The following is a 57,671-nucleotide window of genomic DNA, read 5'->3' as shown; positions in this document are numbered from 1 at the left end:
AAGAACAGCAAGAAGGAACCTGTTGAGAACCAAGAGCTCTGGAAAGCGCTTTGGGAGCTTATGCAGCGTCATAAAGTAGAATACGTAAAGGTAAAAGGCCATAGCGATAATGAATGGAATAATCGTTGTGACGAGCTGGCTCGTGAAGCAATTAAAAGGTTATAGATGATGACAGATAGATGGGCAAAGCTGAAGGAAGAGATGATTGCGGCGGCACCAAGCCTCGGCATCGACAAGATAGGGATCGCTTCTGCGGATCCATTCACATCATTAAAGCAAATTTTGCTAAGGCACCGCGAGCTCGGAAGAGAGTCTGGCTTCGAGGAGCCTGACATTGAGAAAAGAACGAATCCAGCGCTGTTGTTTGAAAATCCGCAGTCGATTATTGCAATAGCCATTGCCTATCCATCCAAGCTGAAGGACCCTCCTAAATCAGAGCCGGGTGCAAGGCGAGGCATTATGTCACGATCGGCTTGGGGAGAAGATTACCATAAAGTGTTGCGCGATCGGCTTGCTAAGCTGGAAGCATGGCTAAGGGAGCGGATGCCGGATTTGCGCGTGGAAAGCATGGTCGATACCGGCGCATTGTCGGATCGCGCCGTTGCTGAGCGAGCAGGCATTGGATGGAGCGCAAAAAACTGCGCGATCATATCGCCGGAGCTAGGCTCGTGGATTTACCTCGGTGAAATGATTACCAATGTTCCATTTGAACCGGATGAACCGATAACGGAAAGCTGCGGCAGCTGCACCAAATGTATTGACGCTTGCCCGACGGATGCACTAGTTGGACCGGGTCAATTGAATTCAAGCCGCTGCATCTCCTTTGTCACACAAACGAAGGGAATGATATCGGACGAGTTCATGCGAAAAATCGGCAATCGGCTTTATGGCTGCGATACTTGCCAGACGGTCTGCCCGATAAACCGCGGCAAAAACTGGACGCATCAACCAGAGCTGCAGCCGGATATGGAATTAGTAAAGCCGCTGCTCGTACCGCTTCTAACGATAGGCAACAAGGAGTTTCAAGCCAGATATGGCCGAACATCCTCCGCTTGGCGGGGCAAGAAGCCGATTCAGCGCAATGCAGTAATCGCGCTCGGCAACTTTAAAGAGGCTAGCGCAGTGCCGGATTTGATCAAGGTGCTAGAGCAGGATCCTCGCCCGGTGCTCCGCGGAACAGCTGCATGGTCGCTTGCGCGAATTGGCGGCGAGCAGGCAAAGTCTGCTTTGCTTGGAGCATCAGTGAAGGAAACGGATGAGGAAGCACTGCAGGCGATAGCGAATGCCATTGCTCAATTAAGCACGATTCCAGAAGACAACTTGGAAGCAGGTGGCGCAAATGAGTGAACGACTTTATACGGCTGAGATCGATTCGCCTATCGGGCCGATGACGTTAACGGCAACGGACAAAGGGATTTGCCACTTGGACTTCGCTCCTTACGATTCGGCTTTAGAGAAACTAGAGCAGTGGACGAAGCGTGTATTTGGGCACGTTGGCGCGGATATTACGCGGGTCGAGGCAGACTCTCATGAACAGCTGAATGAAGCAGCAAGGCAGTTGGCGCTTTATTTTGCCGGAGAGCATCAGCAATTCGATCTGCCTCTTCAAATGTATGGCACACCGTTTCAGCAGAAGGTGTGGGCAGCTTTGCAGCAAATCCCTTATGGGGAAACGCGTACTTATAAGGATATCGCTGTGATGCTGGATCAGCCTGGAGCTATGCGTGCCGTAGGTGGAGCGAACAATCGCAACCCTGTCTCGATCATCGTGCCTTGTCATCGCGTGATTGGGGCAAGCGGCCAAATGATTGGTTATGGCGGAGGTCTTCCTATTAAAATCGCGCTGCTTGATCTGGAAAAGAGTGCGAAATAAGAGCATCAAAAATTGTCACAAAAAGGTTAAGCGGAGCATCAGCATGTTCATTGCGAACAAGAGGTGAACATGCTATCATGGGAACATTATACACAGCAGGAGATTTGGAAAGGGTCAGGTGAAAGGTATGTCGTGGGTGAACATTGTTGTACCAATTGTAACTTTAATTGCTGGAGCTGTTGGGGGCTTTTTTGTAGGCGTATTCTATCTGCGGAAGCAGCTTGAGAAAATGCAAAATGATCCAGAAATGATTCAGAAAATGGCGAAGCAAATGGGCTACAATCTGAATAAGCAGCAAATGCAAAAAGCGCAGCACATGATGAAAAACCAAAAGATGCCTCGCAGATAAAGAAAGACGCGGGGGGACCGGAAGGAGAGTTCAGAAATGGCGGGAAAGAAAGATTACGTCAATTCGAGTGTTTCGAGCAACCGGGAGCAAATTGAACATCACATAAGAGAAATATTGAAACTTGTCGGTGAAGATGTAGAGCGTGAAGGCTTGCTGGAAACACCCGCTCGTGTGACTCGAATGTATGAGGAGATTTTTGCCGGATATGAGGTTGATCCTCGTGAGGTGCTGGGCGTTACGTTCGATGAGCAGCATGAAGAGCTTGTTATTGTAAAAGATATCGTTTATTACAGTCAGTGCGAGCATCACATGGCGCCGTTTTTCGGAAAAGCGCATATTGGCTACATTCCTAGCGGCAAAATCGCTGGTCTTAGCAAGCTTGCTAGACTCGTAGAGGCGATTACTCGTCGCCTGCAGGTGCAAGAGCGGATTACATCACAAATTGCGGATATCCTTACTGAGGAGCTGCAGCCGCATGGCGTCATGGTCGTCGTGGAAGGCGAGCATTTGTGCATGTGCTCACGCGGGGTGAAGAAGCCAGGCAGCATGACCGTAACGTCGGCGGTAAGAGGCGACTTCCGCAGCAATCCTGCGCTTCGCTCCGAGTTTTTGACATTATTAAAGCAATAGACGATATAAACAAGCAAAAACGCCTTCGGCGTCCTCTGGATGCTGAAGGAGCTTTGACGGAGAAATATAAGAAAAGTAGGAGACAATTAATATACTTTCTTATATTTCAAGCAAAAACGCCTTCGGCGTCCTTAGACGCTGAAGGAGCTTTGACGGTGAAATATAAGATAAGTATGAGAAAATGATATACTTTCTTATATTTTGAAAAAGTCCGACAGTGAACCGGGGGTCAGTTTAGTCCCCAGCTCCCGTGTCGGGCTTTTTTTTTCTGAATAGATTAGAATGGCACCCATACGAGCTTTCGAGCTTCTTCAAATCGATCACTAACGAAGGTCCAATTCACGACATTCCACCAATCCTGAATATACTCAGGCCGTTTGTTCTGATGTTTTAAATAATAGGCGTGTTCCCACACATCCAAGGCCAACAATGGCACAACATCCCATTGTGATAAATTCTGATGTTTCTCTGCGGTTAATATTTCAAGCCGGCTGCTGCGTGGACTCCAAACTAGAATCGCCCAGCCGCTGCCCTCCACCTTCGCCGCTGCCTTGCTGAATTGATTCTTAAAGGCGGAGAAGCTGCCAAAATCATTTCGGATTTGCTGGCTCAGAGCTCCTATCGGTTCACCACCACCATATGGCGTCATGATGCTCCAGAACAGAGTATGTAAGTAGTGGCCGGCACCGTTAAAAGCAAGCTCTCGCTCCCAATGCTTAACCAGCTCAAATTGATTCGTCTCGCGAGCGATTTTGAGCTGCAATTCCGCTTCATTTAGACCATCGACATAGGACTGATGGTGTATATCATGATGGATTCGCATCGTATGCTCATCGATATAAGGCTCGAGGGCACTGTAAGCATAGGGCAGAGGAGGCAATGTGTGTCCCCCGATGGGGACTTGCTGGACAATTGCACGGTGCTGATTATTGCCTGAGCTGGTTACCTTTTGTCGATAGGAGCTCATTAAGCCGATATAATAGTTGGATTCACGAATGGCGTGTGAGATGACTGATTTGGTGACATCAGAAGAAGCCGACGCGGTGCGCTCAGTTAGCTGCCTGAGTTGATCGACATACGTTCTTGATTGTTCAAGAGATGTCTCTACAACCGCTTCAATCGTTTGTTCCATATAGGATGGCAAGCGTGACGGAATGGGAAGCCATTCATCCAGCCATTGATTAGTATATTGAGCGGTATTGGAGAAAACAGGCTCCCATGCTTGGAGAAGCTGAACATACTGACGCTCCATCTCAGGAGCTGCCTGCAAAATAACGGCGATATGCTCTTTCTCTTGCAGCTTCCAATGTCTAACTAATTCCATTACGCGAACGGGCATGAGCGTTCCATAAACAAAAAGCACGACCATCGCCTCCCTTTTTCGCAACAAATGCATCTATGTTAGATGTATTCATATGCGAAGGTGTACATTCCGATTTAGTAGTACAGGGGGCTAAATTATCAATATCTATAAGAATTTGTGGCTTGTACTACAGAAAACTGAAATTGGGTAATACAGTCGCGGAAATAGGCGATTGATGTAAATCTTATGTAAAAACACAGGTGAAAGCAGAGCGATATATTAAGCACTTTGGGATTCTATTCACTGAGTGCTTTTTTTGGCGTCAAAGTAAACAGCGATTCGAATTTATCTCCAGCTGCCTGATCTGCGGAGCGTATTGCATGACCATAGGTATTCATCGTTTTGTGCAACGGCTTTATTTCGTCTACTTTAAGGTGTCCGAGAGCTGGGAGGATTCATAGATCGAGATAAGAGACATAGTTTTTAAGCGTCTTGCTGTCCAAGTGTTCAGTTGCGAAATTATCCTTCCAAACTTTTGAGAATGCGGCCAATGATTGACGGTGTGTTTGAGAATCTATCTGGAGATAGAGTTGGAGGATTGCTGACGACAGCTGTCCTTAACAAGAACGGTATTAAATTTTTCCCCGATATATGAAGGAGTATTGCATAGTAGATTAGATGAGGTAACGAAGCAGGCTGCACAAATACCACCGGATCAAATAGAACAGTATCTCCCGCCGCCGCTTACTGGTGTGCCACATCTATGGGATAGCGACGATGACGAGATACATATTCTCGTGCACAACACGTTCCGCAAGTCTATCAGATACCGTGAGATGCCGCCTGAGATGCGCATGTTAGTCGATCGACACTACCAGGAACAAGTTGACCGGATGAATGCCTCGGCACTCGCCCAGCAGCAAGCATAAGCCGCAGCACAGGCTGAGCAGGGCCAGGAGCAGATTAAGATGAAAGAGATAGACCAGCAAGCTGCGCTCCAACGTGACGCGCTGATAGCAGAGACGCAGATTGCTACAGCAGCGATTAAAGTTGGGAATGAAGTAAATATAAGTATCCTACCTTATGAAATTCGAACTATAATTTACAATATCTGTTTTATAAGGAGGACATTTTTTTGGACTTTAACTTTCCTGGTTTTAAATCTACTCTTCGTGATGACGGAATTTATGAAATTTTATTTACTCCTGAAGAACTTCCATTTGAATACGGAGTTGGAGTTTACGAAATTGCTAGCGAATTCAAATTTGAAAGTCTCATACCCGCAGGGGAGAAGAGCCCATGTTTTTGCATAGTTCAATTGGAGAACATGGGTTGCTTAAGGCCATCTAAGGAGCCGTTACGTTCTGGAGATACCTTAGTAGAATTGCCTAGTGATGAAGTGTATAATATCGTTTTTGAGAATCTTGACCTTAATCTATTCTTATTAGGGAATGAACATAGAAGACTAGGAACTTTAAGGATTGAAACCCAAGGAATGTTTAGCGATTTTAAAAATGCACAAGAAATAATGTTTAGAGCTTTTAACCATGTGATAAACATGTTGTCTTATACTTATGGAACGCCGATTCGAGCGTCTTCTTTTTTTATCAATTACAAGGTTTTAAATGTTTTCTCTCTTGTAGAAGCTGTTCCTAAAGTGAAAGAAAGCATCGGTAAATTAGTAGATCCGATTGGTGTTAATTTTGATAAATGGAACGTAGCAGTTAACCATTTCAGAAAAGCACTTTTAGCTAGTGATCCACAATCAAAGTTTATGGGGCTATATCTGGCATGTGAGATGACAAGAACCCTAATTAAAGAAAAACTTAATTTAGAAGAGGATGTCAAAAATATTACAGGTAAAGGTTACTCTGAACCGAAAATTAACGATAATCATAAAATAAATGAATACACAACATTTGGAAATCTAATAGGAAAGAAATATAGTTTTGTACTCTATAGTATTTTTAGAGAGTTGAGAAATGCTTCTTCACATCATATTCTTTATGATGGAAGCTATAAAAACATATCAAGTCTTAAGGATTATCTCGAGTTTTATGGCGCCGTGCCTTATTTAATAGAGATTTTTGAGGGGTATCAGAATGAATTAAATAAACTAGCTAACTCTTAAAAAAATACTTGTTTTATTTTTTAGGCCCATGGTGAGAATCCATAGGGCCTATTTATCTTATATTCGCTGGCGTTGACTCGTTATGGTCGCCGCATAACAGGAGGTTTTTGTTGTGAAGAAGCCGTACCGTATTGTATTGAATTTGCAGATGTTCGCCGAGGGTGAAGCTGCATCGGGCGTTGAAGGGACTTCCGCCGCCGGGGAGCAATGAAGACTTATCAACCCAAGCGGGAGATCAAGGAGCTGCAGTCGAGCAGGGGAAAGGCGATGTCGCATTCGCTAAACGTCTATCAGCAGCGCAGATAATGTATTCGTAGTCTAATAGGACTATTTGCGCAACATAGCCAAGGAAACAAAATTATAAAAATTATCGTCAATAGACAACTTTTAATCTATTGTATAATTTTAGGTGACTAATATTGAAAGGCGGTATTTTTTTGAAAGATATTATACAAGGGCATAGATATATTTTTTAAGACTGATTAGGAGGCGGCTTTTTATTTTGCAATACAAACATAACGCCGGGGGAATTTTTATAGATAGAAGGAAAATGATTCCTCTTGTCGAAATTTGACATTAGAGGGAGGGGTTTTATTGTTGGTAAGTGCTTGGGACGCAACAGGTCCTATTTTAATAGGGATAATCACCATGCTCGTAGTTGCGCTATTATGTTGGGTTATAGTCGGTGCGGTGCCTAATGGTTTGAAGGAACTCATGAAAAAATTAAGTCCATATTTGATAATGGCTGCTGCAGGGTATTCTATCTATGTTGCGGCTGGATTATGGGCTTGGCGCTAAGCACCCTAATCGGTGCTTTTTTTCTTTTTCTAAAAAACCAACATAACGCCGGGATGGTGATAATGTAGCATGTATAAAAAAGCATAAGCCGACTTTCAGCGGGGCATGAAGTACAAGGAGATTGCTGACAAGTACAACATCTCGATTAATACAGTGGAATCGTGGAAACAGCGTCATGGCTGGGAGCGTAAAAAGGGTGCACCCTCTCAAAAAGGTGTGCATACAAAAAAGCCAGGTGCACCGCCAGGAAACAAAAACGCTGTAGGCAACAATGGAGGCGCGCTTCTTCGAAATAATACCGTAACACAAGGCTTTCTCAGTAGGAACCAAGAAACGCCTGGGCTACTAATAAATGCGATATACAACACTTATGACTACCATGTACTTGATTATGATGTTCTTCCAAACGATATGTAAAGAGGGCTGGTATTTTGATATTTTTAATATAATAGAGTGAGTTTATAGTAAAACCTGTGTGTCTATAATCTCCCTGAGCGCATTCTCGTAAGAATTATTTACTTTTATTGATTTACGACAGATACTGTAATAACAAATAATGGGGGAAGAGTTTTGAAAAGATTCATTGAAAAAGTAGAAAAGTCATCATTGATGAGTATTGTATCACTTTTGTTAATAGTGTCTTGGTTTTTTGGAGTGACAATTATATGCTTAATACTTAAAACGTTCCCAGGAGATAAGACTGTTGTTGCTGGAATTATAGGAGCTACAGGAAGTATAATAGGTGGGTTATTTACGCTAGTTGGGGTAAATTGGACTATTAAGAAGCAAGAAGCGAATAAATTTTGGGATAATTACCCTAGTAGACTCTCTAATTTGTTCATTATTAATAAGTTAATTTGGGATATTCACCGAGAGTTCAACGATCTGGTAGGGCTGAAAAATGATGATTATGAAGGTCGTAGACTCCATGAGAATGCTTTAATAGAACAATTGGAGAATATTTATATTCGTGCTTCTAAAGTAGATGCTGAAACTTTTGAGAAAATAAACTTATTGGAAAAAGAAGTGAGAGAAACATTATTTAAACTGTCTGATGCTAAACGAAATGAAAGGGAATATGAAGCCTTTGAGGTTGTATTTTCTATAAAGGAGAAACTGCAGGAGTGCTCTATGTTCATTTATAACCATAAAAATACTTTAAGCCAATTATTCACCTCAAAATTTAAAAATACTGATAGCAAAGCACCCTAAGCGGTGCTTTTTTTATTGCAACACAAACAGAACACCGGGGGCGGTGATATGTAGTGCTAAGAGCTCGTGACCTGAACGCTGATCGAGCCGAGAGCTTGTATGCCGCCAGTAACGGGGGGAATGAGTCTAAAGGAGATAGCCGAGCAGTCGGGCATCTCAGATGGAACTGCTCGAGGGTGGAAGAGTCGTTACAAATGGGACAGAAGGTTAAATGCAACGTTACAAACGATATGAAACGCCCAATGGAGCAAAATGCCCCAATTGAGGAAGTGGTCGCTGATGAGGAACTGACCTCGATGCAACGGATATTTGTCGTTGAGTATCTGGTTGACATTAATGCTACTCAGACAGCTAGGGCGGGGTACAGCGCGAAGACAGCGGAACAGATAGGTCATCAACTGCTTAAGAAAACTTCAGTTCAGGCTGCAGCACAAAGCGCATTGAGTAAGCATAAGGACAGTGGTTTCAATTGGACAGGAGAACCTGAGAAAACCTGAAATACAAAAAGTAAATCAGAGCATAAGGAGCCAGTCTAAACAACATATAGAGATAACAGCGAATACGCTGTTTCATCGATGGTGGGTAGTATGTCTAGAAGAGATCGTATATGCGCCTTAACTTGTGGATTTGCTTTTAATAGATTGGCTTGATAGAGATAGGGAGGGAAATGATTGACTGAACAAGGAAAGATGGCAAATCTAATAATAAATCAAATTATACAGATGCAGACGCCTGAGGATCAAAGCAATTTACTTCGTTACTTGTTTAAGCGCCTGACCACGAAGAATATATATGACTGATCACGTTGTCACGGAGCTATACGGTGTCACTGTCCGCACTGTGCAAGAGTGGTTAGGCTCTGGTCAGTTGAGAGGATTTTAAAGAGGCTCGTAAGTGGTATACGAGGTCAGAGTGGCTGCGCGCTTTTGATGATATGAAGGCGGACTCCAGAAAAGTTAAGTGGAAGTTGGCCGGAGAAATAGCTAGCAAATTTTAGTTTTTTAACATATGCGAGGTCATGACCACCAATTAAATGATTCCACAGTTATGCCAGTAGAGGTCTTGTACGTGTAAATCCGGTAAGAACGCGGCTACAGAAAATAACAGTTGGGGATAGGAAATGATAAGAGTCAGGCTTACGGCTGTCTGGAGCGCCTGTGAGCATCGATAGGGGGGAGTTTTATGTTACAATCCAGCCAGATGATTAGGGTAATACGGCTTATGCTGGACATGCTCGACGCACCTGATCAACAATTCCTCCTGCAGCAGCTCAACCAGGAACACGGTCTGCAATTCGACGTTGCGTCTCTATATTCAGACCGTGACGTAGCCGAGAGATACGATGTGCATGTTCGCACAGCTCGGGAATGGATCACAAGTGGCAGGATAAATGGCTTCCAAATGGACCGACGATGGTATTCACGAGAGGACTTGGCTGGATGAGAATGAGAATTCGCCAACTGAAAGGGCACATGGAAAAGGGTCTGTACCATAAGTAGTTTACTCTACTTGATGGCGCAGACCCTTTGATGTAATAACGATGTAAAACTGATGTGAAAATCGAAGTGAAACTGTGTCGAATCAACATAGCATAACTTATACTGCACCATAAAAACCGCTATACTATAAGGTTTTATTGCAGTATGACAGTAACCGTAATATCGACGAATAAACCTATGTTAGATGTATTCGTTGGTAAGCGGGCTTATGTCGTGCTTCATTATTATGTTCGTTCTGCTTGGAGCTGTTGATCGACTTGGCTTAGAAATAGGGCTGCTCTTTGGATATATTCGCTCGGATGAACTTGGAACAGCAATTCGTGTTTGCCTTCAGGAACAATCCAAGAGCGAGATAGGACGTTGCCTTGCCCTTCAGCAATAGCCTCTGCGGTTTGGTAAGGCGCCTTTGAATCTTCTGTGCCGTGGATGATAAATAACGGGATATCATAAACGTTAGATAAAACCTCGCTTGCCGGAATAGATCCAAAGCTTGTACCCGTCCAAAGGGGGATCATCGATTCAATAAGCGGCAAAGAGAACTGCGGCAATGAAACAAATTGATTCAAGTTATCAAATAATGCCTCGGGGCTCGGGATGAAAAGGCTGTCGAGTATCATGGCATCAATTTCATCGGTCTGCAGCCCTGCTTGCAGTGCCGTTCCTGCACCCATTGAGAAGCCCCAGACGACGATGTCCTCCGCTCCGCGTGATTTTGCATAATCTACTGCAGCAAGCAGCTGTTGTGACTCCTCAAGGCCGCCAGTGGCCGGAGCTTTGTACTCCTTAGATGCATAGCCGTAGTCAAACAACAATATATTATAGTTTAAACCGTGCAGCAGCTTCGAGAGCTCATACATCGGTACCCATGATTCTTCGCGATTAGCGCCATAACCGTGGCTGAATACAACAGTTCGTGCTGAAGGAGCCGCTTCGCTTGCATCACTCTCTGCAGGAATGAACCAGCCGCTGACCGTCGTATTTCCGCTTTTGCTAGGGAAAATGACATCCTCGTAATCTAGGCCGATAGCCGCTTGCGGATTAGAGGAGAGTGGGGCTACATAAGGGTATGCAAGCATCCATGCGACATAGCCATGAAAAATAATGACAGCAATCAAACACATTGCCGTAAGGGAAGCAATGGAAGCAACCAGCAAATGCTTGCTGCGGCTTTTGGTTTTGCGCAATTGGGACAGGTTATCCGAATCGCCAAGCGGGAAGGGATGAAGGTTTTTTGGAAATCCGCCTTCAAGTGGCAATGGTGTCATTATAGTCGTGCTCATGTCGTTGTCCTCCCTCTGTAAGTAACCGTCCATTAGACTCATCTATTCGGAACGTTGTAAGCGCTTTTCTTATCTAGTACTTTTATCGTAGTCCGGTCCTATAAGCCTGTCAATTGTTGTCGAGGTAATGTTAATCATTTGTAATATTACTGTAATGTAAACAACTGTTCTTTACGATAATGGAAGCGATGAGTTATACTGAATGAGAATCGGTTTCATTGGATGAAACTTTTGGAGAGGGAGCTGTGGCTGCATGGAAGATGGAAAATCGACGGTTCGAGCAGTGGATCGGGCGCTTGATATATTGCTGTGTTTTATTTCAAAAACAGACTGGGCAATGACTGAGATTGCCGAACAGGTTGGCCTGCACAAAAGCACGGTGCACCGGATGCTCGCCACGCTCGAAGAGAAAGGCTTCATCGAGCGCGATCGCTCGACAGACCGATATCATTTGGGTTTAAAAATGTGGGAGCTGTCGGCCCATTTATCACGTTCAGATGACCAAGCAACAATATGGCTGCCTGAGATGGAGCGTTTACGCGACCAGCTGGGCGAGACCGTTAGCATATACGTAAGAGACGGTTCTGAGCGGATTCGTATGCAAGCCGTGCAAAGCAATCAACCCGTTAGGCGGGTAGCGCCTGTAGGCGTGAGACTGCCGCTTTATGCAGGTGCATCGAGCAAGGTGCTAATCGCTTATTCAGATCCGATTGTACAGGAAAGCATTTTTGGAGATCCAGCGTGGCTGTACTCGCTGGATTTGGATCAATACAAGCAGCAGCTCGAAGAGATTTGTATGCAGGGATATGCCACAAGCTTCGAGGAACGCGAACCGGGAGCAGCGGCGCTTTCTGCGCCTATCTTTAACCGTACCGGCAAGCTCGCTGCTGCATTATCCGTGTCGGGCCCTGCCAGCAGGATGACGATGGACACGATGAGGGAATACGCCCCGGTCATGATGGAGTCTGCTAAACGGATGGGTACGATGATTCTATAGTCATAAAAGAAACAGCAGGCATGAGGTGACCCTCGAGCCTGCTGTTTTTGTTTAAACACATTAGGGTTGTTGGGTAGTGTAGCCCGTTTAAGCTACGCCTTTGCTGGGATGTTGCTTAGCGAGCGGTTGCTGTATCTAGGATGTAAACAAGCAGCTATTCTCCACGAATGATTGGAGCATATGTATTACAGGATTAAGTCATCTAATCGGAGGAAGTGGAAGCTCCGGGTTTTTGCTTTTTAGAGAGGGTAACGGACATCAGATACGCTATTTGCTCCTTTTCATTACTTTTAGGGTAGCTAATGGACATAGGGTACGCTATTGGGCTTAAAAAGGTAGGATTATGCTCGAAATAGGACAAATAGCGGATCGTATGTCCGTTAAATCTGTTGTGGACGTTAATTGTTATAAATAACGGATCCTATGTCCGTTAGATGTAGCTTTATACGATAGCGAAGCTATGACACTTCAAGTGCAGTAGAGGACTAATTTGATTGTGATAGTTACGTGCCTGCTCTGGGTGGGGGATCGTGGCAGGGTGTTGGCTTTAATTTGGTTCAAACTCAAACTACAGGACTAACGTGATAGCTGCGCGCCTGCTTTGGGAGGGGAACGTGGCTAGATTGCTGGCTGTAATTTATTCAAACTCATAATGAGCATTTGAAGTAAAAGAAGGTTGGAATTATGAGCTTGAGTAACCAAACTTGCTGTAACGGACATCAGATACGTTATTTGCTTCAAATCCTAACTTTTGGGGCGGATAACGGACATAGGGTACGCTATTGGGCTTAAAAAGGTAGGATTAAGCTCGAAATGGGACAAATAGCGGATCGTATGTCCGTTAAATTTGTTGTGGACGTTATTTGTAGTAAATAACGGATCCTATGTCCGTTAGGTGAGGTTTTGTGCGAAAAAGTGAGGCTATGACACTACAAGCGTGACTAAGACTGAATGATTTAGCGGCGCCTCTATTATCGGAGGGGAGCAAGGTTAAAGTTTTGGCTGTAATCTAGCTTAAACTCAAATGATTGATTGAGCATGTTTAGAGGTACTGGAGCTACGAGCAAGCATAGGTCGCGGAAATTGTTCTGCATACATTGACAAGTAACACTTAGCAAATAACAAGAAGCAAGTAACAACGCCATTGCTTAATAACAAACGAAAAAAGAGCTTTGCCAAATAGTCGGCAAAGCTCTTTTTTTGATACTGTGCAGGATATGCGCAGATTATTACATGTTAGCGATCATTTGACGAAGTACAGTTTGCAGGATACCGCCGTTGCGATAGTAATCAACGTCAACTACCGAGTCAAGACGTACAATTGCTGGGAAGTCGAATGTCGTGCCGTCTTCGCGAGTAGCCGTAACGGTAACTTGCGAACCTGGAGTAACGTCATTTGACAAGCCAACGATGTCGAATGTTTCGCGGCCAGTGATGTTAAGCGTCTTCCAGCCTTGACCTTCTGGGAATTGGAGTGGCAATACGCCCATACCAACCAGATTGGAGCGGTGAATACGCTCGAAGCTTTCAGCGATAACAGCTTTGACGCCTAGTAGGAATGTACCTTTTGCAGCCCAGTCACGCGAGCTACCAGTACCGTATTCTTTACCAGCAAGAACGACAAGGTTTTTGCCTTCGTTTTGATATTTCATCGATGCATCGTAGATCGACATGACTTCATCCGTTGGAAGGTAAGTCGTTACGCCGCCCTCTGTACCTGGAGCCACTTGGTTACGAATACGAATGTTCGCAAACGTACCGCGCATCATAACTTCATGGTTACCACGACGTGAGCCGTAAGAGTTGAAGTCTTCGCGTTTAACGCCGTTTTCGATCAAGTATTGACCGCCTGGGCTGTTAACTGTGATGTTACCAGCAGGTGAGATATGATCCGTTGTTACGGAATCGCCCATAAGAGCAAGTACGTTAGCTGTATGGATATCTTTGATATCAGAAAGCTCGGAGCTTAGGTTTTCGAAGAACGGCGGGTTTTGGATGTAAGTTGATTTTGCATCCCACTCGTAGCTTTCGCCTTTAGGTACCGAAATAGCGTTCCAACGCTCATTTTGTGTAAATACGTTTTCGTATTTGTCACGGAACATTTGCGGGTTAAGCGCAGCTGTCATTGCGTCATTGATTTCTTGCGACGTTGGCCAAATATCTTTTAGGAATACAGGCTTGTTGTCTTCAGTGAAACCAATTGGATCAGTTGTCAAATCGATGTTAGTCGTTCCAGCAAGCGCATAAGCGATAACTAGTGGCGGAGAAGCCAGATAGTTTGCTTTTACTTGTGCATGGACACGGCCTTCAAAGTTACGGTTACCGGAAAGTACAGCAGATACAGTCATGTCATTGTCGATGATCGCTTTGCTTACTTCGTCTGGAAGTGGACCGGAGTTACCGATACAAGTCGCACAGCCGTATCCAGCAACGTGGAAGCCAAGTGCTTCAAGCGGCTCGATTAGGTTTGCTTTTGTCAAATATTCCGTAACAACGAGCGAGCCCGGTGTTAGGGAGCTTTTTACATAAGCAGGTTTCTTAAGTCCAAGTGCTACTGCTTTCTTAGCAACTAGACCAGCGCCAACCATTACGCTTGGGTTCGAAGTGTTTGTACAGCTTGTAATAGCTGCGATAACGACTGCGCCTGTACCCATTTGGCTAACTTGGCCGTCATTATGGTTAACAGTAACGAACTGCTCGATTTTCTCATCGGACAAACCGTAGCCGCCTTTGTCAATCGGTGTGCGGATGATGCTATTGAAGGATTCCTTCATTGCAGTAAGCTCTACGCGGTCTTGAGGACGTTTCGGGCCTGCAAGGGAAGGAACGATTGTCGAAAGATCAAGCTCAACCACATCCGTGAATACTGGATCTGGAGTCTCGTCAGTACGGAACATGTCTTGTGCTTTGTAGTAAGAGCCAACAAGCTCAATAAGATCCTCATTGCGGCCAGTTTGGCGCAAGTAGCTAAGAGTCTCGTTATCAACAGGGAAGAAGCCGATTGTAGCGCCATATTCTGGTGCCATGTTGGCAACTGTTGCACGGTCAGCAAGGCTGATGTTCGATAGACCAGGGCCGAAGAACTCAACAAATTTACCAACAACGCCTTTTTTACGCAAAATTTGAGTAACCGTAAGCGCAAGGTCAGTTGCTGTTGAACCTTCTGCAAGTTTGCCTGTCAATTTGAAGCCGATAACTTCTGGCATTACAAAGTAAAGCGGTTGACCAAGCATACCAGCCTCAGCCTCGATACCGCCAACGCCCCAGCCTACTACGCCAAGACCGTTGATCATCGTAGTGTGGGAATCCGTACCTACGAGGGAATCAGGGAATACGACTGTTTCGCCGTCAATTGTTTTTGTAGCTGCAACAGATGCAAGGTACTCCAAGTTAACTTGGTGAACGATACCTGTACCTGGTGGAACCGCGCGGAAGTTATCAAATGCTGTTTGTGCCCAGCGAAGGAAACGGTAACGCTCTTCGTTGCGCTCAAATTCAACTTTAGTATTGTACTCAAGTGCTTCAGGTGAACCAAATGCATCAACCATGATCGAGTGGTCAATTACAAGGTCAACCGGTACGAGTGGATTGATTTTTTTCGGATCTCCGCCTGCTTTTTTCACAGTGTCGCGCATTGCAGCAAGGTCAACGACAACTGGAACGCCTGTGAAATCCTGCAAAACGATACGAGCAGGGATGAAAGGAATTTCTTTATCTTCGCGTCCATCAGCCCATGTAGCAAGCTGCTTTACATGTTCAGGGGTAATTGCGCGTCCGTCAAATTGACGAACAGCAGCCTCAAGCAATACTTTAATTGAAAAAGGAAGCTTGGAAATATCGCCTAGTCCTTGCTCTTCAAGTCCGCCTAGACGGTAGTAAGCATAAGACTTGCCGCCAGCGTCGAGCGTTGTGCGAACTGAATAATGATTTTGTGTAGACATCGTCATTCTCCTTTTAACTGTAGTCTGAGTTTCATTCTGTGAAACACTATTTCATAATTTCTATATCTATAGTATATCGTTAAAATAGTCCTTCCGTAAAGTCCAATTATGTCTTTATGCGCTTGGAAATGGCATTGAAAATGATCCTCAATGAATGTTACATGAAATGGCAGAGTGCCTCATATAATGAAGCAGTTAATCAGCGACAAGTTTAGCCCCGAAATACTTGATGACGTTCTCATGCCATAAAGGCAAGCTGTAGCAGCATAGGCTTGAAATATAAGATTGCTAAGGAGAAGGTCAATCCAAAAACTTATATTCCATCGTTAAACGGCTGCCATGAAGCATTAAGGGAGAAGCGGCAGCCTTTTACAATTGAAATGAAAGTTCGGTTAAGTTGGATTCCTATCCCAAAAGTTTATATTTCAACGCCAATCGAGTTTACCTCATCAAAAGGGATGCTGCAGCCGTTTACGCTTGCACTCACGATAAGGTCAAGGAGGGATTGCTATGCCGCGAACAGGCAACCGGGGGCCAGGAACTCAGGGCCAAAAGCATAACCAAACATCATCCAAACCATCTGCTTCTCAGCGCAAGTCGCAGCAGAAAGTTGTAACGCATGTCATCCAGAAGCAGCCATCGCCTTCAGGGTTGCAAGCGGAGCGAAATGCTGAAATCGGCGATCAAGCACTGCAAAATCAAAAAAGAGCAAATCAGGAAGAAAAGCCAGTAAAACAACAAACGTCAAAGTTAAACTCGCTGCTTCGTTCCTCTGATTACGATCCGCACGTTCAGCAAGGAAAGCTGCAGGGTTGGAAAGCTGCTGTTCATCGCTATATTAGCTTGTACAATCAAGCCGAAGCGAATCAGCATGCGGCTGTGCTGACCGATTACGTTACGGACCGCGATCATTGTGATCGCCTAAGATTCAGGCTTGAGCGTCTTCGTGAACGCGATTTGCTTAGAGGCGCGCTTCCAGCAGGAAGCGAAACAAAAGCAGAACTCATACGCGTCAACGAATCATCAAGCGAGGTTTCTGTGTTGATTCGTCTCCACATCAAAAGAAGAATGGAGCAGTCTGGGCGATTTTACATGGAAGAAAGATCTGAATTTGAGCGTCTTTGGTTAGGGCTCGCTGGTCACTCATGGAATGTTCTTCGTGTTGAGCCAATTATATCGGAACGAAGACCGCGTTATGGCACAGCAGTAGACAATTGGATGACCGTCGATGATTACTCGGAGCTATTTGGCGAACAATCTTCACCATCAACACCATACTTAAATTATGACCTATTACAGCAATTCAAACACAGACCATCTGGTATTCGTTACAGGAGAGATTTGGTTGCTGCGTATGCGGATCGTTGGTGGAACGAGGGGAACCCAGCGTATGAGCTTTTTGAGGTGAATTGTACCAATTACGTGTCGCAGTGCATCTTTGCAGGCAATGCTCCGATGAACTATACTGGTAAGAGAGAAACGGGCTGGTGGTATAAGGGCCGAAATAAGGGCAGTGAATGGTGGAGCTACAGCTGGGCGGTATCGAACGCGATAACCAACTATTTAACTGGTTCAAAGACCTCAGGCTTGCGTGCAGAGGTCGTGCAATCTGCGGATGAGCTGCAGCTTGGGGATGTCATCACGTATGACTGGAATGGTGATCATCGCTTTCAGCACAGCACAATCGTAACTGCTTTTGACTCGTTCGGTATGCCGCTAGTGAATGCGAATACCGTTTCCAGCAGGCATCGTTATTGGGATTATCGTGATTCCTATGCATGGACGGAACAAACGAAATATCGTTTTTTTCATATTGCAGATCTATTATAAATTATCGTACCGGAGGATATGCCATGGGGAGCAAGGTTAGAGTAGGTTTAGTTTACGGGGGGAAATCGGGAGAGCATGAGGTCTCTTTGCAAACGGCTTACGCAGTAATGGGTGAATTTGACTACAGCAAATATGAAATCAAGCCTTTTTATATTACGAAGCAAGGGGAATGGAAAACGGGAGCCGTTTTGCATAACCGTCCAAGCAGTGTAGAAGATCTACGCAACACAACAGACGAAGCTGAGGAAAATGGCTTTGCTCTTGCTCCATTATTTCAACGCTTAAATAGAAGTTCAAAAACGGCTGGCGATGAGCCGCGCATTGATGTGATTTTTCCTTTGCTGCACGGAACATTTGGTGAAGATGGTACCATTCAAGGGCTGTTCGAAATGGCGAACATTCCTTACGTCGGAGCGGGTGTTCTCGCTTCTGCCGTTGGGATGGACAAGATTCTAATGAAAAAAGTATTTGCGCAAGAAGGCTTGCCGCAATGCGTTTTCCGGTACTTCAACCGTACACAGTGGGAGAGAGACGCATCTTTCTTTATCATGGAATGCGAGGTTTCACTCGGCTATCCATGCTTTATTAAGCCAGCCAACCTAGGTTCTAGTGTAGGCGTATCCAAAGCGAAAAACCGTGAAGAGCTTATTAATGCCATCAACTATGCGTTCCGTTTTGACCGCAAGGTTATTGTTGAAGAGTTCGTAGATGCCCGCGAGATCGAAGTAAGCGTACTTGGCAATGATGATGCCAAAGCATCCTTACCTGGTGAAATTGCGCCTTCTAACGAATTTTACGATTACAAAGCCAAATACATCGATGGAAAATCGACTATGCAAATTCCGGCTCATTTGTCGCCTGAGCTTACAGAATCCGTTCGCGAAATGGCCGTTCGTGCATTTCAATCCATTGATGGCTCGGGATTATCACGCGTAGATTTTTTCCTTCGCAAAAGCGACAATCAGCTATTTATCAACGAAGTCAACACATTGCCTGGTTTCACGCCTATCAGTATGTATCCACTTATGTGGAAAGAAACCGGCATTCCATATAAAGAATTGTTAGACACATTAATTTCCTTAGCTCTTTCCCGCCACGCGGAGAAGCAACGGATAGATTTTACAGGAGAAGCATCACAATCGTAAGATACATTTCTAAGGATCTCTAACTTGTTATTTTTTCTATAACTTTCTTAACTTTCTATAACTGTTTGTACACATATGAGAAAAAGATATAGGGAAAAATTTCTTTTATTATTTACTTTGGGGCTTCAATCCTTATCTTTGTATCCAAGGTAAACAGGTAAAAGATCTTTTTTCCTTCTTAAAATGGACAAGTTGTTCATTAATTCATTAACACACCAAAAGTAAAGCGTGTCCCGCAGGGACGAAAGCGATCCCCCGCAAAAGTAGAAAGCTCGTGCAGTGTAACTCTTAGGTTAGTTCAGTTGCGGGTGTCCAGAGGGTGCAACCCTTGGGGCCCTCCCTTGGAAGGGAGGGTTTGGGTGGGTTCGAAAAGCTTGAAAAGGGTTTAAAGTTTTAATATGTTTGATATTAAAGGTTTAAAGGTTTGATATTAATGTTTTAAAGGTTTGATTTGTTGATATTAAAAGTTATAAAGATTTGAAATAAGCCTTTAAAGGTTTGGTAGTAAAGCCCTTTGAAGGCACGGTAGAAATTTCACTGAAAGGAGGGAAATAATATGGGTTTTGCAACTGAGTTTAATTCTGTGTGCAAATTTAAGTCCGAACAAGAGCTCTATGAATTGTTGGAGTATGGTCGGGGCAAAATGGTCAAGAGCGGCTTTCGCGTATTTCCAACTGGCCAAAAGGTGATTGCTTATACACCAGCCAATGAAGCGATTGCGATTGTCCGCATTTTAGCTTCTATCGCAGAAATTAATTTTCAAGGCGAAGAAGTGACACAAGTGGAGATGGAGCTCGTGAGAAAATTGACTGAAGAAGAATCAAAAGTTCAAACGGCGCTTGCTTTTGAAATGTTTTTTGGAGAGAGGGCCTAATCGATGATTGTCAGATTAGGTTTTGTCGCAATGAGCTTGCAGGTTGAGAACGCATCGCCTTCAAGAACGATGACGTTTGCGAACTTCTCGAAGCTAAACGACCGCGAGGCAGGAATTCGGAAGCTGGAAAGAATAGCAGAGGAAAACCTGCGCAGTACGCTGCGGATTTTGAAGCATTGCAAAGCCAGCGACATTCAAATGTATCGCTTTTCGTCAAAGCTTATACCCCTTGCTACTCATGAGGACTTATTGGACTGGAATCCATTTGAAGCGCTAGCACCAGCTTTTCAGGAAGTTGGCGAGTTCGTTCAGAAGCAAGGAATAAGAGTGTCCTTTCATCCGGATCATTTCTGCGTGTTCAGCACGCCTAGACCGGAGGTGCTCGCGAAATCAGAGCTGGATTTGCTCAATCATATTCTTATGCTAGAGGCAATGGGGCTTGATGAAGCGACAAAATGCAATATACATATCGGTGGAGCATACGGCGACAAGGTTGTAGCTGGTGAACGTTTTGTTCGCCAGTTCAGCTCCTTGTCGCCTCGCTTTAAACATCGGATTACGCTTGAAAATGATGATAAAACGTTCAATGTCAGGGAAACGCTAGAGGCGGCTGAGCAAGTTGAGGTTCCGATGGTGCTCGACATTCACCATCATGCTGTTAATGCAGGAGACATCTCAGATGACGAATTATATGAGCATTTATGGCCGCGTATTGTTCAAACCTGGGACAAAGAGCGAGAGCGGCTGGGCATAGCTAGTACAAGCCAGCTCCCTCCCAAAATTCACGCTTCCAGTCCAAAAAGCTTATCTGACCCCCGTGGTCATGCAGATCATGTGGAAGCGGAGCCGCTTGTACAGTTTTTGCGTCATGCGGCTAGAAATACCGAATATTTGGATTGTATGCTTGAAGCCAAAAGCAAGGACGAGGCTTTGATGAAGCTGATAGAAGACTTAAGGCAACTGGAAGCAAGCGCAGAAGGCATCAAGGTGTTGGATGGCGGCCGCGTAGAAATTTCTACTGATTAGCAGCAAAATAACACCGTCAGGGCTTGCCTTGGCGGTGTTATTATATAGCGGGCGCTTCCAAGTAGATGCATCATTATGTAATTGAAAAGGTGAATTGGCATGGAATGGATACTTCTTGTACTTCTTGGCGTAGTAGCAGCGATGTTTGGCAGTATTGTAGGACTTGGCGGCGGCATCATTATCGTTCCTGTCTTAATGCTCATTGGTCCCACATTAACGGGAGAAGCTATTGGACATGCAACAGCAGTTGGCATATCATTAACGGTATTAGTCGTTACGGCACTTGCATCTACACTGAGCTATGCCAAACGCAAAATCGTTGATTTCCGCAGCGGCTGGATATTTTTTGTGACAAGCGGGCCTGCAGCAATGATTGGCTCCGCGCTTACAGGAAAGCTGCCTGCGGGTGTATTTCAGCTTGTTTTTGGTATTTTCATGCTGCTGATGGCATCATTATTAATTGCTCGTGACTACATGAAACCGTTTACGAAGCAGTGGCCGATCGTTCGAACGATGACCGATGCATCAGGCGAAGTGCATACGTACAGCTATGGTATTATTCCTGCACTCGGCATCGGTTTTGGCGTAGGTCTCATGTCTGGCTTATTTGGAATCGGAGGCGGGTCGCTGTTTGTCCCCCTTATGGTGCTGTTATTTCGTTTTCCGCCTCATATGGCGACTGCAACGTCAATGTTCGTTATTTTTTTATCATCCATTCTAGGGAGCGGCATGCACGTTTATCTTGGTGAAACAGATTGGCTGCTCGTGCTTGCATTAGTGCCTGGAGCTTGGATCGGCGGAAAGCTGGGGGCGGCAATTGCTGTGAAAATGAGCGGCAAGGGCTTACTTTGGCTGCTTAGAGTGACGCTTCTTCTGCTTGCGGGTCAATTAATCATTGAAGGCTTGCGTTCATTTTGATATGGTTGGAGTAATCATGCGAAACTTGGTAAAAGCATCAAACGTAGTAGACCTTAACATGGATAGAAATGTTCGTGAATTTACATAGAGGGAAGAGTGATGGATCGTGAATGATCAGAACAGTACTTCCGTCGTTGGCGGTAAAAGCTTTACTGCTGTCGCAATTAATTGTGCGTCGAAAGCAGGAGAATGGATTAAGACGAAGCTTGGCAATTTTGCAAGCCTTGATATAAAGTATTCCTCGCATGATCTTGTTACAGAAATTGATAAAGGTTCCGAGCGTTTAATAAAAAATCTAGTGATGACTCATTTTCCCCATCATTCGTTTTTGGGAGAAGAAGGCGTAGAGCCTGGGCCGGAAGCGTCAACGCGCGCGCTGGAGAACATCCGTGACGCTGAATATTTATGGATCGTTGATCCTATTGATGGCACGACGAACTTTGTTCACGGATTCCCTTTTTTCTGTGTATCCATTGCCTTGGCGCATAACGGCGAGGTGATCGTCGGCGTGGTCTATGACCCGATGAAGGATGAATTGTTTGTAGCCGAAAAAGGCAAGGGAGCATACGTGCACGGAAAACGGATGCAGGTATCCAAGGAGGATACGCTGCGCGGCAGCTTGGTTGCAACAGGTCTTCCGGCCGACCATCATTATGCGCTGCCTCTAAATTTAAAAGGCATTCAAGCAGTTGCCCCGCAGGTTCGCAATCTCCGTATAGCAGGCTCTGCTGCGATGCATATGGCCTATGTGGCGGCAGGACGCTTGAGTGGGTTCTGGGAGATTGGACTGAATAGCTGGGATCTGGCTGCCGGCTCGCTGCTCGTTCAGGAATCGGGCGGTATTGTGACGAGTACAGTTGGCAAGCCTTACGATTTGGGAACGCGAAATATCGTAGCGTCAAATGGCCATATTCAGCAGGAGCTTATCTCGGCGCTTGCCGAGGCGAAAGCAAACGAATAAACGCAATAGACAGCGTGTACACAAACACCAAAAAAGCAGCCAGGCTTATAAATTGCCGAGGCTGCTTTTTTTATGATTTTGAAAGTATTAAACTCGGCTATTCCAAGCTTCTGCAAGCAGCTCGCTGTTAATGCCCACAGCAGCCAATGATCCCATCGAAGCAGCCGTAATGGCTTGATACAGCTCCGTCGCTGCATCACCAGCGCCATAGATACCTGGAATGTTTGTTTTCCCAAACATATCAACAAAAACAGTCCCTGCTTCAGTGACCTTGCAGCCTAATGTTTGCGGCAAGTCTGAGCCTGCAGCAAGCTTTGGTGCAAAGAAAATTCCTGTACACGGAACAATAGTACCGTCCTCCAGCACAATTTGCTTCACCATGCCATCGCTAGATTCAATACGCAGAATAGGTGAGTTAAAGGTAGGAACGTTATGCAGCTTAAGCTCCTCACGCTGCTCATCGGTCCATTCATCAGGACCATCGGTACAAATGGTAATTTGGCTTGTCCAACCAGACAGCATTTTGGCAGAGTGCAGCGCTCTATCGCCTTTGACAATCAAGACAAGCGGTTGGTCTCTTAATTCCCAGCCATCACAATAAGGGCAGACGAAGGCGCTTTTGCCATATACTTCAGACATTCCATTAATATCGAGAGGGATGTCTTTCATTCCTGCTGCAAACAGCAGCTTTTTGCTTTGATAGATTTGTCCTTGAGCAGTCGTAATTTGAAAATGGCCGTCGGTTCCAGTGATCGTCACTGCAGCATCCTCTACAAAATGAACTGTAGGATATGCGCTAATCTGCTCCTTTGCGACTCGCCGAAACTCGCCCGGACTAATGCCGTCTCTGGTAAGAAAACCGTGAGTTTCGCGAGTAACTCGGTTGCGCGGACGCCCTTCATCAATAACAACTACGCTTTTTCTTGCTCTGCCTAGTACAAGAGCAGCACTCAAGCCTGCAGGTCCCCCGCCAATAATTGCTGCATCGATCATTTGTTCCATGTTAAACATCCTCTCGAATGGCTAATTTTATTTTTACGCAGAAAGAGTAGTGAGTCTTGTTTATTTCACGGTTTGTGTTAATGGATTGAACGCAGCAGAGTCTACCACCCACTGGATCGTATGCTGCTGAAGGTACTGCTGCATATGACGCTCAGCACCAATCATTACTTTTTTTACAAGACATCCCTTATTTTCTGAATGGTCAGTGGACTCAAGCTCTAAATCTTCAGCTTCAAAAAATAAATGATGATGCTGATCGTCAATATTAAAGCACTCATATAAAGGCTGTCGTCCCTCAATAACTTGAATGACATCAAAAAATGTAATTTGATCTGCAGCTCTAGCAAGCTCGTAGCCGCCGCTTGCACCCGTCACAGCACGTACGATGCCGTCCTGGCGCAGCTTGGACATAATCTTGGACAAGTAGCTCTCTGAAACTCCGAGAGAAGAAGATAAATCTTTAATGCCTATGTTCTGACCGCGCTCAGCATGGGCTAAGTGAATTAAAGCATGAAGTGCATATCCGATACTTTTTGAATATTGCATAGGGTATACTCACCCTCCTTTGATACTTATACTTAATCATTATGGATCCACAATGTCCATTATAGACAACGTGACTCCATAATGCAATGATGTATTACAAATACGTAAATTTGCAAGGATTTACAATGTGTTTTGTCGAATGAAATAGCATGGAAGTACTGGAGATAAGCCAGGAGGAGTGAGCGATGGTGTCAGTGAAAAAACGAATTGCTGCGATGATGATGATGACAACATTATGTTTAGGCATGCTGGTTGCATGCGAACCGAATGAAACATCGTCAACAAATACAAAAGTAAATGAAGCGACGGATAAGCCTGAGAAAACGATGGCAATTGCTGAAAGCACTGAGCCGTCAGAGCAAGAAGAACAAGACGAAGCTTACACCGTACTTGCGAAGGAGCTTAGAGTGCCTTGGGTTATTGCTTTTGACGAGGACATTGTTTATATAAGCGAGCGCGAAGGAAATATTGTGAAGGTGGATGGCGATGCGACGACACGTCAAGCGGTTCATTTGCTCAAAAGTGTACATGACCGCGGAGAAGGCGGATTTTTAGGTTTCCTGCTTGCTCCGGATTTTGCTCAGTCTCGTGAGGCGTTCGCGTATCATACGTATGAAGAAAATGGTCGTGTAATGAACAGAGTCGTGCTTATTAAACAAAATGGCGGGCAATGGGATGAGGTCAGGGCACTGCTCGAGGGCATTCCTGGTGCTGCGAATCACGATGGCGGACGGCTGGCGATTGGGCCCGACAAGCTGCTTTATGTAACAACAGGAGATGCCCAGCAGCCGGAGCTGGCACAGGATCGTAACAACCTTGCAGGAAAAATCTTGCGAATGACGTTAGATGGCAAGGTACCAGCGGACAATCCGTTTTCCGGCTCCTATGTGTATTCTTATGGACACCGCAATCCTCAAGGGCTTGTTTGGAATAGTGAAGGTGTGCTGTTTAATACAGAGCATGGCCCTTCGGGAGATCCTGGCGGACATGATGAGATTAATAAAATTGCGGCGGGCGGCAATTACGGCTGGCCTGCGATTTATGGCAGCGCTGCGCAGGAAGGGATGACAACGCCTATTTACCATACCGGCGAAGATGCGATTGCGCCCTCTGGCGCGACAATCGATGAGAACAATGGAATATGGATTGCTGCTTTAGTAGGAGAGGCGCTTTATCGCTATGACCCTGCATCCAAAAACATGGAAAGGGTATTCGAAGGCGAAGGAAGACTTCGTGACGTAAAGATAAAGGACGGACGTACTTATGTCATCACGAATAATACCGATGGCCGCGGTAACCCGTCACCATCGGATGATCGATTGCTTATAGTAAAGCAGGTGAAATAAGAAAAGCTCAGGAGCCTATTTCAGCTCCTGAGCTTTTTTTTATGATCTAAACTATAAAGCTTATTTATTACAAGTTAGTGAAAGCATAATTAATGGCTTTAATCGTTTCATCTATGTCTGCCTCGGTATGGGCTGTCGTAAAGAACCAAGCCTCATATTTGGATGGTGCAAGATTGATGCCTTGATCCAGCATGAGCTTGAAAAATTTGCCGAACAGCTCACCGTCTGTATCCTGTGCTTCATCATAATTCGTAATCGGATGATCGCAGAAATGTGCGGAGAAGGAGCCGCGAATTTGGTTAATTGTGAGCGGGATGCCATGCTGCTTGGCAGCGGCGTGCAATCCTGTTGCAAGCTTCGTAGCCAGTGCGTTCATTCTATCGTAAATGCCAGGCTCTTGGAGCAGCTCCAAGCACGCTATGCCTGCTGAGATCGAGGCAGGATTACCGGCCATCGTACCTGCTTGATAAGCAGGGCCGAGAGGGGCAACCTGCTCCATAATTTCACGGCGTCCGCCGTATGCACCGATTGGAAGGCCGCCGCCGATGATTTTGCCTAATGCGGTTAAATCCGGTTCGATGGCTTGGTGATCAGGGAACGCAACATAGGTCTGTGCTGCTCCGTAATGGAAGCGGAAGGCGCTGATGACCTCGTCATATATAACTAGCGCTCCAGCTTCGCGAGTGAGCTTGCAAAGCCCCTCTAGGAAGCCTTCATGCGGCATAACCATACCGAAGTTGCCGACAATCGGCTCAACCATAACAGCGGCAGTCTCGTGACCCCAGCGATCGAGTGCAGCTTTCAGCGCAGGCAGATCATTAAATGGCACGGTGATGACTTCACTAGCGATGCTTGCAGGCACGCCTGCACTGTCTGGAATGCCAAGAGTAGACGGACCAGAGCCTGCTGCGACGAGTACAAGGTCTGAATGGCCATGATAGCAGCCTGCGAATTTAATGATTTTGGATTTCTTTGTGTAGGCGCGAGCGACACGAATGGTTGTCATGACGGCCTCCGTACCGGAATTGACGAACCGCACCTTGTCGAGAGATGGGATGGCTTCTTTCAGCATGCGAGCAAGCTTAATTTCCAGCTCGGTTGGTGTGCCGTATAGCGTACCGTTCTGAGCTGCACGAACGATAGCTTCTGTAATATGCGGGTGAGCATGTCCAGTAATAATAGGGCCATAAGCAGCTAAATAGTCGATATAGCGGTTATCATCGACATCCCAGAAATAAGCGCCCTCGCCACGTTTCATAAATACGGGTGCGCCGCCGCCTACCGCTTTGTAAGAACGGGAAGGACTGTTGACGCCGCCAACAATATGCTGCAGCGCTTCTTCATATAGTTTTTCGGAATTTTGTCGCTTTGTTGTCATGGAAAGCAGCCTCCAATGGGATTCATAGTTGTAAGTCATTTAAACAAGTTGAGAAAGAGTGTCGTATGATGTACAGCCGCGGAGCAGCTAGAAACAAAATACACGCAACTTGAAGCGCCGTTGCGTGTACGTATGTTTACTGCTGTTTATTGCTGTTGTCGCTGCCGCTTGGTGTACTGCTTGGCGAAGCAGTAGGTTCTGGAACGGTGTTGTCTTCCTGCAGCGTCGCTTGTACGAAGGAGCGCAGCTCATCTTCATCTCTAATTCCAATAACAGACGCGCCGCCAACCCGATCCTCCGCAATGAGATCCATCGGCGGTATTTGCGTTGTGCTGGCCACATGGCTTTTGACGCCAAGCTGACCGAGCTTCAGCATATCCGGCACACTAATGTTTGTTTTCACATAAGGCTGAACGCTTTCAAGAATTTTTTTCATTTGGATAATGTTCCATGTCGATTGAAGCTCTTTGGACACCGCCTGAAGGAAATTTCTCTGACGCTCCGTTCTTGTGAAATCGCTCATCGCATCGTGGCGGAAACGAACGTATTGCAGGGCTTTATCGCCGTCAAGCAGCTGGTAGCCTTTTTTGAGATCAATATCGTAGCGATTGCCGTCGGCGTTATCGGTGTAATGCATATCTTTTTCGACATCGAAGTAAATGCCGCCCATTGCGTCAATCAGGCTTTTAAAGCCTTCAAAGTCGGTATAAACATAATATTGTATGTCGAGACCAAGCAAGTCTCCAACCGTTTTCATAGCGAGCGGATATTCTCCTAAAGTAAGTGCTGTATTAATACGGCCTTTCCCATGTCCTTCTATGTTGACGTAAGTGTCGCGAAGAACGGAGAATAGATGTGCTTTCTTGGTTACAGGATCAAAGGATGCAACCAATATGGAGTCTGAACGAGCCGCTTGCCCCTCGTCTAGCCCGCGAGCGTCACCCCCGAGCAGCAATATATTAACGCGCTCTTTGCCTTCCCATTCAGGAATAGGTACTGGCGTTGCTTCAGAATCCTCGATAGGAGCCTTTGTTGGCTCTGGATCACTGAACTTATCAAGCGCACTGTAAACACCTACGCTCCAATAAATAACAAACGCTGCTACCACACCAAGAATGACAGAGAGGCTGATATAAATCCTTTTCCATCTTTTTTTCTTCGCCATTTTAGCAGTCTCATTTTTCGATTCTTCAGTCGTCTCTTTATTCGTCTCTTTAGGCATTTCGTTAGACGTGCTCCTTTCAGATATTGCGGAATCGTTTTGAAACAATGAGGGTAGATTTCAATGTAAGCATGAGCAAAGATGGCATAGCGAATGATCCGCTCCCAAAAAAAGAAGTTAGCAGAGCAGTATACGTTAGAAATATAAGAACGCATAAGTATGAGCCTTATTAACAGCTTATATTTCATCAGCAAACAAAAGCTTCGCTGCACAAGGCAAAGACAGTCGTTTACGCTAGGCGTGAACTAATGTATGATTACATATCATAAAATTATAAAGCTGAACGACATGCAGAAGCAAGTTTTATCGTTTTAAGTAAATAAAGATCGCTATTTCCTAGGAAATGTCGAAGTGGAAGGGGCTATAACAACCAGATGTTAGCAATCGATGTAAAGGATTTACGCAAGCAATTCAGCGTGCAAAAAAACCGAGAAGGCCTATCTGGCGCCCTCAAGGACTTGTTTAAACGCGAGTACAACGAGGTAACGGCGGTAAAGGATATTTCATTTCAAATCCCGCAGGGTGAAATTTGCGGGTATATTGGTGAGAATGGAGCCGGAAAATCGACAACCATCAAAATGTTGACCGGTATTTTGGTACCGACCGCAGGCGAGCTCAAAGTGAATGGCTACGTGCCTTTTAAGGATAGAGAGAAGTTTGTTAATGGCATTGGTGTTGTATTCGGACAGCGGTCTCAGCTGTGGTGGGATATAGGCGTTATTGAATCGTTCCAATTATTGCGCAAAGTATACCGGGTTTCGGAGGCGGATTTCCGCAAACGTCTTGACGAGCTTGTTGAGCGGCTACAGCTTGGCGACTTATTAAATCGTCCTGTACGCAAGCTGAGCCTTGGGCAGCGGATGCGCTGCGAGCTTGTTGCTTCGCTCCTTCACAATCCATCCATTCTTTTTCTCGATGAGCCTACAATTGGTCTGGATATCGTCGTGAAGACAGAAATTCGTGATTTCCTGATGCAAATGAATAAGGAGCAGGGTACGACTATTTTGCTGACGACTCATGACCTCCAGGATATTGAGGCGCTTTGTTCTCGCGTCATTATGCTCGATGATGGCCGCATTATCTATGATGGCGGGCTGGAGGATCTGAAGAGCCGTTGGAGCAAAGGACGCGAAATTCAGTTCCAATTTGCAGGGCATACTGCGCTTGCCAAGCTGCAGCAGTTGACGAGCACACTCGATGTAACATGGACGATGGAGAATGAAGTGAGCGCAAAAATGTGGCTGCCGCATGCCGTTAATGTCTCGGATGCATTGGCATGTGTTGTAGGCGGCGTTGAAATTCGCGACATTAAAATTATCGAAACAAACACCGATGACATCGTTCGAAGCATTTATTCCTCTGGCTCTGCGGCAACATCCAAGGAGACGGTTCAATCATGATGAGCGCTTATATCGACTTTATTCGAATACGGTTTATCATGATGCTTGCGTACCGCGTTAATTATTATAGCGGTATCATTATTTATGCGATTAATATCGGTGCTTATTACTTTCTATGGCAGGCGATTTATGGGGACAAGGAGACGCTGGCCGGTTTCACGGTGACCCAAATGACAACCTACGTTGCGGTATCGTGGATGGCTCGTGCTTTTTACTTCAATAACCTGGACCGTGAGATAGCGAATGAAATTAGGGACGGTAGCGTAGCAGTACAGCTTATTAGACCTTATTCCTATTTAGTCGTAAAAATGATGCAAGGTTTCGGAGAAGGCTTGTTCCGAATGTTGCTCTTCATGGTGCCGGGGATGATTATCGTTTGTTTCCTATTTCCCGTTAAATTACCGACAGATCCGATGACCTGGCTAATTTATTTAGTCATGCTGTTCTTTAGCTTTCTTATCAACTCGCAAATTAATATTTTGACCGGCCTATTCGCATTTTTCGTTGAAAATAACGAAGGCATGATGCGAATGAAACGTGTTATGGTCGATTTGTTTTCTGGCGTAGTTGTGCCGATAGCGTTTTTCCCAGGCTGGCTGTCAGCTATTATGCAGTGGCTGCCATTCCAAGCCATTACGTATTTGCCAAGCTCCGTCTTCACGGGGCGGACGCCTAGCGATCAAATATTGCAGGTGTTTGGCATTCAAGTGCTTTGGTTTGTTGGGCTGCTGGTGCCAATCTGGTTAACGTGGCGCGCCGCTCGCAAGCGGTTGTTCGTGCAAGGGGGATAATAAATATGAGATACGCATCATTATTTTTGGAATACATTAAAAACTACGCGAAGACGCGTCTTACTTATCGTGCTGACTTTTGGATCGAGGTACTTTCCGATTTATTGTTCCAAGGGATGAACCTCATCTTTATTCTGATCGTGTTCCAGCACACGCCGTCGCTTGGCGGCTGGTCTGAGGCAGAGGTCGTTTTCGTTTATGGTTTCTTCATGATCCCATATGGCGTGTTCAGCACCTTCTTCAGCATATGGAATTTCAGCGAGCGTTATATTGTGAAGGGCGAGATGGATCGTGTTCTAACCCGCCCAGCACACAGCCTATATCAGGTGCTCCTCGAAAATGTAGATCCACCTTCTTTAATTGGTTCCTTCGTTGGGGCTATTATTATGGTGCTATGCTGGACACAGCTCGGTTTGCCTTTCGAGATTCTCGATCTCTTTGTGCTGATGCTCTTAATATTAGGTGCAGTGCTGATTTATGCGGGGCTCTACACGGCACTTAGTGCCATTTCCTTTTATTCGGATGCACCGACTGGAATTGTGCCATTGATGTACAACATTCAAAATTATGGACGTTACCCGGTTAATATCTATAACAAAATGATCCGTTTCGTATTAACATGGCTGCTGCCGTTTGCTTTTGTAGGCGTCATCCCAGCTTCTTATTTTCTTGAGAAGAAGGCGGATGATCTCTCACAGCTCGCGCTCCTAACTCCGGTCATGGGAATTATCGTGTTCTCTCTAGGGCTGTTGTTATGGAACCATGGCGTGAAGCGATACCGAGGAGCTGGCTCTTAAGCGGCTTGGTTTTAATTGAATAGGTGTGCAGCAAAAATGATGGGGGACTAATCATGACACAGCTTCAAGTGGGAGATATGGCACCGGAGTTTGTATTGCCGGCGTCAAATGGAGAAGATGTATCACTTAGCGATTATCGCGGGAAAAATGTTGTCCTTTACTTTTATCCAAAGGATATGACGACGGCTTGCATACAGGAATCATGTGATTTTCGAGATGCAAACACAGAAATGCTGAAACGAAATACTGTTATTTTGGGGATTAGCCTAGATACGGTAAAGTCTCATCAGCGTTTTATTGAAAAGAAGGAGCTTCCTTTTCTGTTGTTAGCTGATGTGGAGCACGAAGTTTGCGAGCTGTATGGAGTATGGCAATTAAAGAAGCTTTATGGCAGAGAGTATATGGGTCTTGTCCGATCGACTTTTCTCATCGATGAAGCGGGCAGGCTGGTGCAGGAATGGCGTAAAGTAAGGGTGAAGGGGCATGCAGAGCAGGTTCTGGATGCCGTAAAGCAATTGCAGCCGGCTGCTGCTAAGTAATTGAAAAAAGGACGGAGCAGGAAGTAGCTGCTCCGTCCTTTTTTTTGTTTTGGACTCTGAAAAATGTGAATCACAATGACACAGAATTTCCCCCCTGCAGCTTACAAATTTGTCACCTGAATTGTCACCCTAATCGATGGTTGGCAATCGCTATTTTTTATACGATAGGAAATAGAAAACGGACTTGTAAAGGAGGCGTCAACAAATTGTTCCAATAGCTTGAACTCAGCTGATCGCAGAATATCGAATACACACAAAATATATGGGGGAATAAAAATGAAAAAGTTGTTAATTGCAATGCTGTCGCTTGTCGCTGTCATCCTAATCGCAGGATATGTTGGCAAGGACAGCATCATCGAAAAAATATTTCCGCAGGCTAAGGGTGTCATTGTATACGGAGAGAAACAGCAGATCGATGATGTATTAACCAAACATGCCGAGCAATTAGAAACAAAAGAAGTGTACGAAATAAAAATCGAAATTGCTGATGGACAAAAAATAATGTATTTGTCGCAATCAACGATTCAAGGCTTATTGAAAAGAGAACTTCTTACCGAAGTGGGAGCTGACGGTATAACAAAAAAGGTTAAATCTTTGTCGACTGTTCCAAATGGGGAAGGCTTATTGTTTGCCAAAAAAGAGTCAGACAAGATTACTGGAAATGGGAATCCCATTTCTGTCAATTATGAAGGGAACTTAATTATTGGGAGCGGCCGAGCTTATGTTGATGCATTTGTTGTACTGGAGGACTCATCCTGGTCATCGCTGCAAAAGACAGAAAAAACGATGGCTGTAATGAAATTTAAAGAAAATCCACAAAATTTAATCGGAAAGTTTGAGGTGGAAAGAGACCAGCTTGTAACTTTGAAATAATGGCTTTAGCTAGGGTTGTCGCAAAAACAGAGTTAATCTGCTTTTGCGACAACCCTATTTTTGTTTTGCTGATGTTCTTAGGGAGAGTGAGTCTCCGAGCTAATCGCAGACAGTAATGCGCTCAACTTATCTGGCAGCAAGCTAATGAACCCAGCAATTCTTATTTGATCTACTCGTAATGGATTTGATTTATAGTGAACTCCAGAATCGCTATTTCGTGCAAAATAGCTCATGGAACCCTATACAGTACGCGATAACGTTAATAAGATTCGTTAATGCTTCAAAGAAGCTGTTTTCTGCATAATAGGCATGTTACAGTTCGTTAACCAAATGGTTTTGGGATGTTATGCGCTGTCGCTGAGATGAAGTGTTGAACCCTTAAGTTTATTTTGGCGCAGGCATCCATATCCATATATCAGAATAAAAAAATAACGATTTTGTTCTAAGTAAGCTCCTGATTCAGCGAGCTTGTTTTTTACTATTTTTGAGACAGCTCCCGCGGTTATACTGCAAGTGCAAGAGTAAAAAGATGGAGCAGGGAAACAATAGAGTAAGCTTTCTCAAATGAATATATAGCTGTTAAATTATGAAGCGCAGTTAAATAGATAATTTTGACATTGACAGTATGCTGTCACATTTATAAAATATGGACTTGCTTGTTAGATAGGGGGTTATAGATTTGATCAGGCTAAACAACATCAGAAAATCGTATCGAGTAGGGTCGGTTTCAGTAGAAGCGGTTCGTGGCGTTAGCTTGACGGTAAGTAAAGGTGAAATATTTGGAATTATCGGTCATTCAGGCGCAGGGAAGAGCACGCTGCTGCGCTGCGTCAATTTGCTGGAAAAACCAACATCGGGAACGGTAAATGTTGGGAATGTAGAGCTTACCGGCTTGCCAGAGAGACAGCTGCAAGCGCATCGCAGGCGTATCGGAATGATTTTTCAACATTTCAACCTGCTATCGATGTCTACGGTACGAGATAATATTGCATTCCCGCTTGTTCTCGCCAAGCTTTCAAAGGCAGAGGTAAATAAACGTGTGGATGAGCTGCTGAAGCTCGTTTCGCTTGAAGGTCATGCAGATAAATATCCTTCTCAGCTTTCGGGAGGCCAGAAGCAGCGTGTTGGTATCGCGAGAGCGCTCGCAAACAATCCGGATGTATTGCTCTGCGATGAAGCGACATCGGCATTAGATCCGCAGACAACGAACTCGATATTATCATTGCTGCTCGACATTAATGAGAAGCTAGGAATTACAATTTTACTTATAACACATGAAATGAACGTTATACGTTCGATATGTGATCGTGTCGCTGTTATTGATGATGGCGAAATCGTTGAAATAGGCGATGTGCTGCATGTATTTCTAAAGCCGGAGCATCCGGTTACCCGCGACTTTGTTGACCAAGCATCGGATAGCGCCGTGAATGGACAATTGCTGCGAGGCCGCTCAGGGCGCCTGCTTCGCATGACTTATATTGGTGAGCTAACTTACGAGCCTATTTTGTATAATGCGGTGAAGCCAACGTCTGTTCAATTTGCGATTTTGCAAGGAACCGTTTCGCGTATGAAGCACACGCCTTATGGTCAGCTTATTGTGGAATTGATCGGCAGCGCCGCGGAGATTGATCAAGTGATTGATGTTTTACGTAGAGATGGGCTGGAGGTGGATGCGATATGATGAGCTTCGAAAACGTACGTATTCCTGAAATTTGGGATGCTACGAAGGATACGCTCTATATGTTGACAGCCTCGCTCGTGTTTACAATTATTTTCGGATTAATCATGGGCGTCGTCCTGTTTCTAACTTCAAAACGGCAGCTTCTGCAGCAGCCTATTGTGTATGGCATCCTTTCATTTATCGTCAACGTATTGCGCTCGGTTCCGTTCGTTATATTGATGATATTGATCATGCCGCTTACAAAAATCATTACGGGTACGACGCTAGGCGTAGAGGGCTCTATTCCGCCGCTTGTCGTAGCAGCAACGCCTTTTTTTGCAAGGCTGGTGGAAACGTCGCTGCGTGAGGTAGATCGCGGCGTTATTGAAGCGGCTCAGGCAATGGGGGCATCAAAATGGGATATCGTACGCCGCGTGCTGCTCCGTGAATCTAGTCCAAGTTTGCTAGCTGCGGTTACAATAACGGCAGTAACACTCGTCTCTTATACAGCGATGTCGGGTGTAATCGGTGGCGGCGGACTTGGTGACTTGGCACTTCGCTACGGATATCAACGTTTCCAAACCGACGTGATGCTGGTAACCGTCGCGCTTCTTATCGTGCTCGTACAAGTGCTGCAAACGATCGGGGATTCATTAGTACGTCGTTACAGCAGAAAATAAATAAGTAGAAGCATGTTGCAGCTCAGAATGAATGGACAACTATGGAGGAATGAACATGAAAAAGACAAGCTATATGATCGTAACTTTAATGCTGATGTTTGCATTAGCAGCGTGCGGACAAAACAAAAATACCGATGACAACTCAGCAGGATCAAATGCTAATCAAGGAACAGAAACGCCTGGAGCGGTTAAGTTGAAGGTTGGCGCTTCTCCTGTTCCACATGCGAAGCTGCTTGAATTTGTAAAGCCAATGCTCAAGGAGCAGGGCGTGGATCTCGAAATTATCGAGTTCAATGACTACATCCAACCGAATACACAGCTTTATGAAAAAAATATTGATGCTAACTTTTTTCAGCATACACCTTATTTGGATCAGTTCAACAAAGACAAAGGTTATGATCTTGTAAATGTAGCTGCTGTTCATATTGAGCCGTTTGGCGCTTATTCGAAAAAGATTAAAAAAATCGATGAGCTGAAGGATGGCGCAAAAGTTGTAATTCCGAATGATCCATCGAATGGCGGACGTGCACTTGCCCTTATGGCTTCAAATGGACTGATTACTCTGAAGGATGGCGTAGGCGTTAGCGGAACTGTATCAGACATTGTCGCTAACCCGAAGAAGCTTGATATTAGGGAAGTAGAAGCAGCGACATTGCCGCGTGTCTTAGGTGAGGTTGACCTTGCTATGATCAACACGAATTACGCGCTGGAGGCCGATCTAGTTCCTACAGAAGATGCACTTTTCATTGAAGGAAATGACTCACCTTATGTGAATATTCTTGTTGCGCGTCCAGACAATAAGGATTCCGAAGCGATACAGAAACTCGCTGCAGCGCTTCGTTCACCTGAAGTAAAGAAATTTATTGATGAGACCTACAAAGGCGCGATTGTTGCTGCATTTTAAGCAGGTCGTACTTTATTTAAAATGACAAAAAAGCTGAGCATGCGAGTAATCGCTGCTCAGCTTTTTATGTTTTGTGCATCACTTATAAATGGTGCGCTTTCGAGCTTAACCATCTTTCCATCGAGTATGCCTGTTTTGCTGCCTAGTCGCACTGCAATCGATGTATTCCAACCGTCATATTGAGCCCGCTTGCCCGCGTTATCCCATTTCACTTCAAGCCCCGCTCCGCCTCCGACACTATCCATTGATACGAATGTAACAATGCACCACGATAAGTTGCGCATTGCTGTCTTCATGTTTTATTCGAAGCTGACATTTGAAATTGACCAGCATAGTCATTTACCAGTTCAACTGTTCATATAATCTATCAGAATGACTCAGTTAATTATTCATAGGTAGAGAAGGGTGGCAGCGTGAATGCAGCGGATGTGGCGGGTAGCGATTTGTATACTAGTTGTTTGTTTTGGTTTGTTTAAGCCTGATGGTTTTGGGGTGAATAAAGACGATGCTGCAAGTGATCAGAAGATCGTACAGGCAAGTGCCGCTGCTGCGGTTACGAATTATGAGGCGATGCCGCTTCTAACGGTGCAGGCATCTTACGATACCGGGAAAAAGCTGGAGCAAGGCAAGTCGTCAGCTGCTGCTGCTTCTTCGCAAAATGATAGAGTTAAAGCAAATTCACTAGAATCAGATCAAAAGATTTTGTATTTAACATTCGATGACGGACCTAGTAAGAATACAGAGCAGGTGCTGGATATTTTGAAGCGGGAAGGGATCACGGCGACTTTTTTTGTGCTTGGTGAACATGTGCTGAAGCAGCCGGAATTAGTTAAACGGATCGTGAAGGAAGGACATGGGATTGGCAATCATACGTTCGACCATAAATATGATCGTTTATACGGAAGTTTTGCTGAATTTGCTGATCAGGTGATGAAAACGGATGAAGCTATCTATCGTACAACTGGGGTTAGAACTACATTAGTTCGCGCGCCGGGCGGCACATATAGCAATTTTGATCAGGGATACTTCGATGCGATGAAAGCGGCAGGTTATCAGGTGCATGACTGGAATGTAGACAGTGGAGATTCAAAGCGGCAAGGCGTGCCAGCCTCTGAGATTATGACGACGATTAGAGGCTCAAAGATTGCAAACAAGCTGAATGTTTTGCTTCATGACAGTGCAGGGCATGCTGAGTCTGTTAAGGCATTGCCAGCCATCATTAAATATTACAAAGATAAAGGGTACACATTTGCTAAGCTGACGGATCAGGTTGAACCTATTCAGTTTAGGGTGGCAAGCAAACTCAAGTGGAGCAGAAAGCAGGTCACGCAGCAGGAAGTAGATAAGCTCACTCTGTTTTCGGAGAAGCTAGGTCAAAGCAGCCTGTCTGCCCAAACGAAGAAGCAGGTTCCAAACTTAATTCTGCATCGTGGCGAGAAAAGTCTCGTGCTTGCGTCAAGCGAATACGGAATAAAAAACGGTGCCATCGAAGTGTCGCTGCAAAAGCTTGTGGAATGGATTGAAGACAGCACGGAACTTGAGCTGAATACTGATTCCATAGAATCGTACGTAAGTACAAACCAGGTACCGCCGAAATCCGGCAAGGAGAAACCTGTGATGGATGAGCACAAGAAGCAGATCGTGGTTCCAGTGCGTGAGACGCTGCAAAAACTTGGAATTGCGATAACAAGATATGTGTACAACGATACCGATCGGGAAATTTGGATAACGGAGTAATAGAAAGGTTTCTAGCAGGTCTAAAGTGAGAGAAAGCTGGGGACACTGAAAAATAGATAGATTTATTTTTCAGGAGGCGATTTATACGATGATTTCTCCCCAATTTTCTGAGGATGCTAAAGAGGAACGTTATAGTCATTGGCCAGAAGCACCACAGGTGCTGCTGCATCGATTGCTAGTAAAGGTAGAGAGTGTATTGCTAGGCAAGCAGCAGGTCATTCGAAATACGCTAACTGCACTTCTGGCTGGCGGACATGTTTTGCTAGAGGATGTGCCGGGTGTTGGCAAGACACTGCTCGCTCAGGCGTTTGCTAGAGCGGTAGGTGGAGATTTTAAACGAATACAGTTTACATCCGACATGCTTCCGGCTGATATTGTTGGCGGAGTCGTGCTTGATGCACGGACGAGTGAGCTGGTCTATCGGCCTGGACCGATTATGGGCAATGTGGTGCTTGCTGATGAGATTAACAGAACGTCGCCGCGCACGCAGTCTGCGCTTTTGGAGGCTATGGAGGAAAGACGAGTGACGGTAGAGGGGAAAACCCGCAAGCTACCGGTTCCTTTTATGCTCATAGCTACACAAAACCCACTTAGCTTCGAGGGAACAAACACGCTGCCGGAAGCACAATTGGATCGGTTTATGATGAGGCTGACGATTGGTTATCCCGGCTCATCGGAAGAGAAGCGGATGCTCGAGCAATACGCGAATGGCAATCGAATTGAACCCGAACGGCTTCGTCCTGTCATTGCTACGGAGGAATGGCTGCAAATGCAGGCTGAGGCAAGGCAGACTCACATGCACCCGGCACTGCTTGAATATATGGTGCAAGTAGCCGATGCGACAAGGCGTGCGCCTGAGGTTGTGCTGGGCTTAAGCCCACGCGCACTGCGCGACTGGCTGCGGGCATCACAGGCGAATGCGTATATGGAAGGACGCGGATTTGCGATACCAGATGACTTGCTGGCGACAGCTGATGCTGTGCTTCCACATCGTTTGTCTTTGCGTTTTAACGCGACTGCGGCTGGTGCTGATGCAGCTGCAGTTATGAGACGGACGATACGTGAGTGTCCGATGCCTGCTGCAGTAGGAAGCGGGAAGCGCCGATGAATGCACCTTTTCAAGATGAATTATTGCAAGGCGGAACGCAAGAGAATGAGGCTGTTGATACGACGACTTATACTCAAGAGGGTGACAGCGCAGCTCCGCTTGATAGGAGTGGGCAAAGAGCAGCGACGGTACAAGTAAAAGAAGCTGTCCTTGTAAACAAGGAATGGGATCAACTAGCTTATCCTTATCGTACGAGATGGATCGCTTGGTGTATCATTACGGCGGGCTGGGCAAGCAGTTTGGCAGCTGTCATGATGCGGGGCGGTGCAGTAGAGTGGTTTATGCTATCCGTATTCAGCATGATTATAATCATTAGCGGTCTTGCGCCTATTATGGCTGCCAAGGGATTAACTGCAATGAGGATGATGTCGCAAGAAATGACAAGAGAAGGCGGGCAGCTCGAAATTAGCCTGAGAATAAAGCGTTCTTTGCTCATACCTATTGTATGGATAGCTATTTCTGATGAGACGAGTAATGAAAGTTCATCAGAAAATACGAAAATAAGCGTGCGCACGGTGCTAATGCCAATGTTCCGCCAAGAGATGACTTACCGATATACTCTTCATCATTTACGGCGCGGGCGTTATCCCTTCGAGCCTATATCGATTACAGTGGGGGACTGGCTCGGCTTGTCAGCGGTCCATAAACGTTTATATACCGCAGGAGAATTTGTAGTGCTGCCAGGACTGCCCCATGCCGATCAGGTACATAAAGCGGAACGTGCAAGAGGCACAGCATTATATGCTGTGCAATCTTTGACAGCTGATCCAAGTACGGATCACCTAGGAGATGCGGGTCGGGAGGAAATCAAAGCGGCGGTGAGTGCGGCGGGACTTGGACCAGACAGCCGTCCATATCGTGAAGGAGATTCACTGCGTCATCTGGATTGGCGAAGTGCAGCTAAAGGGCGTGGCTTACAGACCAAAATCCATCCTTTAGAGCGGCCAGCCAAAACAGTTATTGCTGTCGATACGCTTGCTTCGGCTTATGGGCAGGACGACCGGCTGTTTGATGCTTGTGTAGGCTGGGCTTCGCTTGCACTAGCACAGTCTGCTTCACTCGGCCACGCTGTGACACTGCTGCTTGGACAAGGTTCTCCTGTCATGCAATTATCTGTTGATGGAGGAACACAGTCTGATTTATCAGCGATGCTGCATGCAATGGCATTGCTTCGCGCAGATGGAAAGGGCTCTCTTGCTGGGAGACTCGCCGAGGAATCAAACCTGCAAGCACGCGGCAGTACGATACTTGTATTTACTGCGGATTGGAGAGGCGGCCGGAGCTGGGGAGAGCTTGCCGGATTCGCAGGCGAGCAAGGCTGCAGGCTGGAACTATTTATTATTACGCGCAGCAATGTACCGACCTTCGCTATGCGCGAACAACAAAAATGGTTGGAAAGCGGCGGCGTCAAAGTGACGTGGCTGCATGTCCCTTCGAGTATGAACGCGCTCCCTTACGCCGAGGAAGGAGGCGACATTCATGAGCTTGCTTAAAAGCGATGTAGTAGGGAGGAGCGATAAGCCTCTGAAAGCTGAGAATAATTTACTGAGAGGCGAAGCGGCTGAGGAATCGTTTGAATACCGATTGATCACAACATTGCTGCTGTTCGGACTGCTATCGGAATGGCTGCTGCCTTGGGTGAATGCAGGTGAGTGGTCGGCTATTTATAATCCTGCCCCGCTAATTTTGGTTATCGGTGTGGTGCTGCTGGCAGGGCTCTTTCGTTTGCCGATGGCACTTTCGTTCATTATGAATGCTTTGTTGTGCATATTAAGTCTCATGTGGATTTATAAAAGCGCTGATCAAAGCAGTTTGCAATGGCTGCTTGCGTTTCCAGGCATGTTGAGAGACCATTTCGTTCTGATTATAGAAAATGGGCTGTGGTCCATGTCCGGAGAGCTTCGGACTTTGCTGCTGTTTATAGGCTGGGCGATGCTTGCACCTGCATTGCAGGCTCTATTATGGATGCGGCAGACCGCTCTTGGCATCGCATGTTTCACGCTAGTTTATTTGATTACGCTGCATGTCTGGCTGGGTATGGATGTAATGGGAGGCTTAATACGAACCGTGGCAGAAGGGCTCCTGCTAGGTGCCATTGTCTCTGTACCGCGTGTTAAGCGCATGATTAATACAGGAGCCGGCAAGCTTAGAGGTCTTGATATGCGCTGGTTATCAAGCTCCGTTTTTGTTGTACTTACGATACTTGGCTGCGGTCTTTTGTTTGCAGGCGGGAAAGGTGAAACGATGCCGCCTGCTAGCTGGACTGCCTCTCTTAATGCTCGTTTAGAGCAAACCATTCAGTCTATGGGTAATCAGCAAGGCTCTATCCATGTAATGGGGCAAACTGGATTTGAACGATTAGGCAGTGCATTTACGGGTTATGGCTTTGATGACGGCGTGCTGGGAGCACCTGTACAAAAGGATAACAGCGTGTTATTTACAGGCAGCTCCACTGAAAAAGCATACTGGCGCGGGGAGTCAAAGCAGGTGTACGACGGCCGGGGCTGGATTGATACCGCGGGCAGCTCTGTTTTGCTTCCTATACGAGGCTCCGATGCAGCAGCCTCCACTGAGGCGGCAGCAGAAGCTGGGAATAAGCAGCTGGGTCCGCTCATTCGGCAAACTGTAGTTTGGTCTAAGCCGACAGCGGGGATGCCGCTTTTTGCATCAGGCCACTTTGGCAATGTGACAGAGCTTGTTGCAGCTGATCCACGCAGGAAGCTTGGAAGTTATGTATACAATGCGGATAAAGACTCTTTATACGCACAATCGGATACGGCGAAGATTGAGAAATATACAATAGAGAGTGTGCTCTCCATAACAGATGAAGCACAATTGCGCGCTTTGAGCAGTACCGCTGACGATAATTTGTCGACAGGTGACGGAACACAGGCGGCAACAGTAGAAAGTGCTGCGGAGCTTGAGCCTTATTTGCAGCTGCCGAGTAGTCTGCCAAGCCGCGTAACTGCATTAGCTGCTGAGGTTGCGGGCGGCGGGGTTACAAGCCGCTACGATCAGGTGAAGGCGATCGAGGACTTTTTGAAAGCGAGCTATACCTACTCACTGGGGGACAGTGCAGTTCCGCCGGAAGGAAGCGACTTCGTCGATCATTTCCTCTTCGAGCAGAGGCAGGGCTATTGTGTACATTTCTCCACAGCCATGGTTGTATTGCTTCGTTCGCAAGGGATACCCGCTAGGTGGGTGAAAGGCTTTACTTCAGGCACTCCAGTGGGGGAGAGCGAGGAGATAGGCTCGCTGAGTACGAGCGGTGGAAGTAATGATAGCGGGAAGCAAGGGACGATAGATACGAGTACAGGAAGTATGAAGAATGAACAGCTGAGTAGTGGAAGTCATGAAAGCGGAGCTCAAGGAGCGCTAAATAAGGGCGGCGGAAGTAATGATAGCGGGAAGCAAGGAACGCTTAATTCGAGTACAGAAAGTTTGAATAGTGAAGGGCTAAGCGCAGGAAGCAGCAGTGCTGGGCAAACCACTGAAAATAGTTTGAAGCTGGTGGATTATGAGGTTAGAAGCTCAGATGCGCATGCTTGGGTTGAAGTATATTTCCCAGGCGCAGGCTGGGTACCCTTTGATCCGACGCCGGGATTTAGCGATGTATCGACTATCGCGTCCGTCGGTTCTGTGGACGGACAACTTGCTGCTCCTGCGATGGGCGCAGCAGGAACAGCAGCAACCGGAGCAAGTGGCCATAGCGAGTCCAGTTTATCGCGGGTCGCTGCTTCATTCGAGGCGGCGGCAGCAGCCATTGCACGAGGAGCAGACGCCCTCGTGCATGCGGCGCAAAGCGCCGCCAAGAGCGCAGCGGCGGCATCGCCCGCCGCTGTAGTTACCGCAGGCGCGGCCGCGCTAGCGCTTGCGGCCGCGGCCATTGCTGCGGCGCAGCACCAGCGGCTTCGCCTCTCGCTGGCGCTGCGCCGTTATGGCGCGGCTCACGCCGGCATCGCGAAGCTCGCCGGCGCAGCCGCGCCCTATCCGTCACATGAACCTGTGACGGACATGGATGCAGCGCCAGCGGCGATCGCGCGCTTGCGCTCTGACACTGGCGGCGCGGCGGAGGATATGGCGCCGCGCAGTGGAAAAACGCCGCGCGACGCCGATGGGCGGATTCGCGCGAGCTTCATTGCTGTGAGCAGCGCGTTAGCGCCGCTGCTGCAGCGCCGTTTCGGCGTGCAGGCGCCGGGACAAACGGCGCGTGAATATGCGAGCGCCGCTGAGCCGACGCTCGGTGCGGAGCAGCAGGACGCGCTGCGCCAGCTAACAAGCTGGCTTGAGGAAGCACATTTTGCTGCGCCCGGTCCTTGGCCGGGTGCACCTACTCCTTCTGCACTGCGGACGGTTCTGCGAGTGCTGGACAAGCAGCCGATTCAGAAAGTGAAGAAGCACTCCGCGGATAATCTGCAAAAGCAGAAGAGAAGCGATTTGCCAGTCAAGGCTCCTAAATAGTTGCAGGAGACGATGATACATTTTGGCACCTAAAGGGTAAAGCTTTAAGTCGATTTATATAACGAAACATGAAACGCAGTTTAGCTGGAAAAACTACCGTTAATATGGTGTACTTTTGAGCTTTTTCTGCAATAGGAGGAATTTCTCCCGTTAATTGTTGATGATTTAGCTGATGATGGCTATTTCTCGAGAATTAACGGGAGTTTTTTCTGTTAATTCGCTGAAAAGCTCATTATGAGACATTTTAACAGGAGCTTTTCCCGTTATTTTCTCAAGCGGCTGTTGAAACACTCGCAATAAGCATAGTTGCAGAATTACCAAGCGTTTTTACTTTATTACCTGACCTTATCTTAGGCATCAGCTTGCAGCTACTCCTATTTTTTTCAACTATTCCGTATGACTTGGCACATTAAATAACATTCTATTTATAAGCCTATAATCAAGCAGATAAGCGGTTACATTTTTACTTCAATGAATTGTCACTCCGCTTTGCCTTGACTCGCTTAAACAGCCTTATATATAATTACTACATAATTTGAGGGAGGCTCGGTAATGACTAAGCAAAATGAAATCATCGTTGTACTCGATTTTGGAGGACAATATAACCAACTTATTGCACGCCGTATTCGTGATTTGGGCGTATATAGCGAGCTATTGCCGTATAACACGTCGGTAGAACGGATCCGTGAACTACAGCCGAAAGGTATCGTATTCTCGGGAGGACCGGCAAGCGTTTATGAAGAAAATTCACCAATGGTTGACCCTGCGATTTATGATTTGAACATTCCAATTTTCGGTATTTGCTACGGTATGCAGCTTATGTCGCATCAGCTTAATGGTAAGGTTGAGCGCGCTGGCAAACGTGAATACGGAAAAGCAGAAGTGGAATTTGTGGAAGGTTCGCAAATTGGCTTTGGCTTAGATAAAGTTCAAACCGTTTGGATGAGCCACGGCGACCACGTAGTTGAGCTGCCTGAAGGCTTTAAAGTTGATGCAAGCACGGATCATGCTCCTGTTGCAGCGATGAGCAATCCAGACCGCGGATTCTTTGCCGTTCAATTCCACCCAGAGGTTCGCCACTCTGAATTCGGTAATGAAATGATCCGCAACTTCCTTTACAATGTTTGTGATTGTGATGGCACATGGACGATGGAATCGTTCATTGAAGATGCTATTCGTGATATTCGTAATGAAGTTGGCGACAAAAAAGTACTATGCGCGCTTTCCGGCGGCGTAGATTCTTCTGTTGTAGCTATTCTTCTTCACAAAGCGATCGGCGATCAGCTTACATGTATGTTTATCGACCACGGCATGCTCCGCAAAGGTGAAGCTGAAGGCGTTATGGAAACATTCGTAGGCAAATTTGATATGAAAGTGCTCAAAATCGACGCACAAGAGCGTTTCCTTGGCAAGCTGAAGGGTGTAGAAGATCCAGAGCAAAAACGTAAAATTATCGGCAACGAATTTATTTATGTGTTCCAAGAAGAGTCGGACAAGCTGGATGACTTTGAATTTTTGGCACAAGGCACGCTTTACACAGACATCGTGGAGAGCGGTACAGCTACAGCTCAAACGATTAAATCTCACCACAATGTTGGCGGTTTGCCGGAGGACATTAAGTTTAAGCTTATCGAGCCTCTTAAAGCGCTATTCAAGGATGAGGTTCGTAAAGTCGGTGAAGAATGTGGTCTTCCAGAAGCTATCGTATGGCGTCAGCCATTCCCAGGTCCGGGTCTTGCGATTCGTGTCCTAGGCGAAGTAACAGAGGAGAAGCTTCATATCGTTCGTGAGTCGGATGCGATTCTTCGTGATGAAATTGCAAAAGCCGGTCTTGACCGTGAAATTTGGCAGTACTTCACTGCGCTTCCGAACATGAAGAGCGTAGGCGTTATGGGTGATGCTCGTACGTATTCGTACACAGTCGGTATCCGCGCCGTAACTTCAATCGACGGAATGACAGCAGACTGGGCACGTATCCCTTGGGATGTGCTTGAGAAAATCTCCGTTCGTATCGTTAATGAAGTAGACAACGTTAACCGTATCGTCTACGACGTAACTTCGAAACCGCCTGCAACAATTGAGTGGGAATAGGTATACATTTAAAAAGACTGGAGCATCGGTTTTCCGATAATCCAGTCTTTTTTTTATTTAAGCTGGAGCTGATGCTAGCACTTCATGCTAGGTGTAAATGGTGTTTGTGTTAATCGAATTTTTTTTGGAGGAAGAAAGCAGCCAAAATAATTGAACGGCAAGAATAGCGATGACGAGATAGTCGTATAGATGTGTGCTTGGATCATTGCCTGTGAAGTTAAGGAAATTGTGCAAGCCGTGGAAAAGGATTGTGAGCAGGATGGCGCGGTTCCGAACGACCAGCATCGCCAATACAAAGCCCACTATAAACGCATATCCAATTTGCAAAAGAGTATCCTCTATCGATTGGCCGCCAAGCGCCTGCAAAGCGTGTGTGACACCAAACAACGCGCTGGAGACGATGACAGCTGTCATTTTTCCTTTTGGCATTAGAATCCGCAGCATCATTCCCCGGAACAATGTTTCCTCTACAAATCCTACTAAGAACAGCTGTGACAGCAGCATATAAGCGAAAAACGAGAAGGAAGCGGGTTGAAAGCCTTTGTTAGCGATCAATAAGACGATTAAAACGAGCAGCAGAGGAAGATATTCAAGCCATTGCTGCTTTGTAAGCTTGGAAACACCGCTGAAATAAAAGGTGCTCCAACGTTTTTTTACCGTCATATAGATTACTAGAAATAATGCTATCGGAATAAAGCCTAGAAATGGAGCGAGTGGATGCGTAAGTTCAGCAATCGATACATAGGCGCTGCCGCCGGCTACAAAAATCATCAGCATAAGCTCGATTAGAATAAGCGCAACAATAGGTCTTTTAACTGTAAAGCTGTCCGTTGTAATCATTTAGAATTCCTCTTTTTCTATTATTTTTTTAAAAAATTCATTTTCCATCTTGAAAAAATGCGAGCCGTAATGCATGACAGATACGCGGTAATAATAAGCGTTTTTATCTTCGAGCTGCTCCAGCTCCTTGGACACGATGGACTGAACAGCCTCCATTTGTGCGATGTTGCGCGCGATGTTTTGTTGATACGCCATTAAGTTTTGTTTTTTCGTAGGCTCATCAAGGTAATCGTAAAAGAAGATTTTAATGAGATACTCGCGTTTGTTCGATTGAAGGGGTTCTCTTAACCACTGCATAAAATGTTTCTGCCCTTCGCTTGTAATGCTGTAAATCTTTTTGTTTTTGCTGTCATTCGTTTCTTCTTCCGTCACGTATGCACTTTCCACTAGACGCTTAAGTCCGGGGTACAGGCTTCCATAGCTCATTTTGTAAAAGATCCCGATTGATTGCTCTGTTATTTTTTTAATATCATATCCGCTCATTTTTCCTTGCATCAGCATTCCTAAAGTAACTAGCTCGATCATTTTCGTTCTCCTTAATGTATCAAGTTAATATATCTATTTGATATATGTAATGTAACTCGAATGGAATACTTTGTCAAGAGTATTAATCGAGAAAATGAGAGGTATTTTAAAATAAAGAAAAAAGCCCGCAACTCGCTCATCAGCCTGCTGGCTGGTTCGTGGAGTTTTTGGGCTTTGAATGATCTGTATATTAGAGTGAGAAATAATCGGCCGCAAATGTAAGAATTAGGAATACCGCCATGATCCAGCCTGCGCCATAGGTTCGTACCGTTGGTTTAGAGGCAGTGGAACCAGCATACTTTTGCTTTGCCGTTCGTTTCTTAATGGACCATAAATACAAGCTGGCACCCGTTAGAACTAGGGACAGCTCTAATATGGCGCTAATTGCCGGCAGTTCCCAGAGTCCGAAGCCGAGTAGAGGGAAACCGCCTAAATTTCCGGGCAGGAGCGGCATGTCGCTGCGATGAACAAGCAGGTCAATCAACCAATGGCTGAAGACCAGTGAGCCAATGACGGCTGCACTTCGCTTATTCCATATCCGCCATGAAATTAAAGCAGCAGCAACCGCTATTAGCAAAGCTCCAGTCAGAGAATGTGTATAGTCAGCATGGATAACAGCTTCACCATAACCACCGTCGCCTATTTTATCAATAGATTCTGACCCTGTGAGCAGGAGCGGGATAAATGCGATATCGAGAAGCTGTGTGCTAGCCATCAAAACCCACAAGGGTACCTTGGGCTCCATCGTTTTTACAATGGCCGCAAGTCCAAAATGTCCAGCCAGCATTTACTTCGCCACCTTTCGTTCAATTCGTGCATCAAGCCAGCCGCATACGACGATAAATAGAAAGAGAAACAATAAAAAAGTCATGTATCAATCCTTCTTTCGTTTATCTGCTTGTCGAATCCAATAAGGAGTGCTTCAAAGGCATGATCAAAAGTAGTGGAGAGTCGGCTGAAAATGGCGTCCACACTCTCTTCCGAATGCGTATAGGTGCCAACAATCCCGCGCAGCATATAGAAATAAATGCGTGAACAGCTTAGGAGCTGCTCGCCTTCAGGCAAATTAAGATTTGTTTTCAAAAGCTGGACGATAACGTTGAACATCTGATTGCGCACACGATTTATTTCTAGCTCAGGCTCCAGTTCATCGACACGGGAGGACTTAACCTCAAAAAATATAGCGTACATGCTTCTGTTGTTTAAGCAGAACCGAATAAACAAATCATTCATTCGCTTAAGCTTGTCGTCAGCGGATAGGAAGGCGTCTTTTGCAAGTGTGTCTAATTCACCTTTCAACAGCTGTAAGGGCTGCATAGATAAGGCATGAAGCAATGCTTCTTTATCTTGAAAATAAATATAGATCGTAGTATGAGAACAGCCGGCTTCCTTAGCAATTTCTCTTATTGAAACGGAATCGTATCCGCGTTCCCCGAACAGCTTCTCAGCTGCGGCGATGATGGCGCGTTTTGTTTCCTCTGCGCGTAATTCTTTTTTAGTAGCGATGATCATTCACTCCTCTTCACATTAGTAACCACTGGTTACTAACCAATGGTTATATAATACCAAATGCTTACAGATGTCGTCAAGACGCGGATTTCTGCTATAATCTTTGATGAGAACAATAGTAAATTCTATCTTGTTTTTACGAAGTAGTTTTGCATTCGCAAAACTTTAAGGAGAATACAATGAACCAATATCCTTCAATCAGCGAAGATCGGATTGAGCTGCCGCTGGCTTTTCCAATAACAATATCGCAATCTGTAGGGGTTTCCCCGACCTTTCAAAGACTGCATTGGCATAAAGCGCTCGAAATTAACTACATACAGAAGGGGAGCGGCTACTATCTGATTAACGGGAGCCGTTACGACTTCCAGCAAGGAGACATCGTACTTATTCATTCCAATGATTTGCACCGTGCATTTGAATCAGAGGAGCTGGTCATGAGCATTATTATGTTTGATTCATCTTACCTTGCTTTAGAGCAGCGCTACGATGCGGAGCTGCTTATTCCATTTCGGGATATTGGGTTAAGATTTGATAATGTGCTTGATCGGAAGCATCCGAAGCTGGGAGAGCTTGGCGGCATTATTAAGGATATGTCTGCTGAGTTTGAGCTGAAGGAGCCGCATTTTGAAGTGGTGGTGCGGGCGAAGCTCATTCAATTGCTTGCATTCGTCAATCGCTATTTTGCAAAAAATAACGAAACGGGAGCGCAGCATGTGCGTGGTATGGAAACGATTCGAGGCGTGCTGAATGACATCGAGGCTGATATTTCCTATCCATGGACGCTTGGAGAGCTCGCAGAGGCTGCGCATTTGAGTCCATCGCGCTTCAGCACGTTGTTTGTTCAGGTTGTTGGGACCTCTCCTATGGATTATTTGATTCAGATGCGGCTGTCACAGGCGGCTTATCTTCTTGAATCCACAGACAAAAAGATTATTGAAGTCGCAGCTGAATGCGGATTTCGCAATTTATCTAATTTCAATCGGCTGTTCAAGCAGCATGTGGGGAAGCTCCCATCCGAGCTGCGATCCTAAAAGACAGTAAGATAGTATTATAACATCGTTCTTTTTCATTAGAAGAACGATGTTTTTTATTTTAAAATAGAAGAAAGTACAAATAAGGAGTGTGAGCGATATTATTTTCCTTGGTATAGATGCAGGAGGCAGCAAGACACATGCTCTGCTCGTAGATGAGACAGGACGTGTACTTGGCAGAGGCCTCGGCGGAAATGGAAATCACCAAACCGCTTTTGAAGCAGCAAAAAACAGCATAGATCATGCTTGTCAGCAAGCGCTTCAGGATGCAGGCGTGACGAAGGATCAGGTGACATTTGCCTATTTCGGACTTGCTGGAGCAGATCGCGAGCCTGACTATGCAATTTTAAGACCGATGATTGCTTCACTTGACTATAAAAATCACGCGATCGCATGCGACACCATGATTGGTATGCGTGCAGGGACGAACCGATCATACGGAGCGGTCATCATTAGCGGAACTGGCTTTAACGCTGCTGCCCGTAACCCTCAAGGTGATGAGCTGCAATATGGCGGCTTCGGTTATTTATTTGGAGATGGACATGGTTCGGGAACGGATCTGGCTATCCACGCTTTCCGGAGTGCAATTCGTGCTTGGGAAGGCAGAGAGCAAGCGACGCTTCTTAGTGAAATGGTTCCCCAGCGGCTTGGCTATCATACGATTCAAGAGATGTACGATGACGCGCTGGACAACGGCAAACGTCCGTCACATGAGCTTGCTAAAGTGATGTTTGAGGCCGCTGCTCTCGGGGATGCTGTAGCCATCCGTCTTTTGGAGGAAGCTGGACGTGAGCATGCGAACTCTGTAAATGCGTTGATTAAGCGGCTAGGCATGGAAAAAGAAAAATTCGATGTTGTCCTTGCTGGCAGCGTAATGTCGCGAGGCGGCTCTACACATATGGTCGATGCAATCAGTGAAGCTGTTGTAGCGGTTTCGCCGCAAGCGCAGACAGTCAGATTGACGGTCGATCCGGTTATTGGAGCAGTAATGAGTGCGATGGATAGCAGCGGCATTGTGATTGATGAAGCGGTAGACGCAGCACTTAGAAAAATTACATTTTAAAAATAGTTTAAACATTTAAGGGAGGCTCATTCACATGTCCAAAAAACCACTAAAGGTCGCCGTCATTGGCGGCGGTTCTTCGTATACGCCAGAAATCGTAGAAGGCTTTATTAAAAAGTATGATGAAATGCCGATTCGTGAGCTTTGGCTTGTTGATATCGAAGAAGGTCGTCATAAGCTGGCAATCGTTGGCGAGCTTGCGAAGCGGATGGTAGAGAAAGCTGGCCTGCCAATCGAAGTGAAACTAACGCTTGACCGTCGTGAAGCGATCGCTGGTGCAGATTTCGTTACGACACAAATGCGGGTAGGTTTGCTGGAAGCGAGACGCCGTGATGAGCATATTCCTATTTCACATGGTGTAATTGGACAAGAGACGACTGGACCAGGCGGCATGTTTAAAGCACTTCGTACTGTACCTGTCATTCTGGATATTTGTAAGGATATTGAAGAGCTTGCACCGAATGCATGGATGCTTAATTTCACAAATCCAGCGGGTATTGTAACCGAAGCGGTTCAAAAATACAGCAAAGTAAAAACAGTAGGACTATGCAATTCACCAATTAACTTTCAAAAGTTTCTGGCTAAAGAGTATGGCGTTAGCGAGAGTGAAGTATTGCCTGAATTCGTAGGGATCAATCATTTGCACTGGGTTACAGCCGCTTATGTAAACGGTGAGGATAAATTGAATGAGATGATCGGAGCCGGTCGCGACTATTCAGCTACAAACGTAACCGCGTTTGACTGGGATGCAGATTTCCTTCGCTCATTAGGCGCGATACCAACGTATTACCTCCGTTATTTCTACATGACGGATTCGATGCTCGCGGATATGAAAGACTCGCTAGAGAAAAACGGCACGCGCGCAGAAGTTGTAAGCCGGGTCGAAACAGAATTGTTTGAGCTGTACAAGGATGTTAATTTGACGGAGAAGCCAAAGCAGCTTGAGCAGCGCGGCGGTGCTTATTACTCTGAGGCAGCTGTTAACTTGATGCATGCTCTATATACCGACAAACGTGATATTCAGACGTTGAACGTTAGAAACGGCAGCATTATTGATTTTCTGCCTGAAGATGCAAGCATCGAGGTTAACTGTGTCGTTACGGCTCAAGGCCCGATTCCACTGCCTTTGCAGCGTGTTCCAGAGCAAATTAAAGGTCTAATGCATGCTGTAAAAACGTATGAATCGCTTACTATTGAAGCTGCAATCAGTGGAGATAAAGGGATCGCGCTGCAAGCACTCGTTCATCACCCGCTTGTTCCAAGCGTAGCGGTGGCTAAGGCGTTGCTTGAAGAAATGCTTGAGGCGAACAAAAAGTATTTGCCGAATTTTTTCAAAGAATAAACTAGGCTGCAAAGCAGTCGGCAGGAAGGGCAGGAGCATAGCTCCCGCCCTTTTTTGGCTTGCTTTTAACTATAGATTTCACATCGGGAATTAGTTGATAATACAAAATATTTCCATTGACATCTAATGCTATCGATTATATGATAACAAAGGTATTTGAACATGATAATCATTATCACTATATTGGGATCAGTTATCAACCCAGCGAATGAAGCAGGGTTTAAACAAATAGGGGGTAAGAAAAAAATGAACAAACGATTAATGAGTTTGATTATGGTCATCGTCGTAATGGTGGTGGCTGCAGGCTGCGGTGCGAATAATGCGGCTAACAACAAGGCAGAAAACAAGGCAAGCACTAACGCTCCTGCTACGAACGACGCTGGCGCGAAAACGGATGGTCCGATTGTCGTGAAGGATGCGAAAGGTGAGGTTACCCTTGAGAAGCCGGCTCAAAAGGTTGTTGTGCTGGAGTGGACGTTTACAGAGGACATGATTGCCCTTGGAATGCAGCCGGTAGGCAGCGCGGACAACGAGGGTTATAAGCAATGGGTAACAGGAGAGGCGCCGCTTGACGCAAGCGTGACGGACGTTGGTTTCCGCCATGAGCCAAACCTTGAGACGATCGCAGCCTTGAAGCCTGACCTCATTATTGGCATTACGGACAGCCACGAAGCGATCTACGATCAGCTGAAGGGCATTGCGCCAACGCTGCTATTCAGCCTTTATCCGGCTGAAGGCAAAGGCGACCAATACACGCAAATGATTGATATATTCAAATCTATTGCGGCAGCAGTCGGCAAAACACCAGAAGGCGACAAAGTAATTGCCGATCTGGATCAGCATTATGCGGATGCAAAAACGAAGCTTGCTGCAGCAGGCAAAGAAGGCTTGAATTATGTGCTGACGCAAGCATTCAGCTATCAGAATGCTGCAACGATGCGTCTATTCATGGATAATTCGCTAGCGGTTCAAACGCTGGATCGTATTGGCCTCAAAAACGATTGGAAACCGGAGCAGTTTGAAATGTATGGCTTTACTACTTCGACGGTAGAAGCACTGCCGGCTATTCAAGATACGAACCTGATCTATATCGTTCAAAAGGATGACGACATTTTTTCAGGCACACTGAAAGACAATTCGGTATGGAACGGTCTTAATTTCGTGAAAGAAAAACGTACGTTTGCTCTCGACAGCACGACATGGGTGTTCGGCGGTCCGATCTCCTCCAAAGTCATCGTAGACCAAGTCGTAAATACATTAACGAAATGAGCGAGCTCATGAAGAAGCAAAATAAAGAAGCCTCATTGGGTATGATTTGGCGAATGATTGGTATATTTGGGGGCGGCCTTGCCGCCCTTTTCTTTCTGTTCATACTGAGTCTTTGCTTCGGGGAAGCAAAAATTCCAGCGGCAGTCGTATTTGACGGCTTGCTTAATCGGCAGGATGTGATGGAGCATAATTTGCTTTGGGATATTAGGATGCCGCGAACCGTTATCGGCATTATAGCGGGAGCTGCGTTAGCGGCGGCAGGAGCGTTATTGCAAACGATAACGAAAAACCCGCTTGCGGCCTCCGATACACTGGGCATTAATGCTGGAGCCTATTTTATGGTTGTGCTCGGCATGGTCGCTTTTCCTGCGCTGCAGCATGAGGCACCTTTCCTGCTGGCGGCAGTGGGAGGTTTCCTTGCGGCATTGGCTGCTTATTTTCTTGGCGGCGGGCGGGCGGCAACGCCGGTTCGGCTAGCGTTATCAGGGATGATCGTCTCGATGGTGCTCGGTGCGTTTACGTCGGCAATACATATTTTTAAAGCGACGGAAACGCAATCGTTGTTTCTTTGGGGTGGAGGCACATTAATTCAGCTTGATTGGAGCGGCGTGAAGTATGCTTGGCCGCTTGTGGCGGCATTGCTCGTCATTGCGATACTTGCCGGACGCAAGTTCGATGCGCTCGAGCTGGACGAATCGACTGCTCGTTCATTAGGGCAGCGCGTAGGCTTAACCCGGGCGGGAGGGCTGGCGCTCTCTGTGCTTATGGCAGCCATCGTGGTCAGCGTCGTAGGGCCGATTGGTTTCGTTGGTCTTGTAGCTCCGCATTTGGTTAGGCTCTCCGGCATAAGAAATCATCGTTTGCTTATTCCTGCGAGCGCGCTTTGGGGAGCGCTGCTCATAACGGCAGCGGATGTGCTTGCCCGCATGGTACGAAGCAGTCTCGGCGAAATGCCGGTAGGCGCCGTCATGGCGATTATCGGGGCGCCTTGGCTCATTTGGCTGGTGCTTACCAAGATGAAAAATATTTCTGTTTCGGGCTCAGGACAGTCGTCGATGAGCATTGGAGGTGCTCCATTCCGCTTGCGTTTTGCACCGACTGCCTTAGCCATGACCGTATTGCTGGCTGCGGTCGTTCTCGTTAGCTTGTCGCTCGGCGGTACAAAAATTCCGATCATGGAATTGCTTAGAAGCCTATTCGGAGCAGGTGACGATTCCTACTCTGTGCTGCTGAATCTAAGGCTTCCGCGCACCCTCGTTGCAGCAGGGGGAGGCATCGCGCTCGCAATCAGCGGCGTGCTCATTCAAAGCGCTGTTCGCAATCCGCTCGCAGATGCTTCTATTATCGGCGTCACCTCGGGTGCGGGCTTTGGCGCCTTGGTCGTGCTCGTTGCATGGCCAACGCTGCCGATCTTCGCGCTGCCCATTGCCGCTATTACAGGCGGCGCTCTAGCTGCCGCTGTTGTATTTTTCTTAGCTTGGCGCAAATCGCTTAACCCATCCGTTCTCATCCTGCTTGGCATCGCGGTGTCCGCCATCGGAGCTGCTGGCATTCAGGCGATGATCGTAAAGGCAAGCTTATGGAGCAGCACGGCATTTGTTTGGCTAACGGGAACGACGTATGGCCGAAGCTGGAGCCATTTTAACAGCATTTTCATTTTTCTGCTTATTCTTGTACCGGCGGCCTATTATTTGAGCAGGAAATTTGATCTGCTCGCCTTCGGAGATGAAAGCTCGACAGGTCTTGGCTTACCGGTCAAAGGCACACGGCTTTGGGCTATGATCATTGGCGTGCTGCTTGCTGCGGGAGCGGTGGCGAGCGTAGGAACGATTGGTTTCCTTGGATTGATGGCGCCGCATGCGGTAAGGATGATGGTCGGACATCACACAAGGCGCTCGATCATCCTGTCAGGTCTGCTCGGCTCCTTGCTGCTCGTAATTGCGGATACGATTGGAAGAACGGTGATGGCTCCAAAGGAGATTCCTTCCGGGCTCATCATTATGCTGATTGGAGCTCCATACTTCCTGTTTCTTATGTACCGTTCACTAGTCAAAAAAAGGTAGAATGTTAGAAATGTTTGCTAAAAACGAATGTTGTACGTATGTATTGCCAATAACGTTCGTAAAAGTTGTTGACAAAATGGGCAACTTCTCTTTAAAATTGAAATCGGAAAACAACAACAGCATATCTTTTCGTATAATCTCAAGAATCGGCTTGAGAGTCTCTACTCGGTCACCGTAAATGATCAGGCTACGAAATTGGCGGAAAAAGCTCGCAGCGGTCCAGCGGGTATCTTTTTCCCCTTTTTGCAGAGCCTAGGAGAAATGCGATCTATTGCATTTTTACTAGGCTTCTTTGTTTGTTCCACCACATTTTTGGGAGGTTTGTAATCAAAATGGAACGTTTCTTTCGCTTAAAGGAACACGGAACAAATGTCAGAACAGAGATTATGGCGGGGCTGACGACTTTCATGACGATGGCTTACATATTAGCCGTCAATCCAATCATACTAACGCCAGCTGGCTTGGATTGGACTGCCGTGTTTCTTGCAACGGCACTAGCAGCAGGTATCTTCACCATCGCAATGGGCTTGTTCGTTAACTTCCCAGTTGCGCTAGCACCAGGTATGGGTCTTAATGCGTATTTTGCATCGGTCGTAATCGCATCGGCGTCAACGGACGCACCGATCTCACCAGCAATGGGACTAACCGCAGTATTTATTTCAGGTATTATCTTTATCATATTGACGCTTACCCAAATTCGCCAAATGCTTATCACAGCTGTTCCAGACAGCTTGAAGCATGCGATTACAGTCGGTATCGGCTTGTTCATCACCATTATCGGCTTGAAAAACAGCGGAATTATGACAATCGCAGTATCAAGCTTCACAGACATTAAAGCAGGTCAATTCACACCAGTGAGCGGCTCCGAAACCGTTATTCAACTGGGAAGCTTCCATAATGAAACGGTTGTACTTACCGTGATTGCATTGCTTCTTATTGGCGTGCTGATGGTATTGCGTGTACCGGGAGCGCTTTTGTTCGGTATTCTAGGTACAACTGTTATTGCTATTCTAATGGGTCATGTTGATGTGAAAGCAGCATTCACTGGTCAAACATGGGTGCCTGATTTCTCCAAAATGAACTTCTGGCATTTTGACTTTGCTGGCGTATTTGAAGTCGGACTGGTAACGGTTATCCTGACATTTACCTTCGTCGAAATGTTCGATACGTTCGGTACGCTAGTTGGTACAGCAAACCGTGCAGGCTACATGAAGGATGCTGAAAAGGGCAAAAAACGTGTAGGTAAAGCGATGTTCGTTGATGCGATCGGCGTCAGCGGCGGCGCGGTGCTTGGTACAAGTACAGTTACCGCATTCGTCGAAAGCTCTGCAGGTATTGCGCAAGGCGGACGTACGGGCCTAACGGCAGTAACGACAGGCGTGTGCTTCCTGCTTGCTATCTTCTTGTCTCCAATCGTTGCGCTTGTTCCAGGTGCGGCTACAGCTGCTGCACTCATTATCGTAGGCGTGCTGATGATGCAATCGGTAAAAGATATCGATTTTTCAGATATGGTTTATGCAATTCCATCCTTCTTGACACTTGCACTTATGCCGCTTACTTACAACATTGCAAACGGTATTTCGTTCGGTATCGTATCGTACGTATTGCTTGCAACGGTTGCTAATGTAACAGGCAAAGGCAAATACAAGGTTCACTGGCTCATGTGGATTCTAGCGGTGCTTATCATTGGCCGTTACGTATTTATGGGCGGGGAATAAACAAATAATATGGAAGAAGCAGCGCTGGACCGGCGCTGCTTCTTTTTTTTGTAGTTTAGCCTTATGGTGGAGAGACGCAGAGGATAGGGCTGCTTATTTTCGAGCTGAAATTTGATATAATTTTGGAAATAGTGCTGGCTTTGGCAGGCGAGCAGACGGGGGAGAGCATATGTTTCGCGTGGATTTAAACTGCGATATGGGAGAAGGTTTTGGAGTTTACACAGCTGGCCTCGATAACGAGCTGATGAAATATATTACTTCAGCGAATATCGCTTGCGGTTTTCACGCTGGAGATGCAGCGACTATACGGCGCACGGTTAAGCTGGCGCTAGGGCATGATGTAGCCATTGGAGCGCATCCGGGGCTGCCGGATTTGGCAGGCTTCGGTCGAAGGGTGATGGCCATAACGCCGGAGGAGGCATATGAGCTGACGGTTTATCAGCTGGGTGCGGTGTATGCTTTTGCCAAATCAGAAGGTGGAAGCGTCGCGCATGTGAAGCCGCATGGCGCTTTGTATAATATGGCTGCGAAGAGCAGACCGTTAGCCGACGCGATAGCAGAGGCAATATATAAGGTTGATCCGAGTCTGATGCTGTTCGGATTATCGGGCAGTGAGCTTATTCACGCAGGCGAAGCTATAGGCTTGCGTACAATCCATGAAGTATTCGCAGACCGAACTTACGAGTCGGACGGATCACTAACGCCGCGAGGGACGGAAGGCGCCGTCATTGTTGATCCTGTGTTCGCTGCAGAGCAAGCGATAAGGATGATCAAGTATGGCGAGGTCAAATCGAGACAACATCATAGCGTTATTTTGAAGGTGGATACGGTATGCGTGCATGGGGATACGCCAGGCGCAGTAGAGCATGTCATAAGACTGCGGGCGGCATTAGAGGCAGCGAGCATATCTGTTCAGAAGGCGGGTGTATGAGCATGGAGAAGGCTGCAACGGAACCTCAGGCTCCTATTGAAATGCTGCCGCTTGGTGACTCTGCCGTTATTATTCGTT

The 57,671-nt window shown here is 46.2% G+C and carries 53 protein-coding genes, 1 pseudogene and 1 riboswitch (2 of these 55 running past the window's edge); of the genes and pseudogenes, 42 read left to right on the top strand and 12 right to left on the bottom strand.

All coding sequences use genetic code 11. From position 1 onward, the window contains the following. The 5 genes from rnhA to folE form a co-directional block, all read left to right on the top strand. A protein-coding gene (gene rnhA / locus ACIFSR_RS26325) for a ribonuclease HI (protein ID WP_339206864.1) crosses the window boundary here: on the top strand, nt 1-165 show its final stretch. The gene continues 270 nt to the left of window position 1, outside the view; 165 of the gene's 435 nt are visible here — the last part of the coding sequence; its start codon lies off the left edge, out of view; it ends in the stop codon at nt 163-165. Nucleotides 166-168: 3 nt separating this feature from the next. Then, nucleotides 169-1,347, top strand: a complete 1,179-nt coding sequence (gene queG, locus ACIFSR_RS26320) for a tRNA epoxyqueuosine(34) reductase QueG (RefSeq protein WP_430061141.1) — start codon at nt 169-171, stop codon at nt 1,345-1,347. Further along, entirely contained in the window at nt 1,340-1,873 is a 534-nt protein-coding gene (locus ACIFSR_RS26315) for a methylated-DNA--[protein]-cysteine S-methyltransferase (protein WP_430061129.1), read from the top strand. The genes queG and ACIFSR_RS26315 overlap by 8 nt, the downstream gene beginning before the upstream one ends. 127 nt (nt 1,874-2,000) lie before the next feature. Next, nucleotides 2,001-2,222 carry a YneF family protein gene (locus ACIFSR_RS26310; RefSeq protein WP_053372732.1) on the top strand — a complete coding sequence of 74 codons (222 nt, stop codon included), beginning with the start codon at nt 2,001-2,003 and terminating at the stop codon, nt 2,220-2,222. Between the two features lie 36 nt (nt 2,223-2,258). After that, the gene (gene folE, locus ACIFSR_RS26305; protein WP_076268865.1) at nt 2,259-2,852 is read left to right on the top strand and encodes a GTP cyclohydrolase I FolE; all 594 of its coding nucleotides are present in this window, start codon (nt 2,259-2,261) and stop codon (nt 2,850-2,852) included. Nucleotides 2,853-3,129: 277 nt separating this feature from the next. Here the strand turns inward: folE and ACIFSR_RS26300 are convergent, their stop codons facing one another. After that, nucleotides 3,130-4,215, bottom strand: coding sequence for a Fe-Mn family superoxide dismutase (locus ACIFSR_RS26300; RefSeq protein ID WP_430061127.1), 1,086 nt, complete (start codon nt 4,213-4,215; stop codon nt 3,130-3,132). A 602-nt stretch (nt 4,216-4,817) separates the two neighbouring features. Between ACIFSR_RS26300 and ACIFSR_RS26295 the strand changes: the two genes are divergently transcribed. The 8 genes and pseudogenes from ACIFSR_RS26295 to ACIFSR_RS26260 all read left to right on the top strand — a co-directional run bounded on the left by ACIFSR_RS26295 (nt 4,818) and on the right by ACIFSR_RS26260 (nt 9,739). Next, on the top strand, nt 4,818-5,084 hold the full coding sequence (locus ACIFSR_RS26295; RefSeq protein WP_430061125.1) for a hypothetical protein: 267 nt from the start codon (nt 4,818-4,820) through the stop codon (nt 5,082-5,084). Nucleotides 5,085-5,290: 206 nt separating this feature from the next. After that, nucleotides 5,291-6,286, top strand: coding sequence for a hypothetical protein (locus ACIFSR_RS26290; protein ID WP_430061123.1), 996 nt, complete (start codon nt 5,291-5,293; stop codon nt 6,284-6,286). 161 nt (nt 6,287-6,447) lie between these two features. After that, nucleotides 6,448-6,603 carry a hypothetical protein gene (locus ACIFSR_RS26285; protein ID WP_430061121.1) on the top strand — a complete coding sequence of 52 codons (156 nt, stop codon included), beginning with the start codon at nt 6,448-6,450 and terminating at the stop codon, nt 6,601-6,603. A gap of 277 nt (nt 6,604-6,880) precedes the next feature. Next, on the top strand, nt 6,881-7,084 hold the full coding sequence (locus ACIFSR_RS26280; RefSeq protein WP_430061119.1) for a hypothetical protein: 204 nt from the start codon (nt 6,881-6,883) through the stop codon (nt 7,082-7,084). 105 nt (nt 7,085-7,189) lie between these two features. After that, nucleotides 7,190-7,408 (top strand): annotated as a pseudogene (locus ACIFSR_RS26275) (terminase gpP N-terminus-related DNA-binding protein); the annotation flags it as partial. 246 nt (nt 7,409-7,654) lie between these two features. Next, nucleotides 7,655-8,296, top strand: a complete 642-nt coding sequence (locus ACIFSR_RS26270; RefSeq protein WP_430061117.1) for a hypothetical protein — start codon at nt 7,655-7,657, stop codon at nt 8,294-8,296. Nucleotides 8,297-8,349: 53 nt separating this feature from the next. Continuing rightward, complete coding sequence (locus ACIFSR_RS26265) at nt 8,350-8,793, top strand: terminase small subunit (protein WP_430061115.1); 444 nt, start codon at nt 8,350-8,352, stop codon at nt 8,791-8,793. A 685-nt stretch (nt 8,794-9,478) separates the two neighbouring features. Then, a complete protein-coding gene (locus ACIFSR_RS26260) occupies nt 9,479-9,739 on the top strand; it encodes a helix-turn-helix domain-containing protein (protein WP_430061113.1) in 261 nt (86 codons plus the stop codon). Between the two features lie 280 nt (nt 9,740-10,019). Here the strand turns inward: ACIFSR_RS26260 and ACIFSR_RS26255 are convergent, their stop codons facing one another. Continuing rightward, nucleotides 10,020-11,075: an alpha/beta hydrolase gene (locus ACIFSR_RS26255; RefSeq protein WP_339206872.1), complete on the bottom strand. Its 1,056-nt coding sequence runs from the start codon at nt 11,073-11,075 to the stop codon at nt 10,020-10,022. 253 nt (nt 11,076-11,328) lie between these two features. Between ACIFSR_RS26255 and ACIFSR_RS26250 the strand changes: the two genes are divergently transcribed. After that, entirely contained in the window at nt 11,329-12,072 is a 744-nt protein-coding gene (locus ACIFSR_RS26250; RefSeq protein WP_076271916.1) for an IclR family transcriptional regulator, read from the top strand. Between the two features lie 1,229 nt (nt 12,073-13,301). On the opposite strand, the gene acnA is transcribed toward ACIFSR_RS26250, so the two are convergent. Beyond that, the gene (gene acnA, locus ACIFSR_RS26245; protein WP_339206873.1) at nt 13,302-16,013 is read right to left on the bottom strand and encodes an aconitate hydratase AcnA; all 2,712 of its coding nucleotides are present in this window, start codon (nt 16,011-16,013) and stop codon (nt 13,302-13,304) included. 510 nt (nt 16,014-16,523) lie between these two features. On the opposite strand from acnA, the gene ACIFSR_RS26240 reads away from it, so the two are divergent. The 6 genes from ACIFSR_RS26240 (at nt 16,524) to ACIFSR_RS26215 (ending at nt 22,767) form a co-directional block, all read left to right on the top strand. Beyond that, nucleotides 16,524-17,843 carry an amidase domain-containing protein gene (locus ACIFSR_RS26240; RefSeq protein WP_339206875.1) on the top strand — a complete coding sequence of 440 codons (1,320 nt, stop codon included), beginning with the start codon at nt 16,524-16,526 and terminating at the stop codon, nt 17,841-17,843. 23 nt (nt 17,844-17,866) lie between these two features. Then, nucleotides 17,867-18,988, top strand: a complete 1,122-nt coding sequence (locus ACIFSR_RS26235; RefSeq protein ID WP_339206877.1) for a D-alanine--D-alanine ligase — start codon at nt 17,867-17,869, stop codon at nt 18,986-18,988. Nucleotides 18,989-19,544: 556 nt separating this feature from the next. Next, the gene (locus ACIFSR_RS26230) at nt 19,545-19,862 is read left to right on the top strand and encodes a hypothetical protein (protein WP_054026471.1); all 318 of its coding nucleotides are present in this window, start codon (nt 19,545-19,547) and stop codon (nt 19,860-19,862) included. Nucleotides 19,863-19,865: 3 nt separating this feature from the next. Then, on the top strand, nt 19,866-20,888 hold the full coding sequence (gene uvsE, locus ACIFSR_RS26225) for a UV DNA damage repair endonuclease UvsE (RefSeq protein ID WP_430061109.1): 1,023 nt from the start codon (nt 19,866-19,868) through the stop codon (nt 20,886-20,888). Between the two features lie 99 nt (nt 20,889-20,987). Then, nucleotides 20,988-21,806, top strand: a complete 819-nt coding sequence (locus tag ACIFSR_RS26220; protein ID WP_339206881.1) for a sulfite exporter TauE/SafE family protein — start codon at nt 20,988-20,990, stop codon at nt 21,804-21,806. A gap of 106 nt (nt 21,807-21,912) precedes the next feature. After that, nucleotides 21,913-22,767 (top strand): inositol monophosphatase family protein, encoded by an 855-nt coding sequence (locus tag ACIFSR_RS26215; protein ID WP_339206882.1) that lies wholly within the window; start codon nt 21,913-21,915, stop codon nt 22,765-22,767. 87 nt (nt 22,768-22,854) lie between these two features. On the opposite strand, the gene ACIFSR_RS26210 is transcribed toward ACIFSR_RS26215, so the two are convergent. Further along, nucleotides 22,855-23,769, bottom strand: a complete 915-nt coding sequence (locus ACIFSR_RS26210) for an NAD(P)/FAD-dependent oxidoreductase (RefSeq protein ID WP_430061107.1) — start codon at nt 23,767-23,769, stop codon at nt 22,855-22,857. 60 nt (nt 23,770-23,829) lie between these two features. Next, nucleotides 23,830-24,315 carry an RrF2 family transcriptional regulator gene (locus ACIFSR_RS26205; protein WP_076271141.1) on the bottom strand — a complete coding sequence of 162 codons (486 nt, stop codon included), beginning with the start codon at nt 24,313-24,315 and terminating at the stop codon, nt 23,830-23,832. 185 nt (nt 24,316-24,500) lie between these two features. Here ACIFSR_RS26205 and ACIFSR_RS26200 point away from each other — a divergent pair, with 185 nt between their 5' ends. Then, complete coding sequence (locus ACIFSR_RS26200) at nt 24,501-25,661, top strand: PQQ-dependent sugar dehydrogenase (RefSeq protein WP_430061105.1); 1,161 nt, start codon at nt 24,501-24,503, stop codon at nt 25,659-25,661. Between the two features lie 67 nt (nt 25,662-25,728). Here the strand turns inward: ACIFSR_RS26200 and ACIFSR_RS26195 are convergent, their stop codons facing one another. Continuing rightward, entirely contained in the window at nt 25,729-27,039 is a 1,311-nt protein-coding gene (locus tag ACIFSR_RS26195; protein WP_430061103.1) for a glutamate-1-semialdehyde 2,1-aminomutase, read from the bottom strand. 136 nt (nt 27,040-27,175) lie between these two features. Next, nucleotides 27,176-28,204: an LCP family protein gene (locus tag ACIFSR_RS26190; protein WP_430061139.1), complete on the bottom strand. Its 1,029-nt coding sequence runs from the start codon at nt 28,202-28,204 to the stop codon at nt 27,176-27,178. Nucleotides 28,205-28,635: 431 nt separating this feature from the next. Here ACIFSR_RS26190 and ACIFSR_RS26185 point away from each other — a divergent pair, with 431 nt between their 5' ends. From ACIFSR_RS26185 to ACIFSR_RS26150, 8 genes are all read left to right on the top strand, one after another. Next, complete coding sequence (locus ACIFSR_RS26185; RefSeq protein ID WP_339206887.1) at nt 28,636-29,661, top strand: ABC transporter ATP-binding protein; 1,026 nt, start codon at nt 28,636-28,638, stop codon at nt 29,659-29,661. Then, a complete protein-coding gene (locus ACIFSR_RS26180) occupies nt 29,658-30,452 on the top strand; it encodes an ABC transporter permease (protein ID WP_076271138.1) in 795 nt (264 codons plus the stop codon). The genes ACIFSR_RS26185 and ACIFSR_RS26180 overlap by 4 nt, the downstream gene beginning before the upstream one ends. 5 nt (nt 30,453-30,457) lie before the next feature. After that, nucleotides 30,458-31,249 carry an ABC transporter permease gene (locus ACIFSR_RS26175; RefSeq protein ID WP_339206889.1) on the top strand — a complete coding sequence of 264 codons (792 nt, stop codon included), beginning with the start codon at nt 30,458-30,460 and terminating at the stop codon, nt 31,247-31,249. Nucleotides 31,250-31,302: 53 nt separating this feature from the next. Then, nucleotides 31,303-31,788: a thioredoxin-dependent thiol peroxidase gene (gene bcp, locus ACIFSR_RS26170; protein ID WP_076271136.1), complete on the top strand. Its 486-nt coding sequence runs from the start codon at nt 31,303-31,305 to the stop codon at nt 31,786-31,788. 276 nt (nt 31,789-32,064) lie between these two features. Further along, on the top strand, nt 32,065-32,661 hold the full coding sequence (locus tag ACIFSR_RS26165; RefSeq protein ID WP_430061100.1) for a lipoprotein BA_5634 family protein: 597 nt from the start codon (nt 32,065-32,067) through the stop codon (nt 32,659-32,661). A gap of 679 nt (nt 32,662-33,340) precedes the next feature. Next, nucleotides 33,341-34,342: a methionine ABC transporter ATP-binding protein gene (locus tag ACIFSR_RS26160; RefSeq protein ID WP_339206894.1), complete on the top strand. Its 1,002-nt coding sequence runs from the start codon at nt 33,341-33,343 to the stop codon at nt 34,340-34,342. Then, nucleotides 34,339-35,001, top strand: a complete 663-nt coding sequence (locus ACIFSR_RS26155) for a methionine ABC transporter permease (RefSeq protein WP_076271133.1) — start codon at nt 34,339-34,341, stop codon at nt 34,999-35,001. Before ACIFSR_RS26160 ends, ACIFSR_RS26155 begins: the two co-directional genes overlap by 4 nt. Nucleotides 35,002-35,056: 55 nt before the next feature. Then, the gene (locus ACIFSR_RS26150; RefSeq protein WP_339206896.1) at nt 35,057-35,905 is read left to right on the top strand and encodes a MetQ/NlpA family ABC transporter substrate-binding protein; all 849 of its coding nucleotides are present in this window, start codon (nt 35,057-35,059) and stop codon (nt 35,903-35,905) included. Between the two features lie 56 nt (nt 35,906-35,961). On the opposite strand, the gene ACIFSR_RS26145 is transcribed toward ACIFSR_RS26150, so the two are convergent. Next, on the bottom strand, nt 35,962-36,189 hold the full coding sequence (locus ACIFSR_RS26145; protein WP_430061097.1) for a stalk domain-containing protein: 228 nt from the start codon (nt 36,187-36,189) through the stop codon (nt 35,962-35,964). 133 nt (nt 36,190-36,322) lie between these two features. On the opposite strand from ACIFSR_RS26145, the gene ACIFSR_RS26140 reads away from it, so the two are divergent. The 5 genes from ACIFSR_RS26140 to guaA all read left to right on the top strand — a co-directional run bounded on the left by ACIFSR_RS26140 (nt 36,323) and on the right by guaA (nt 45,302). Beyond that, complete coding sequence (locus ACIFSR_RS26140) at nt 36,323-37,642, top strand: polysaccharide deacetylase family protein (protein ID WP_430061095.1); 1,320 nt, start codon at nt 36,323-36,325, stop codon at nt 37,640-37,642. 88 nt (nt 37,643-37,730) lie between these two features. Next, complete coding sequence (locus tag ACIFSR_RS26135; protein WP_339206902.1) at nt 37,731-38,750, top strand: AAA family ATPase; 1,020 nt, start codon at nt 37,731-37,733, stop codon at nt 38,748-38,750. Continuing rightward, nucleotides 38,747-40,243 (top strand): DUF58 domain-containing protein, encoded by a 1,497-nt coding sequence (locus ACIFSR_RS26130; protein ID WP_430061093.1) that lies wholly within the window; start codon nt 38,747-38,749, stop codon nt 40,241-40,243. Before ACIFSR_RS26135 ends, ACIFSR_RS26130 begins: the two co-directional genes overlap by 4 nt. Continuing rightward, nucleotides 40,230-43,211, top strand: a complete 2,982-nt coding sequence (locus tag ACIFSR_RS26125; RefSeq protein WP_430061091.1) for a transglutaminase domain-containing protein — start codon at nt 40,230-40,232, stop codon at nt 43,209-43,211. Before ACIFSR_RS26130 ends, ACIFSR_RS26125 begins: the two co-directional genes overlap by 14 nt. A gap of 552 nt (nt 43,212-43,763) precedes the next feature. Then, entirely contained in the window at nt 43,764-45,302 is a 1,539-nt protein-coding gene (gene guaA / locus ACIFSR_RS26120; RefSeq protein WP_430061089.1) for a glutamine-hydrolyzing GMP synthase, read from the top strand. Between the two features lie 87 nt (nt 45,303-45,389). On the opposite strand, the gene ACIFSR_RS26115 is transcribed toward guaA, so the two are convergent. The 4 genes from ACIFSR_RS26115 to ACIFSR_RS26100 form a co-directional block, all read right to left on the bottom strand. Further along, entirely contained in the window at nt 45,390-46,142 is a 753-nt protein-coding gene (locus ACIFSR_RS26115) for a CPBP family intramembrane glutamic endopeptidase (RefSeq protein WP_430061087.1), read from the bottom strand. Next, nucleotides 46,143-46,667, bottom strand: coding sequence for a PadR family transcriptional regulator (locus ACIFSR_RS26110; RefSeq protein WP_430061085.1), 525 nt, complete (start codon nt 46,665-46,667; stop codon nt 46,143-46,145). A gap of 190 nt (nt 46,668-46,857) precedes the next feature. Next, on the bottom strand, nt 46,858-47,454 hold the full coding sequence (locus ACIFSR_RS26105) for a permease (protein WP_430061083.1): 597 nt from the start codon (nt 47,452-47,454) through the stop codon (nt 46,858-46,860). 80 nt (nt 47,455-47,534) lie between these two features. Further along, the gene (locus tag ACIFSR_RS26100; RefSeq protein ID WP_430061081.1) at nt 47,535-48,179 is read right to left on the bottom strand and encodes a TetR/AcrR family transcriptional regulator; all 645 of its coding nucleotides are present in this window, start codon (nt 48,177-48,179) and stop codon (nt 47,535-47,537) included. 176 nt (nt 48,180-48,355) lie between these two features. Between ACIFSR_RS26100 and ACIFSR_RS26095 the strand changes: the two genes are divergently transcribed. The 8 genes from ACIFSR_RS26095 to pxpB all read left to right on the top strand — a co-directional run. Beyond that, the gene (locus ACIFSR_RS26095) at nt 48,356-49,207 is read left to right on the top strand and encodes an AraC family transcriptional regulator (RefSeq protein ID WP_430061079.1); all 852 of its coding nucleotides are present in this window, start codon (nt 48,356-48,358) and stop codon (nt 49,205-49,207) included. Between the two features lie 91 nt (nt 49,208-49,298). Beyond that, nucleotides 49,299-50,270 (top strand): N-acetylglucosamine kinase, encoded by a 972-nt coding sequence (locus tag ACIFSR_RS26090; protein ID WP_430061077.1) that lies wholly within the window; start codon nt 49,299-49,301, stop codon nt 50,268-50,270. 34 nt (nt 50,271-50,304) lie between these two features. Then, on the top strand, nt 50,305-51,612 hold the full coding sequence (locus tag ACIFSR_RS26085; protein WP_339206919.1) for a 6-phospho-beta-glucosidase: 1,308 nt from the start codon (nt 50,305-50,307) through the stop codon (nt 51,610-51,612). 246 nt (nt 51,613-51,858) lie between these two features. Next, complete coding sequence (locus tag ACIFSR_RS26080; protein WP_430061075.1) at nt 51,859-52,881, top strand: ABC transporter substrate-binding protein; 1,023 nt, start codon at nt 51,859-51,861, stop codon at nt 52,879-52,881. An 8-nt stretch (nt 52,882-52,889) separates the two neighbouring features. Then, the gene (locus ACIFSR_RS26075; protein WP_430061073.1) at nt 52,890-54,944 is read left to right on the top strand and encodes an iron ABC transporter permease; all 2,055 of its coding nucleotides are present in this window, start codon (nt 52,890-52,892) and stop codon (nt 54,942-54,944) included. 109 nt (nt 54,945-55,053) lie between these two features. Further along, nucleotides 55,054-55,154, top strand: a riboswitch (purine riboswitch). 122 nt (nt 55,155-55,276) lie between these two features. Then, the gene (locus ACIFSR_RS26070) at nt 55,277-56,662 is read left to right on the top strand and encodes an NCS2 family permease (protein WP_076271118.1); all 1,386 of its coding nucleotides are present in this window, start codon (nt 55,277-55,279) and stop codon (nt 56,660-56,662) included. A gap of 169 nt (nt 56,663-56,831) precedes the next feature. Then, entirely contained in the window at nt 56,832-57,593 is a 762-nt protein-coding gene (locus ACIFSR_RS26065; RefSeq protein WP_430061071.1) for a 5-oxoprolinase subunit PxpA, read from the top strand. Then, nucleotides 57,590-57,671, top strand: the start of a protein-coding gene (gene pxpB / locus ACIFSR_RS26060; protein WP_430061069.1) for a 5-oxoprolinase subunit PxpB. It continues 680 nt past the right edge of the window; the window shows 82 of its 762 coding nt (coding positions 1-82); it begins with the start codon at nt 57,590-57,592; the stop codon falls past the right edge of the window. The genes ACIFSR_RS26065 and pxpB overlap by 4 nt, the downstream gene beginning before the upstream one ends.

The sequence above is a fragment of the Paenibacillus sp. NRS-1760 genome (assembly GCF_050467785.1).
Lineage (GTDB): Bacteria > Bacillota > Bacilli > Paenibacillales > Paenibacillaceae > Pristimantibacillus.
Note: the sequence above shows the minus strand (reverse complement) of the source record. Positions and strands in the feature narration are given on the sequence as shown.

What these genes read in the sequence shown, in the direction of transcription:
- queG (WP_430061141.1), top strand. Translation starts at nt 169, where the DNA reads ATGACAGATAGATGGGCAAAGCTGAAGGAAGAGATGATTGCGGCGGCA.
- ACIFSR_RS26315 (WP_430061129.1), top strand. Translation starts at nt 1,340, where the DNA reads ATGAGTGAACGACTTTATACGGCTGAGATCGATTCGCCTATCGGGCCG.
- ACIFSR_RS26310 (WP_053372732.1), top strand. Translation starts at nt 2,001, where the DNA reads ATGTCGTGGGTGAACATTGTTGTACCAATTGTAACTTTAATTGCTGGA.
- folE (WP_076268865.1), top strand. Translation starts at nt 2,259, where the DNA reads ATGGCGGGAAAGAAAGATTACGTCAATTCGAGTGTTTCGAGCAACCGG.
- ACIFSR_RS26260 (WP_430061113.1), top strand. Translation starts at nt 9,479, where the DNA reads ATGTTACAATCCAGCCAGATGATTAGGGTAATACGGCTTATGCTGGAC.
- ACIFSR_RS26255 (WP_339206872.1), bottom strand. Translation starts at nt 11,075, where the DNA reads ATGAGCACGACTATAATGACACCATTGCCACTTGAAGGCGGATTTCCA.
- ACIFSR_RS26250 (WP_076271916.1), top strand. Translation starts at nt 11,329, where the DNA reads ATGGAAGATGGAAAATCGACGGTTCGAGCAGTGGATCGGGCGCTTGAT.
- acnA (WP_339206873.1), bottom strand. Translation starts at nt 16,013, where the DNA reads ATGTCTACACAAAATCATTATTCAGTTCGCACAACGCTCGACGCTGGC.
- ACIFSR_RS26240 (WP_339206875.1), top strand. Translation starts at nt 16,524, where the DNA reads ATGCCGCGAACAGGCAACCGGGGGCCAGGAACTCAGGGCCAAAAGCAT.
- ACIFSR_RS26235 (WP_339206877.1), top strand. Translation starts at nt 17,867, where the DNA reads ATGGGGAGCAAGGTTAGAGTAGGTTTAGTTTACGGGGGGAAATCGGGA.
- ACIFSR_RS26230 (WP_054026471.1), top strand. Translation starts at nt 19,545, where the DNA reads ATGGGTTTTGCAACTGAGTTTAATTCTGTGTGCAAATTTAAGTCCGAA.
- uvsE (WP_430061109.1), top strand. Translation starts at nt 19,866, where the DNA reads ATGATTGTCAGATTAGGTTTTGTCGCAATGAGCTTGCAGGTTGAGAAC.
- ACIFSR_RS26220 (WP_339206881.1), top strand. Translation starts at nt 20,988, where the DNA reads ATGGAATGGATACTTCTTGTACTTCTTGGCGTAGTAGCAGCGATGTTT.
- ACIFSR_RS26210 (WP_430061107.1), bottom strand. Translation starts at nt 23,769, where the DNA reads ATGGAACAAATGATCGATGCAGCAATTATTGGCGGGGGACCTGCAGGC.
- ACIFSR_RS26205 (WP_076271141.1), bottom strand. Translation starts at nt 24,315, where the DNA reads ATGCAATATTCAAAAAGTATCGGATATGCACTTCATGCTTTAATTCAC.
- ACIFSR_RS26200 (WP_430061105.1), top strand. Translation starts at nt 24,501, where the DNA reads ATGGTGTCAGTGAAAAAACGAATTGCTGCGATGATGATGATGACAACA.
- ACIFSR_RS26195 (WP_430061103.1), bottom strand. Translation starts at nt 27,039, where the DNA reads ATGACAACAAAGCGACAAAATTCCGAAAAACTATATGAAGAAGCGCTG.
- ACIFSR_RS26190 (WP_430061139.1), bottom strand. Translation starts at nt 28,204, where the DNA reads ATGGCGAAGAAAAAAAGATGGAAAAGGATTTATATCAGCCTCTCTGTC.
- ACIFSR_RS26185 (WP_339206887.1), top strand. Translation starts at nt 28,636, where the DNA reads ATGTTAGCAATCGATGTAAAGGATTTACGCAAGCAATTCAGCGTGCAA.
- ACIFSR_RS26180 (WP_076271138.1), top strand. Translation starts at nt 29,658, where the DNA reads ATGATGAGCGCTTATATCGACTTTATTCGAATACGGTTTATCATGATG.
- ACIFSR_RS26175 (WP_339206889.1), top strand. Translation starts at nt 30,458, where the DNA reads ATGAGATACGCATCATTATTTTTGGAATACATTAAAAACTACGCGAAG.
- bcp (WP_076271136.1), top strand. Translation starts at nt 31,303, where the DNA reads ATGACACAGCTTCAAGTGGGAGATATGGCACCGGAGTTTGTATTGCCG.
- ACIFSR_RS26165 (WP_430061100.1), top strand. Translation starts at nt 32,065, where the DNA reads ATGAAAAAGTTGTTAATTGCAATGCTGTCGCTTGTCGCTGTCATCCTA.
- ACIFSR_RS26155 (WP_076271133.1), top strand. Translation starts at nt 34,339, where the DNA reads ATGATGAGCTTCGAAAACGTACGTATTCCTGAAATTTGGGATGCTACG.
- ACIFSR_RS26150 (WP_339206896.1), top strand. Translation starts at nt 35,057, where the DNA reads ATGAAAAAGACAAGCTATATGATCGTAACTTTAATGCTGATGTTTGCA.
- ACIFSR_RS26145 (WP_430061097.1), bottom strand. Translation starts at nt 36,189, where the DNA reads ATGCGCAACTTATCGTGGTGCATTGTTACATTCGTATCAATGGATAGT.
- ACIFSR_RS26140 (WP_430061095.1), top strand. Translation starts at nt 36,323, where the DNA reads ATGCAGCGGATGTGGCGGGTAGCGATTTGTATACTAGTTGTTTGTTTT.
- ACIFSR_RS26135 (WP_339206902.1), top strand. Translation starts at nt 37,731, where the DNA reads ATGATTTCTCCCCAATTTTCTGAGGATGCTAAAGAGGAACGTTATAGT.
- ACIFSR_RS26130 (WP_430061093.1), top strand. Translation starts at nt 38,747, where the DNA reads ATGAATGCACCTTTTCAAGATGAATTATTGCAAGGCGGAACGCAAGAG.
- ACIFSR_RS26125 (WP_430061091.1), top strand. Translation starts at nt 40,230, where the DNA reads ATGAGCTTGCTTAAAAGCGATGTAGTAGGGAGGAGCGATAAGCCTCTG.
- guaA (WP_430061089.1), top strand. Translation starts at nt 43,764, where the DNA reads ATGACTAAGCAAAATGAAATCATCGTTGTACTCGATTTTGGAGGACAA.
- ACIFSR_RS26115 (WP_430061087.1), bottom strand. Translation starts at nt 46,142, where the DNA reads ATGATTACAACGGACAGCTTTACAGTTAAAAGACCTATTGTTGCGCTT.
- ACIFSR_RS26110 (WP_430061085.1), bottom strand. Translation starts at nt 46,667, where the DNA reads ATGATCGAGCTAGTTACTTTAGGAATGCTGATGCAAGGAAAAATGAGC.
- ACIFSR_RS26105 (WP_430061083.1), bottom strand. Translation starts at nt 47,454, where the DNA reads ATGCTGGCTGGACATTTTGGACTTGCGGCCATTGTAAAAACGATGGAG.
- ACIFSR_RS26100 (WP_430061081.1), bottom strand. Translation starts at nt 48,179, where the DNA reads ATGATCATCGCTACTAAAAAAGAATTACGCGCAGAGGAAACAAAACGC.
- ACIFSR_RS26095 (WP_430061079.1), top strand. Translation starts at nt 48,356, where the DNA reads ATGAACCAATATCCTTCAATCAGCGAAGATCGGATTGAGCTGCCGCTG.
- ACIFSR_RS26085 (WP_339206919.1), top strand. Translation starts at nt 50,305, where the DNA reads ATGTCCAAAAAACCACTAAAGGTCGCCGTCATTGGCGGCGGTTCTTCG.
- ACIFSR_RS26080 (WP_430061075.1), top strand. Translation starts at nt 51,859, where the DNA reads ATGAACAAACGATTAATGAGTTTGATTATGGTCATCGTCGTAATGGTG.
- ACIFSR_RS26075 (WP_430061073.1), top strand. Translation starts at nt 52,890, where the DNA reads ATGAAGAAGCAAAATAAAGAAGCCTCATTGGGTATGATTTGGCGAATG.
- ACIFSR_RS26070 (WP_076271118.1), top strand. Translation starts at nt 55,277, where the DNA reads ATGGAACGTTTCTTTCGCTTAAAGGAACACGGAACAAATGTCAGAACA.
- ACIFSR_RS26065 (WP_430061071.1), top strand. Translation starts at nt 56,832, where the DNA reads ATGTTTCGCGTGGATTTAAACTGCGATATGGGAGAAGGTTTTGGAGTT.